Genomic DNA, 42,313 nt, shown 5'->3' on the forward strand with positions numbered 1-42,313 from the left:
CCGCGCCCCCGCGCCACCGCGAACCGCTCGACGACCCCCGCCTCCGACCGCTTCCGCGACTTCATCGCGTCCGGCTGGGCCGAGCGGGAGGAGCCGCTGCCTGCTCCGCGCGAGCAGGCGTCCTTCGCCGCCTCCCGCCGCGAGCGCCTCTCCGCGCTGCACACCGGCGTGCGCATCGTCATCCCGGCGGGCCGCCTCAAGCAGCGCGCGAACGACACCGACTACCCGTTCCGTGCGCACTCGGCCTTCACCTGGCTCACCGGCTGGGGCTCCGACTCCGAGCCCGGCGCGGTGCTCGTCCTCGAGCCCGCCGGGTCCGGCCACAGCGCGACGCTCTACTTCCGCGAGCGCGCGGGCCGCGACTCCGACGAGTTCTACGCCAACCCCGAGATCGGCGAGTTCTGGATCGGGCCGCGTCCGTCGCTCGCGCAGGTCGCGAGCGATCTCGGCCTCGCCACCCGCGGGATCGCCGAGCTCGACGCGGTCCTCGACGCGCACGACGGCGTCCCCCTCGCCGTGCTCCGCGAGGCCGACCCGGCGGTGACCGGCCGTCTCGACGCGGTCGAGGCCGACGAGCGGGCGGACCGCGACGCGGCGCTCGAGCGCGACATCGCCGAGCTCCGCCTGGTCAAGGACGCCTACGAGATCGCCGAGCTGCGCGCCGCCGTCGACGCGACGGGCCGCGGCTTCGAGGACGTCCTCTCCGACCTGCCGCGCATCATCGCCCACGAGAAGGGCGAGCGCCTGATCGAGGGCGTCTTCAACGGACGCGCGCGCGCCGACGGCAACGCGGTCGGCTACGACACCATCGCCGCGGCGGGCCCCCACGCCTGCATCCTGCACTGGACGCGCAACGACGGGCCGGTGCGCCCCGGCCAGCTGGTGCTGCTGGACGCCGGCGTCGAGCAGGACAGCTACTACACCGCCGACATCACCCGCACCTTCCCGGTGGACGGCCGCTACACGGACGCCCAGCGCCGGGTGCACGAGACGGTGCGGGAGGCGGCCGACGCCGCGTTCGCGATCGTCCGCCCCGGCATCCGCTTCCGCGAGGTTCACGCCGCGGCGATGGCCGTCATCGCGCGGCGCACCGCCGAGTGGGGCCTGCTGCCGGTCAGCGCCGAGGAGGCGCTCGAGGCCGACAACCAGCAGCACCGCCGCTACATGGTCCACGGCACCAGCCACCACCTCGGACTCGACGTGCACGACTGCGCCCGCGCACGGCGCGAGATGTACCTCGACGGACTGGTCGAGGAGGGCATGGTCTTCACCATCGAGCCCGGCCTCTACTTCCAGCCCGACGACCTCACGGTCCCGGAGGAGCTGCGCGGCATCGGCGTCCGGATCGAGGACGACGTGCTCGTCACCTCCGACGGCGCCGAGAACCTCTCGGCCGGCATCCCGCGCTCGGCCGACGACATCGAGGCGTGGATGGCCCGACTGGCCCGCTGAGGCCGGTCGCCCGCGGGGAGCCCCGGCCGCTCAGGCGGCGACGGGCAGCGCGAACTCCCCGCGGGCGGCGACGAGCGCCAGCCCGTCGAGCAGCGTCGCCAGCTGACCGGCGGGAGCGTCCGGGTCCTCGGGATGCCACTGCACACCCACGAGGGGGGCCGCGACGTGCTCGACGGCCTCGATCACGCCGTCCTCCGCCCGGGCGACGACCCGCAGCCCCGGAGCGAGCAGGTCGACCGCCTGGTGGTGCGCGCTCTGCACCGCGAGCGCCTCGGATCCGAAGAGCCCGCCGAGCACGGAGCCCGCCGCGAGCCCGACCTCGTGCCGGTGCATGCGCTGGTGAGCGGGGGCCGCCGCGTTGACGTGCTCCGCCTCCGGACCCAGGTCCTGCACCAGCGTGCCGCCGAGCGCGACGTTGACGATCTGCAGGCCGCGGCAGATGCCCAGCAGCGGGGTCCGGCGGGCCAGTGCCCGGTGCACCAGCGCGATCTGGGCGGCGTCGGCGCGCTCCGCGTGGGGGCCCTCGGCCGGGTAGCCGCGGTCGGCGCCGTACTGCTCGGGAGCGATGTCCTCGCCGCCCGCGAGGACGAGGGCGTCCGCCCCCGCCGTGCGCGCCAGCAGCTCCTCCGTGCCCAGCTCCTCGGCGGCGAAGCGCTCCGCCCGCCAGCCGCGCTCGTGCGCGAGGGCGAGGATGCGGCCGTTCAGGATCTGCACGTAGGCGTGGTACTCCTCGCGGCCCGGTCGCACGCGGGCGACCTCGACGATGGCGAGTGAGCGGGTCATGACTCCATCCTGGGCACGCCGCCGCCGCCGGTCGAACCGCCGTGTCACGCGGTGTCACACTCCGGCCGTACGATCACGGAGTGACCTCGCCGAGCCCGTCCCTCCTGGAGCGCGTGCAGCAGGCGCGCTCCGAGGTCTCCGTCCTCGCCGGGACCACTCCCGAGCGCCGGGTCCGACCGCTGCGCGAGGCCGTCGAGCACGTCGCCGCCGGCGGCTCCCCCGATCCCGACGCCCTGCTCGACGCGGTCGACTCGCTGGTCGGGCTCGTGACCCGCGCCGAGGTGCAGCTGAGCGGCGTCGAGCGCTCCGTGCGGGACGACCTGGAGCGGGCCGCCACCCTCTCCGACCTGCGCACCTCGGCGCAGCTCGCCTCCGCCGCCGACGTGGCCGTCGCGTGCGCCGCGGCACGGTCGCTCCTCCTCGACGCCGACGACGCCCGGTCGGCCGGAGCCCGCCACGATCCGGCCGCGCTGCTGGTCCTGCTGCTCGACGCCGACTCCGCTCTGGACGCCGTCGTCTCCGGGTACCGCGAGCCGCGGGCCCAGGCCGAGCGCCAGCTCCTCCTGTTCGAGGCGGCGCGCACCGCGGCCCGGCTCGGCGCCGAGTCGGTGCTGCTCCTGGCCGCCGTGCACGGCGAGCGCATCACCGCGGCACCCCGGATCCTCGCGGAGGAGACGCTCGGGCAGCTGGACACCGCGGTGCGCCGTGCGGCAGGCGATCCGGCCGGCGCTCTGGACGAGGCCCGCGCCGCCGCCGACCGCGCCCGCTCCGCGCTCGACGAGGCCCTGGTCGACCTCGACGGCGCACCCCCGTCGCTCCGCCCAGCAGCCGTTCCCGGAGGCCTGCCCGCGGCCTGAGCACGCAGGCACCCGGCACCGGCGCGCGTGCCATAGTGAGGGACATGGCCTCCTTCCTCGTCGTCCCCCAGTGGCAGGGCTCGGCGTCGACGCGCGCGATGCGCCTCGTCGACGGAGCCGAGGCGATCCGGGGCGATCTGCCCTCCTCCGCCACCACGACCCTCGACATCCCCGCCGAGGCGGGCGACGCCCAGGACACCGGCATCCGCCGCTACGCCTCGGTCGCCACCGTCGCCGAGCGGGTGCGCGAGGCCCTCTCGGGCCGCACCGGTCCCGTGATCACGATCGGCGGCGACTGCGGCGTCGAGTTCGCGGCGATCGGGCACGCCGTGCGCTCGGCACCGGGCCCGGTCGCGCTGGTCTGGCTCGACGCCCACCCGGACGCGCACACTCCCGAGTCCTCCCCCAGCGGCGCCTTCTGCGGCATGGTCCTCTCGGCCGCGCTGGGACGCGGCGTCGGCCTCCTGAGCGCGGGCGCCGAGGAGCGGGTGGCCGACGAGCGCGTCGTCCTCGGAGGTGTCCGCTCCGCCGACGACGGCGAGCTCGAGCGGCTGGTCGAGCGGGGCGCCGCGGTGCTGCCCGCGGACGCCCTCGACCCGGAGTCGCTCGTCGCGGCGGTCGAGGCGACCGGTGCCGCCTCCGTCTACGTGCACCTCGATCTGGACGTGCTCGACCCCGCCGATCTCGCCGGGCTGTTCGACCCGGTGCCCTTCGGCGTTCCCGCCTCGCGCCTCGTCGCGAGCCTCGACGCCCTCCGGTCCCGCTTCCCGCTCGCGGGCGCCGGCGTCACCTCGTTCGCCCCGTCGTCGCCGACCGCGGCCGAGGACGACCTGCCCACGATCCTCCGCCTCCTCGGCGCTCTGTCCCGCGGGGCCTGAGAGAGCCCTGCCATCGGCGCGCAAGCCCGAGCGCGTGTCGGCGGCACCCGGCAAGATGGTCGGACGGGACCGAGCGGAGGAACGATGAGCGACGAGAGACCGCGCGTGCGCACCGAGCGGCGCGGGACCGTGCTCGCGATCGTGCTGGACCGGCCCGAGAAGCGCAACGCCGCCGATCTGCGGCTGCTCGCGGAGCTGGCGTCCGCGTACGGCGAGCTCGACCGCGACCCGGAGCTGCGCGCCGGCGTCGTCCTCGCCGAGGGCGGGCACTTCACGGCCGGGCTCGACCTCGCCGACATCGGGCCCCGCCTGGGCTCCGACGGCCTCGACTTCGTGCCCGAGGGCGGTCTCGACCCCTGGGGCCTGCGCACCCGCCCCGTGAGCAAGCCGGTGGTCATCGGCCTCCAGGGCACCTGCCTCACGCTCGGCATCGAGCTCGCGCTCGCGAGCGACGTCGTCCTCGCCGAGCGGTCCACCCGCTTCGGCCAGATCGAGGTCGCCCGCGGCATCCTGCCCTTCGGCGGAGCGACGCTGCGCTTCCCCCGCGCCGTCGGCTGGGGCGACGCGATGCGCTGGATCCTCACCGGCGACCTCTTCGACGCCGAGGAGGCCCACCGCATCGGCCTCGTGCAGCAGGTCGTCCCCGACGGGACGGTCGCCGAGGCGGCCTGGGCGCTGGCCGCCCGGATCGCCGCGCAGGCGCCGCTCGCCGTGCAGGCCGCCCTGGCCAGTGCCCGGCTCGCGGTCGCCGCGTCCGACGCCGAGGCCGCGGCCGCGCTCCCCGGGGCGCTCGCGCGTCTCGCGGCGTCCGAGGATGCGCGCATCGGCACCGAGGCCTTCCTCCAGCGCACGACGGCGGAGTTCACCGGACGATGAGCGACGAGAGCACCACCGTCACGGCGCCCGGCGGCTCCTCCCTCGAGGCGCAGCAGGAGCGCGCCGCGCAGCAGCTCGAGATCCGGCTCCGCTACGGCGACCAGGTGTGGGAGCTGCGCGAGGTCGACCACTTCGCCGTCTTCTCCCGCCGCAGCACCGCACGACGGGCCGGGCGCGTCCTCGTGGCCTCCGGCTTCCAGATCGCGATCTCGCGGCTGAGGCTGAGGCAGGTCCTCGTCGCGAGCCACCACGCCGCGGTCGACGAGGAGTCGACCACCGCGTTCCTCCGCCAGGTGATCGAGGCGGTCGAGAGCCACGGCGGCCGCTACGACGGCTGGCGGGCCGAGATCGTGCCGGCGCATTGAGCGCCGGGCACCCACCGACGACGGGGCTCGACGCCTCCGAGAACCCCAGGGAGACAGCATGAGCAGCACGACGGACGAGTTCGACGTCATCGTCATCGGAGCAGGGCCGGTGGGCGAGAACCTCGCGGACCGCGCGGTCCAGGGCGGCCTCACCGCGGCCGTCGTCGAGAGCGAGCTCGTCGGGGGCGAGTGCTCCTACTGGGCGTGCATGCCCTCGAAGGCGCTGCTGCGGCCGCCGATGGCGCTCCGCGCCGCCCGTGATCTCCCCGGCGCGGCGCAGGCGGTGAGCGGAGGAGTCGACGTGCCCGCGCTCCTGGCCCGCCGCGACTCCTTCACCAGCCACTTCGACGACCACGGCCAGGTGCAGTGGCTCGAGGGCGCCGGCATCGAGCTCGTCCGCGGGCACGGCCGCCTGAGCGGCGAGCGTGAGGTGACCGTGACCGGACCCGACGGCGAGGTGCGCGTGCTCCGCGCCCGCTCCGCCGTCGCCGTCGCGACCGGCACCACCGCCGTCGTCCCCGACATCCCGGGCCTGCGCGCGGCATCCCCCTGGACGAGCCGCGAGGCCACCTCGGCCGAGGAGGTGCCGCCGCGCCTCATCGTCATCGGCGGCGGAGTCGTCGCGACCGAGATGGCGACCGCCTACGCCGGCATGGGCTCCTCCGTCACGCTCGTCGCCCGCAGCGGACTCCTCGCGCCGTTCGAGCCCTTCGCCGGCGAGCTCGTCGGCTCGGCGCTCCAGGAGCTCGGCGTCGACCTGCGCCTCGGCGACTCGCCCGTCTCGGTCGAGCGCCGGTCCGACGGCACCGTGGCCGTGACGCTCGAGGGCGGCGACGTCATCGAGGCCGACCAGGTGCTCGCCGCGACCGGCCGCGCCCCGCACACCCGCGACGTCGGCCTCGAGACGGTGGGCCTCGAGCCCGGCTCCTCGCTGACGGTCGACGACACGATGCTCGTGCTGGGCGGCGACGGTGCTCCCCTCGGCGGCGGGCGTCCGTGGCTCTACGGGGTGGGCGACGTGAACCACCGCGCACTGCTCACGCACCAGGGCAAGTACCAGGCCCGTGCGGCAGGCGACGTGATCGTCGCGCGCGCCACCGGTGCCGAGGTCCACGACGCCCCCTGGGGAGCGCACGTCGCGACCGCGGACCACGAGGCCGTGCCGCAGGTCGTCTTCACCGACCCCGAGGTCGCGTCGGTCGGCCTGACCGCCGCGGTCGCCGAGAAGGCCGGCTACCGCACCCGCGTCGTCGACTACGAGATCGGCTCGGTCGCCGGCGCCGCCCTCGCCGCCGACGGCTACACGGGCACCGCGCGGATGGTCGTGGACGAGGACCGGAAGGTCGTCCTCGGCGTCACCTTCGTCGGCAAGGAGGTCGGAGAGCTGATCCACTCCGCGACGATCGCCGTCGTCGGCGAGGTGCCGCTCTCGCGCCTCTGGCACGCGGTCCCCTCCTATCCGACGATCAGCGAGGTCTGGCTGCGGCTGCTCGAGACCTACGGACGCGACAGCGCGTGAGCGCGCTCCGTCGAGCCGTCGCGATGGTGGCCCTGGATCCGGCGATCACCCGGCCGGGCTACCTCTTCGCGTGCGCGGTCGGACTCGCCTGGGGCGCGCTGTGGAGCACGGGCCCGATCCGGCGCAGCCACGGCCTCGTCGTCTTCACCGGTCTGCCCTCCTGGGCGTTCGGCCGCGGAGGGTCCTGCGTCGGCACGAGCTACCTCACGGGCACCAACGCCTCCGACAGCGTCCTCGAGCACGAGGCCGTGCACAAGGAGCAGTGGCGGCTCTACGGGATGTGGTTCCCGTTCGCGTACACGGTGGCGGGTCGCGATCCGCTGCGCAATCGATTCGAGATCGAAGCCGGTCTCGAGAAGGGCGGATATCTCCGTGGTCACTGACATGACGGGGCGCGTCGTCGTCCTCACCGGAGCGAGCTCCGGCATCGGCCGGGTCGCGGCGGGAGCGCTGGCGTCCGCCGGTGCCCGCGTGGCCGTGGTCGGGCGGAACCCCGAGCGCACCCGCGCGGTCGCCGCCGACGTGGGAGGGGACGCGTTCCTGGCCGACTTCGACCGGCTCGACGACGTCCGCGCCCTGGCCGACGGCCTCCTCGAGCGCTACGAGCGGATCGACGTGCTGGCGAACAACGCGGGCGGGCTCGTCTCCCACCGCGCCGAGACGGTCGACGGCCACGAGCGGACGATCCAGAGCAACCACCTCGCGCCGTTCCTGCTCACGCGGCTCCTGCTCCCGCGGATGATCGAGACCTCGAGGGAGCGGGCCGGCGTCCGCGTCGTCTCCACGGCGAGCCTCGCGAACCGCTTCGGTCGCCTGAGGCTCGACGACCTCGACAACCGCCGGGGTCCGTGGCTCGGCGGCTGGCGGGCGTACGGCACGTCGAAGCTGGTGACGATCCTCTTCATCCGCGAGCTGGCGGAGCGCCTGCTGACGACGTCGGTCGACGCGTACTCGTTCCACCCGGGCGTCGTCTCGACGAGCTTCGGCGCCGACAGCACGATGATGAAGCTGATGACGAGCCTCTCGGTCGGCTCCTTCGGCATCTCCGCCGAGGCGGGTGCGGTACCGCTGATCACCCTCGCCTCCGAGCCCGACGTCGGTGCCGCCAGCGGCACCTACTTCGACCAGCTGACACCGCACGGCTCCCTGAACCCCCAGGCCCGAGACCGCGCTCTCGCCCACGACCTCTGGACCCTCTCCAGCCGCCTCGTGGGCGTCTCTCCCACCCTGTAGCCCGCTGCCGCTCCCCGCCGCCGACCCGACGCGGGGGCGGCGCGGAGTACCCGACCCGCTCGCCGGGAGGATCTCGACACACCCTCTCCGAGGGCTGCCCGATCAGCAGGTCTGTGCGCGGTCGCCCGACTCGGTCTGTGCCCGCGAGCTGCTCGATCAGCCGCGAAATCGGTCGGGCGTGGATCTCGAAACTCCCTCTCCGAGGGCTACCCGATGAGCATGTCCGGGCGCGGTCGCCCGACTCGCCAGGCACCCGAGAACCGCTCGATCACGCGCGAAGTCCGTCGGCAGTGACTCTCGAGACGCCCTCTGCGAGATCCACTCGATCAGCATCGTCCTCCGCGGTCGCACCTCCAGCCCGCCGTCCCCCGCGGTCGCGCCCCCGGCGCGCCGCATCCTCTGCGGTCGCGCCCCTGGCGCGCCGTCCCCCTTGCGGTCGCGCCTCCGGCGCGCCGACCCCCTACGAGCAGCGCCCGGAGCGTCGCAGGGCGTCGTTCTGCAAGGCGGAGGAGGAAGCGATACCGGCGGTATCGCGCCCGACGACAACGCCGCAGAACGTCGCCCTGCGGCGCTCCGGGTCAGTTGGACTCTTGGCGGCCGAGGCGCCAGTACCCCATGAACGCCACGCGCTTCCGGTCGAGTCCGAGCTCGGTGACGAGGCAGCGGCGGATCAGCTTCACGGCGCCGGCTTCTCCGGCGATCCAGGCGTAGAGGCCGGGGTCGGTGCTCTCGTCGGGGACCTCCCAGAGCATCTCGTGGTCGACGTCGATGTCGCTGACGTCGACGCCGCGGTGGTGGGCGGTGAGGAAGCGGGTGGCCCAGGCGCGGACCGCGTCGCCGAGGGCCGCTCCGGGGGCTGCCGCGTCGGCGCGGACGATCCAGGTGACGTGGACGCCGGCGGGGTGGTGGAGCGGGAGGCGGTCGTGGGCGGTGGGGACCTCGAGGAACGCGGCTCCGGTGGCGTCGTCGTCGAGGCTCTCGAGGATCGCGGCGATGGCGGGGACGGCCGTCTCGTCGCCGGCGAGGAGGAGGGAGGTGGCGGCGCCGGGGTGGAACTCGACTCCGCCGCCGGGGAGGTGGGAGCGCGTGTCGGGCGCGATGATGACGATCTGGTCGCCGGCGCGGGCGCTCTCGACCCAGGCGGAGGCCGGTCCGGTGTCGCCGTGGGCGGCGAAGTCGATGTCGACCTCGGCGTCCTCGGGGCGGACGGCGCGGATGGTGTAGGTGCGGAGCGGGTTCCGGAGCTCGTCGGGGAGCTGTCGCCAGCGGCCGTACCAGTCGGGGTCGAGTCCGTCGGGTCCGTCGGGGTCCGAGACGGAGGCGAGGAAGGCGGGGGCGTCGGAGGCTGCGGTGGGGACGACGAGCTTGATGCGCTGGTCGGGGCCGGTGCAGCCGACGTGGTCGAGGCCGGTGCCGGTGAGGGTCACGCGGATGAAGTGCGGGGCGATCCGGGTCGCTGCGGCGACGGTCGCGAGGTACGGCCGGTAGGCCGGTCGGGCGGGGGCGGCGGTCGTCGGAGGCATCGCCTCAGTCTCGCACAGAAGGTAAGCCTTGCCTAACACTCAGCCGGGACGCCCGGCGGACGGTCAGCGCGCGGCGTGCTCGGCGGAGGTGCGCAGGCGCGCCTCCACGTCGGCGGCGAGCTCGGCGACGACGGGGCCGGCCCCGCCGATCCAGGCGCAGAAGTCGTGGCGGCCGTCGGCCCACGGGTAGTCGCCGTCGACGACCGACATCTCGCCGACCCAGGCCCGGACCGCGCGGTCGAGCGCGACTCCGCGGGAGCAGCGCTCACCGGTGCCGGGGGCGCCCGAGCGCTCGGAGCGGCCGAGCCAGGTGACGCAGACCCGTCCGGGGGCGGCGAGCGGCGGCAGTCCGCGCGCGTCGTCGACCTCGACGAAGACCTGGCCGCGGGCGTTCGCGGGGAGGGTGTCGAGGATGCTCTGGATCCACGGCACGACGGTCTCGTCGCCCGCGATCAGGAACTGCTTCACGTCGACCGGCGCGGAGCCGTCGCGGTCCTCGAACATGCACATCGTGTTCGAGTATAGGCAAGGCTTACCTCAGTGACCAGAGCCGGACCTGACCATCCGCCGTGCGGCCGCGCCCGGACCCGTCACGACTGCGGCCTCCCCCCTCACCACTGCGGCGGGTGCCGCCTCTGCCAGCGCGCCCGCCGCTCGAGCTGTGCGCCGATCGCCAGCAGCGTCGCCTCGCCGCCGGGTCGCCCGATCAGCTGGACTCCCATCGGCAGGCCCTCCTCCGTGGTGCTCAGCGGAAGGGTGATCGCGGGGAGGCCGCTCACGTTCACGAAGGACGTGTACGGCGTGTAGAGGCACTGCTGCTCGAAATTGCGCTCGGGATCCTCGAGGTCGTACCAGCCGACGGGGCGCGGCGTCATCGCCAGCGACGGCGTCAGGACCGCGTCGACGCCGGAGAACGCCGCGATCACCGCGCGCTCGTAGCCCGAGAGCCAGGACGCCGCCTCGACGATCTCGCGGGCGGAGCGCCGGCGTCCCTCCTCCACCAGCCAGCGGGTCAGCGGCTCCAGCAGATCGAGGTCCGCGCCCTCGACGGGCAGGGTCGCCGCGCCGCTCTGCCACAGCGTCCGGAACGCGGCGGGGTACGCGGCGCTCGGGGGCAGCGACGCCTCCTCGAGCCCGTGGCCGAGCGCGGCCAGCGCGGCGATCCCCTCGTCCAGCGCGGCGCGCGCCTCCGGAGCGAGAGCGATCTCGTACTCCTCGTCCCAGGGCGAGTCCGTCAGCACGCCGATCTGGAAGCGCCCCTCTCCGCGCACCGCGGCGCCGAGGAACGAGCCGTCGCCGTCACCGGGCGCGCCGAGCGACCAGCGCTGCGGGAGGCGGCCGTTCGTCCGCTCCAGCATGCCCTCGAGCAGGAGGCCCGCGTCGGCGACCGAGCGGGTGATCGGCCCGGCGACCGTCAGGCCGCCGACCCCGCCGATGCCGGAGAGCGCGGCGATGCGTCCGCGGGAGGGCTTCAGTCCTACCAGGCCGCAGGCCGCGGCGGGGATGCGGATGGACCCGCCGCCGTCCGAGGCGGGGGCGAACGGCAGCAGTCCCGCGGCGACGGCGACCGCCGCTCCTCCGCTGGATCCGCCGGCCCCGAGGCGGATGTCCCAGGGCGTGACGGCGGGCGGGCCGATCAGCGTCTCGGTGTAGGAGGGCATCCCGAACTCGGGCGCCGCGGTCTTGCCGAGGCTGACCGCTCCCGCCGCATCGAGCACCTCGACGATCTCGTCGGAGGCGGTGGGCACGTGGTGCTCGCGCAGCCGCGATCCGGATGCGGTCCGCACGCCCGCGCGCCGCCAGAGGTCCTTGTCGCCGCTCGGCAGGCCCCAGAGCGGAGCGGTGCCGGGCCCGGTGCCGAGCGATGACGCCCGCTCCCGCGCCCGATCGGCGGTCACCGTGGCGAAGGCGCCCAGCTCCCCGTTCCACCGCTCGATCCGGGCGAGGTAGTGATCGGCGAGCTCGAGAGGCGTGACCTCTCCGCGCTGCAGCCAGTCCCACTGCTCCTGGGCGCTGAGGTGGTGGAGTTCGAACATGGAACGACCCTATTCCGCCGCTCCGGGGAGCCGGCGGAACAGGGTCGTGGGGGTCAGGCCGCGCGGCGGCCGCTCTCGCTCGCCTCGTCGATGCCCTTCCGGGCGCCGTCGGGCACCACGGTGTCGCGGTCGATGCGGGCGCCGGTCGCGATCACGGCCGAGCGTCCGATGCGGGAGTAGCTCCCGATCCGCGCCCCCGGTCCGATGATCGCCTCGGGCCCGACGTGCACGTTCGCGCCGATGAAGGCGCTGTGCCCGATCATGGCGTCGCGGTCGACCCAGCTGCCCGCGCCGATCCAGGCGCGCTCGCCCACGGTCGCGCCGGGCTCCACGTAGGCGCCGGTCTCCACGTACGCGGTCGCCGAGACGCGCGATCCGGGAGCGACCATGCCGCGTCCGTTCGCGTGGCGGCGGTAGACGATCTCGTCGTCACTGCCGCGCGCCCCTCGACCCTTGTTCATCCCTGTTCCTGCCATCTGCCTCTGGCTCCTCCGAGCTGTCCGGTGGGCGGGGCGCCGAGCCCCGTCCCGTCATCGGTAGACAACAGCGGCGAGCGCCCGCGCATTCCCCGTTCGGGGGGCGCTGGCGCGGGGTGGAGGCGGGTCGGCGGGCGGAGCGGAGAGCGGGCGTCGGAGCGGACCCGCGCGGGCGTCCCCGGAGCGTCACTCCACCGCGTCGGCGACCGCGGTCACGACCGCGCGGAACCGGTCCGGCGCCTCGCGGATCCGACGCCGGAGGAGGACCCCGGCGAGCGCCGACGAGGCGGGTGCGGCGACCAGCTCGCACTCGACCCGGGCCCCCTCCTCGTCCGCCAGGACCCGCCACTGCTCGACGCCGAGCACGGGGAGCCGGCGCTCGAGCCCGCTCCCCCGCCGCTCGTAGGCGCCGTCGGCGGCGAGGACGTCCGCGAGGGCGGCGAGCACCGGGGCGGGGTCGGCGTGGAGGACGGAGGCGAGGGCGAGGAGGCTGCGCACGGCGGCAGTCTCGCACGCCCCCGCGTCAGGAGCGGGCGTCGAGGACGCGCCGGAGCCAGTCGAACGACGCCTTGGGCACGCGGTCCCGGCTGCGCGTGTCGACGGCCACGAGCCCGTGCGGGCGGCTGTAGCCGTGCTGCCACTCGAACGCGTCGACCAGGGTCCAGAGCTGCACGGCCTCCACCGGCAGTCCGTCGTGGACGGCCTCGGCGAGAGCGGCCAGGTGCGCCCCGAGCCAGCGGATCCGCTCCGTGTCGACGATCGCACCCTCGCGATCGGGCTCGTCGGGGTAGCTCGCGCCGAGCGCGGTCACCACCAGCGGCGGCAGGGCGTCGCCGTAGCGCTCCACGAGGGACCGCAGCACCGAGACCACAGCCCAGGGTGCGACCGGCGAGCCGTCGCCCGTGCGGTCCAGCTCCGGCCAGGGCGCCGTGTGGAAGGGGAGCGCGGGAGGAGCGCCCACCCCGGTCGGCAGCGCCGGGTCGCGGCCCGACACGATCCGCAGCGGCGGCAGCGGCGCGACCGCGTAGAAGTCGAGCGGAGCCGAGATGCGCGCGAGGTCGACCGGATCCGCCTGCGCGAGGGCGCCGAGGAACGGCGGCAGCTCCTCCGGTCCGACCGGGTAGGACCCGGTCAGCACGGCGTCGGCCACCAGGCGGTTCCGCAGGATGTCCGCCAGGGAGGCGAAGGCGCGGTCCCGGTCGTCGTCGGAGGCGGGCTCGACCGGCGCGAGCGCGTCGACGAGGCCGATCCTCCCGGTCACCTCCGCCGCTCGCAGCGCCTCCAGCGCCACGCCGTGCCCGAGGAGCTGGTGGTGCAGCGCCGGCAGGGCGCTGAACAGCCGGCCGGCGCCCGGCGCCTGCCGCGCGAGCGCGTAGCCCTCGAGCATCACCGTCGACGGCTGGTCGAGGGTGATCCAGTCGGCGACCCGGTCGCCGAACCGCCCGCCGAGCTCGAAGGCGAGATCACCGAAGCGGAACGCGGTGTCGCGGTTCATCCAGCCGCCGCTGAGCGCCGACGGGGTGTCGCGGTGGTGCAGGGTCAGCGCGACCCGGATCCCCGTCTCGGCGAGCCCGTCGAGCAGGCGGTCGTAGAAGCCGAGCCCTCCGCGGTCGATCGGCCCGCGGCCGTCGGGCTGCAGCCGGGGCCACGAGACCGAGAGCCGGAGCTCGTCGACGCCGAGATCGACCAGCAGCGCGAGGTCCTCGCGCCAGCGCAGGAGGAAGTCCGTCGCGATCTCGGGAGTGGCCTCCTCGGCGATCGTCCCCCGTCGCAGCGCGAAGTCGTCCCACACCGACCGGCCCCGGCCGCCCGTCTCGAGGGAGCCCTCCGTCTGGAAGGCGCTCTGCGCCAGTCCGATGCGCAGGCCCGGCGGCAGGAGCCCGCCCAGCTCGCGCGGATCGTCGAAGCGCGCGGCCTCGACGCGCACCTCCCGCCGATCGCGCCCGCGGGCCTCGTCTTCGCGCATTCCACTGTCCTCCGGATCTGATCGACGGGTATATTCTCGCGGAAGCGCTCTCCCGGATCTCCCCGACTCCCCCGACCGGCCGAGACGCCTCCTCCGGATGGTGTACATCCGGGAACAGTGGTGCGGCGCGCTTGACAGCTCCCCCCTGCCCCCGTGCAATGGACGCATCGTGAAATCGGGCGTCGACGTGGCAGTACCGGGGGGTTCACCGGTCGTGCCGGTGCCCCGACTCCGCCGATCCCCGCGCCGCACGGCCGCCCTGCTGCTGGTGCTCCTCGCGGCCGTCGCCTCCGTCTCCGGGCTGGCCGCTCCGGCCGCGCAGGCCGCCGCTCTCGCGATCACCGCTCCCGCCTCCGGCGCGGTCCTCAGCACGGGAGCGACGACGGTCACCGGCACGGCGACGGCCGGGGACCAGGTGCAGATCGGGCTCCGCGGCGGCGGCGACCCCCTCTGCATCACCACCGCGGGCCCCGACGGCGGCTGGAGCTGCGCCGTCTCCCTCGACGACGGCCCGGCGACCCTGGTCGCGGTGGAGCTCCTCGCCGGCGGCGGGACCACCTCGGCCGCCGTCCCGATCGCCGTCCTCAGCGCCCCCGTCATCGAGTCGGTCGACGGCTCGGCGACCTCCGCGGGCTCGGTCCGCGGCACGGCCTACCCCGGCGCGAGCGTCGCCGCGGTCTCGAACGGCGGCGCCGCGTGCCTGGCCACCGCCGACTCCGGCGGCGCGTGGTTCTGTCAGCTCGCCCCCACTCCGGCGCCGGGCAGCTACCGCGTCACCGCCACGCAGACCGCCTCCTTCGCCGGCAGCGCCGCCTCGCAGGCCAGCGCGCCGGTGACCCTCGTGGTCGACACCGCTGCTCCTGCCGCCCCCGCCCTCACCTCGCCGTCGGACGGGGCCGCCCTGCCGCTCAGCGGCGCGTCCTACTCCGGGACGGGCGTGGACGGCACCCGCGCCTACGTGTACGTCGACCGGGTCAACACCTGCGACGCGGCGGTCAGCGGAGGCGCCTGGAGCTGCACCGGCGGCACGATCACGGCGGGCGCGCACCGGGTCTCCGCCATCGCCGGGGACAGCGCCGGCAACTACAGTCCGCCGAGCCCCTGGATCGACGTGACCTTCGCGGCGGCGACGACCGCTCCCACCGGCACGCCCAGCGCGACGACGCCGGCCGCCCCCGGTGCCGCGCCCACCGCGCCCGGGGCCGCCGCGTCTCCCGCTCCGAGCAGTGCGGCGCCGACCACGTCCCCGTCGCCCGTCCGCCCCGGGGAGACCGCGCCCGCGCCCGAGGACGAGCCGACCGCCGAGCCCACCGCAGCGCCGGTCCCGGCTCCCGACCAGGACGGCGGTGACGTGCCGCCGCAGCCCGCCCCCGACGCCGGATCGGAGCCGGGCGGCTGGAGCGCGGCGACCGGGATGACCACCGCGCTGTCCGCCGGATCGCCGGTCGTCTCGATGGCCGACTGGATGCGCTCCCTCGCCCTCGCTCTGCTCTCGCTCGCCCTGGTCGTCGTGCCGGCCCGCCTCGCCGCGGCCGGGCGGGCGCCCCGCGCCGAGCGCAGCTGGCACCTCACGGGCCGCAACCGCGCCGCCGTCGAGTACGACGACAAGCCGGACACCGGTCCCGCCTCGCCGCGCCTGATGGTCGTCGGGATGATCGGCTGCGCAGCCGGCCTCGTCCTGCTCTCGGGACGCGTCGACGGCCAGCCCGCCTACCTGCGCCTGCTGATCGCCGTCATCGTGGCCGTCGCCGTGGTCAACGCGGTCGCCGCCGCCCTCCCCGCGCTGGTCGGCCGACGGATCGGCGTCAGCGGGATCGGCGTCGTCGCCGCTCCGCGCGCGCTGCTCCTGGTCGCGGCGGCCGCTCTCGTCTCGCGCTTCGCGGGACTGGACCCGGCGCTCCTCTTCGGCGTGGTGATCGGCCTCGTCCTCCCCGAGGGCGCATCCGCCGTCGACCGGGCGAAGCTCTCCACCGTCCGCGTCGTCTCGCTGCTGGGCCTCGCCGGACTCGCCTGGGGCGCCTCCGCCGTGGTCCCACCCGACCGCTCGTTCGGCTCCGTGCTCGCCGCGGAGGTGCTCAGCGCGACCACGCTGATCTCGGTCGGCTCGAGCGTGGTGCTGCTGTTCCCGGTCGGGCGCCCCGCCGGCCGCAGCATCCTGCGCTGGTCCCCGCTGCTCTGGCTCGGGCTCACGCTCCTCGCGACGACCGTGCTGTTCGTGCTGCTCACCCCGACCATCGCGTCCTGGTCGACCGACGGCGGAGCGGGTCCGGTGCTCTTCGCCGTCGTCGCCTTCAGCGCGGTGTGCACGTCGATCTGGGCCTGGCGGCGCTTCGTCGAGTCGGAGTAGCCGGCCTCGGCCGCCCGCTCAGCCGATCGAGACGGGCCGGTCGAGGTCGTCGCCCGGCAGCACGTCGGCCACGGCGCCGACCGTCAGCTCGCGCAGCGTCGCGATGCCGCCGTAGACGCCGAGGAACGCGGTGTCGGCCGCGTCGCGTCCCGTCGCGATCCGCACGAGACTCGACCGCGGCGCGAGCGTCGTCGCGTCGACCGCCCGCCACTCCCCCTCGATCCAGGCCTCCGCGACCGCGTGGAAGTCCATCGGCTGCAGTCCCGGGGCGTACACGGCCGCCAGTCGGGCGGGCACGTCCAGCGCACGGAGGAGGGCGACGACGAGGTGCGCGAAGTCGCGGCAGACGCCGCGGCGGGCGAGCAGCGTCCGCTCGGCCCCGTCCGTCGGAAGGCTCGAGCCGGGGACGTACGCCAGCCGCGTGCCGACCCAGGAGCTCACCGCGTGCAGGAGGTCCGCCCCGGCGAGGCCGGCGAACTCGGCCCGGGCCGTCGCCCACAGCACGTCCGACTCGGCGTAGCGGCTCGGCCGCAGGTACCGCAGCCGGTCCACCTCGTCGCCCTCGAGCGGACCGAGGCGTCCCAGGACGCGCGCGGAGTAGTCCACGACGAGGTGCCCGACCGGCGCGTCGAGCACGTGCAGCCGGGTGCCGTGCTGGTCGATCACCTCGCGAGCGGCGAGCGGGCGGCCGTCGACGGTGAGCGTCAGCGACTCCTCCGCCCCGTACGCGTCGGCCACCGCGATCGAGAGGACGAGGGCGGCCGGAGCCGCGACGTCGAGGGTCAGGTGGGCCGAGACGTCGCGCTGCATGGGGCTCTTCTCCGGGGCGTGGCGGGTGGGGGTCAGGCGCCCTGCTCGCCCTTCGGCGGCGGGGTGGGGGCGGCGTCCGGCTCCTGCACGAGCTGCAGCCCGCCGGACGAGTTCGCCGAGACGGTCAGCAGGTCGATCCAGGTGCGGTTGATCGAGGGGACCCGTCCGCCGAAGTACTTGAAGTAGAGGGGCACGGAGGGGTCGAGCCAGATGCTCGAGCGGCCGTCGCCGACCGCGGGGTCGTCCCGCCAGGAGAAGAAGAAGCTCTCGCGGCGGCGCAGCTTGTTGGCGATGACGATCTGGACGTGCGTGAGCGTGCGGTCGTCGAACTCGATCTCGACTCCCGAGGCTCCGTAGAGCAGCTTCCCCATGGGGGCCTCCCGGCCGCCCGTCGCCGGGCGGTGCATGACGGTGCCCGCGGGCACGAGAAGCGGGACCGTTCCGGCGCCCGCCGTGGACCGGGCGGCTCGCATCCGGACGCGGGCGCCCGGGCTCGGAACCGCCCGGTGACGACTCTAGGCGAGGCGGCGCGGGCGCGCGGGATCCTCGTCCGATTCCCGAACACCGGGCTCCTCCGGCCGGAAGGACGACCGGTCCGGAGGCGCGCCCGGCGCCCTGCCGGATCCGGGCGAGACGCGCCGGGGCGCTGCCGCGCGCATGTCGGAGGTCGGACGTACGGTACCCGCATGATCGAATGCGCACTCTGCGGAACCGACGCCGTCGTCCTCGACCGCTCCGGCGGCCGCGACACAGAGGAGGAGCTCGTCGTGCTCTGCGCCGACTGCACCCCGGGCGAGATCACCCAGGCCCTCGAGGCCGGGCTGCTCGAGCCCGCTCGACGCAGCGCGCACGCCCGCGCCGCCTAGAGAGCGGCACGTCGGACGGAGTGCCCCCACTGGGACTCGAACCCAGACTGAGACGATTTTAAGTCGTCTGCCTCTGCCGATTGGGCTATGGGGGCGACCACCGGGAGGAGCGACCCTCCCGGCGGCGGTGTCAGGACTTGGCGGGCTCGCCGCCGACCGGGACCGGAGCACCGGCCTGGCCGGGGATCTGCGCCGGGGCCTGCGCGGCCGGAGCCTCGGCGGCCGGGGCCGCCGGACGCGGACGCGACGCGTAGGTCTCGAAGGAGCCGCGGGGGTACTCGCGGGCCTCGATCGAGGCGATGTCGCGGCCGAGCCAGAGGTTGTTCCACCAGCCCCAGACCACGCGGAACTTGCGCTCCCACGAGGGCATGGCGAGACCGTGGTAGCCGCGGTGCATCACCCAGGCGGGGAAGCCCTTCACGGCGATCTTGCCGGACTGGAACACGCCGATGCCGATGCCCAGGCCCGCGACCGCGCCGAGGTTCTTGTGCACGTAGTCGACCGGCTCCTCGCCGCGGAGCACCGCGGTGATGTTCTTGGCCATGAGCTTGCCCTGGCGGACGGCGTGCTGGGCGTTCGGCACGCAGAAGCCGCCGACGCCGCCGCCGGTGAGGTCGGGGACGGCCGTCGCGTCGCCGGCGCCCCAGGCGCCCTCGACGAGCACGTCGTCGTGGCCGACGCGGAGGTCGGCGCGCACGCGCAGGCGGCCGCGCTCCTCGATGGGCAGGTCGGAGTTCTTGATCGACGGGTTCGCCATGACGCCCGCGGTCCAGATGATGAGATCCGACTCGAAGCTCTCGCCCGTCGACAGCTGGATGACGCCGTTCTCGGCCGACTTGAGCTGCGTGTCGAGGTGCACGGTGGCGCCTCGCTGGTCGAGGTTCTTCAGCACCCAGTGGCTCGTCTCGAGGGCGACCTCGGGCATGATCCGGCCCATCGCCTCGATGAGGTGGAACTGCGTCTCCTCGAAGTCGATCTCGGGGTAGCGCTTGAGCAGCGCGCTCGCGAAGGAGCGCAGCTCGGCGAAGACCTCGATGCCCGCGAACCCGCCGCCGACGACTGTGACGGTCAGCAGGCGCGAGCGCTCGGGGCCGGCGGGGAGCGACGCGGCCTTGTCGAAGTTCGTGAGCATGCGGTCGCGGATCGCGGTCGCCTCCTCGATCGTCTTCAGGCCGATCGCGTTGTCGGCGACGCCCGGGATCGGGAAGGTGCGCGAGACGGAGCCGGCGGTGACGACGATCTGGTCGTACTCGAACTCGAAGGGCTCGCCCACGGTCGGGGTGATCGTCGCGGTGCGGTTCGCGTGGTCGATCTTCGTCACCTTGGCGGCGAGGATCGCGGTCTTCTTGAGGTGGCGGCGGAGCGAGACGATCGCGTGGCGCGGCTCGATCGACCCCGCGGCGACCTCGGGGAGGAAGGGCAGGTACGCCATGTAGGGCAGCGGGTCGACGATCGTGACCTCTGCCTCGTGCGGGCGGAGCTGCTTCTCGAGCTTCCACGCGGTGTAGAAGCCGGCGTAGCCGCCTCCGACGATCAGGATTCTGGGCACGGTTGACTCTCCAAGAGGGATGGACAATGCGAACACCCTCACGCAATGCGAAGTGCCCGCTCTCGATGCGGTGGGCAGCACTGACCCCGACTGGGAATCAGCTTAGCGAAGAGCGCGCCGGTGGTGGCGCCTCCGTGGCTCCGGTAGGAGCGGCTACGCGTCGAGCGGCCTGCAGGCGCAGCGCTCGGGAGACCAGTCGGCGCGGGCCAGGGCCAGATCGCCGATCGGATTGACGCCGGGGCCCGCCGCGAGGGCGTGCGCGGCGAGGGCGTGGAGGCACTTCACCCGCGAGGGCATGCCCCCGGAGGAGATGCCCGCGATCTCGGGGACGGAGCCGACGCTCTCGCGGTCGGCCAGGAACGCCCGGTGCGCAGCGGCGTACGCCTCGCGCAGCTCCTCGTCCTCGGCGAGCATCGCGTTGTACTCGACCATGACCTGGGTGGCCTCGAGCTGCGAGATCGCGGCCGTCGCGGCGGGGGAAGTGGAGCGGCCCCGGCGCCCGCACCGAGGTGCTGGGCTCCGGGGCCGGTCCGGCGTGCCGAGACTACGCGGAGAAGCGCGGGAAGGCGGAGCGACCCGCGTAGGTCGCCGCACCTCCCAGGATCTCCTCGATGCGCAGCAGCTGGTTGTACTTCGCGACGCGGTCCGAGCGGGCCGGGGCGCCGGTCTTGATCTGGCCGCCGTCCACCGCGACCGCGAGGTCGGCGATGGTGGTGTCCTCGGTCTCGCCGGAGCGGTGCGAGAGGATCGCGGTCATGCCGTTGCGCTGGGCCAGGGCCACGGCGTCGAGCGTCTCGGTGAGCGTGCCGATCTGGTTCACCTTGACCAGGATCGAGTTGCCGGCCTTCTCGGCGATACCGCGGGCGAGGCGCACCGGGTTGGTGACGTACAGGTCGTCTCCGACGAGCTGCACCTTGTCGCCGATGGCCGCGGTGAGGTGGGTCCAGCCGGCCCAGTCGTCCTCGTCCAGCGGGTCCTCGATCGAGACCAGCGGGTAGTTGGCGACGAGGTCGGCGTAGTAGGAGGAGAGCTCCTCGGCCGAGAGCTTCTTGCCCTCGAACGTGTAGGCGCCGTCCTCGTAGAACTCCGAGGAGGCGACGTCGAGCGCGAGCCCGATGTCCTTGCCGGGGGTGAATCCGGCGGCCTCGACGGCCTTGAGGATGAAGTCGAGCGCCTCGCGGTTGGTGGGCAGGTCGGGGGCGAAGCCGCCCTCGTCGCCGAGGCCGGTGGCGAAGCCGGCCTTCTTCAGCTGCGCCTTGAGCGCGTGGTAGATCTCGACGCCCCAGCGCAGGCCCTCGGAGAAGGACTCGGCGCCGAGCGGGACGGCCATGAACTCCTGGATGTCGACGCCGGTGTCGGCGTGCGCGCCTCCGTTGATGATGTTCATCAGCGGCACGGGCAGGGTGTGCGCGTTCGGGCCGCCGACGTAGCGGAACAGGTCGAGGTCCGACGACTGCGCGGCGGCCTTGGCCACGGCGAGGCTGACGCCGAGGATCGCGTTCGCGCCCAGGCGGGACTTGTTCTCGGTGCCGTCGAGCTCGATCAGCTCGGCGTCGACGAGGCGCTGGTCGGTGGCGTCGAAGCCCTCGATGGCCGGGCCGATCTCGTCGATGACGGCGTCGACGGCCTTCTGCACGCCCTTGCCGAGGTAGCGGTCGGAGTCGCCGTCGCGGAGCTCGTACGCCTCGAACGCGCCGGTGGAGGCGCCGGACGGGACGGCCGCTCGCGAGGACGCGCCGTCCTCGAGCAGGACCTCGACCTCGACCGTGGGGTTGCCACGGGAGTCCAGAATTTCTCGGGCGACGACTGCCTCGATAAGGGCCACAACTATCTCCTCTTGACGGGTGGGCTCCCGGAGACGGGAGCGGTCGGGAAGGAGTCTACTGACCGCCTCCGAAGCGCAGGAGACCGCGGCCGGTCGTAGACTCCCAGGGCCCGATCGCCGGACGGCCCGGGCGCACCCGCCGACCCGGAGGTTCCCCGTGACCACGACCGCCGCCGACCACGTCGACCGTCTCACCGCCGTCGTCCCGGACTTCCCGAGCCCGGGCATCCTGTTCCGCGACCTCACGCCGGTCTTCGGCGACGGCGAGGCCCTGCGGGCGGTGGCCGACGCGCTGATCGAGCCCTACCGCGGCCGGATCGACGCGATCGCGGGCGTGGAGGCGCGCGGCTTCCTGCTCGCCGCGGCGGCCGCCTACTCGGCGGGTCTCGGCGTCGTCACCATCCGCAAGCCCGGCAAGCTCCCGCGGGCCGTGCTGCGCGAGCAGGCGACCCTCGAGTACGGCGAGACGATGCTGGAGGTGCACGAGGACGCGGCGCCCCGCGGCTCGCGGCTGCTGCTGGTCGACGACGTGCTGGCGACCGGGGGCACGCTCGACGCGAGCCGCCGCCTGATCGAGCGCGCAGGGTGGAGCCTCGAGGGGATCGCGGTGGTCATGGAGCTCGACGGGCTCGGCGGCCGCGAGGTGCTGGCCGGCCACCGCGTCGACGCGATCGTCACCGTCTGACCCGGCCCCGTCGCTCCGCTCCCCTGCCCTCCCCCTTCCCGCGAGACGCCACCCGGGTATGCGACCCACCGGGCGAGCCCTCGTCGAGTGGCACTTCGCGGGGAAAGGGACAGGGTCAGGTGAGGGAGAGGGACATCCGGGAGAGGACGAAGGTCTCGAGCACCTGCACGAGCATGTAGAGCACGAGCGAGACGCCGGTCACGAGCACGACCGCCGACCAGACGTCCGCGAACCGGGCCTGGGCGGACCAGGCGTTGATCGCCCCGCCGATGCCCGCACCGGTGGAGAGCCACTCGGCGAGCAGCGCGCCCGTGATCGCTCCGGGCACCGAGATGCGGATCGCGGCGAAGAGCGAGGGCAGCGAGCCGGGGATGGCCACCTTGCGGATCGCGGTGAGAGTGCTGCCTCCGTAGACCGCGACCACGTCGAGCATCTGCGGGGAGGCGTTGTTGAGGCCGAAGGCGATCGTCACCAGCGCGGGGAAGAGGACGACGATCCCGCCGATGACCGCGACCGAGGCGATCGAGCCGGTCCCGAAGACCAGGATGATCAGCGGTGCCATCGCGATCAGCGGCACCGAGCGCAGCAGCATCGCGAACGGCATCAGCGCATGCTCGATGCCCTTCGACAGGCGGAACAGGATCGCGCCGAGGATCGCCACGACCAGGCCGGCCGCGAAGCCGATCAGCGCGTCGCCCATGGTCACGGCGAAGAGCCCGCCCAGCTCGGCGCGGTGCTCCGCGGCCTTCGCGTCGGTCACCAGGTGCTGCCAGACGTCCCAGGGGCCCTTGACCACGTAGGGCGAGACCCCGCTGAAGAGGACGACGCCGATCCAGATCGCCAGCACGATCACGATCGTCGACAGGGCGATGAGCAGGCTCTTGCGCAGGCTCTTGAGGGTCGCGCCGAGGGCGGCCGTGCGCAGCTGGCGCCGCAGCTCGTCGACCGCGAGGATCGATGTGGCCGTGGACTGCTCCGTGCGGTCGGGAACGGTGGTCGTCATGGTCATGCCCGCTTTCCGGAGGACCAGGGCGCGATGAGGCGGCCGATCAGTCCGACGATGCCGTAGCCGAGGAGCGCGACGCCCGCGCAGAGGAGGAAGAGCGCCCAGACGCGGGGCGAGTTCAGCGAGACCTGCGCTGCGACCAGGATCGGGCCCACGCCCGTCTCGATCTTGCCGAAGTACTCGCCGAGGATCGCGCCGAGGAAGGCCGCGGGCACCGCGATCTGCAGCGCCGACAGGATGTTGGGCAGCGCCGCGATCAGGCGGACCTTGCGCAGCTGAGTGAAGCGCGAGCCCCCGTAGACCGTGACGACGTCGAGCGCCGCCTTGTCGGCCGCCTTAAGCCCGAGCAGGCTGCCGACGACCGTGGTGAAGAACACCGAGAGGCCGGCCAGGAAGATCGCCGTCGCGCTCGCCTTCCCGGGAGCGTCCGCACCGCCGAGGATCAGCAGCACGATCGCTCCGATGGCGACGATCGGCACGCAGTACGTGATGACCGCGAGCTGCGAGACGACCCCCTCCAGCCAGGGCAGGACCAGCACGAGCGCCGAGAGCACGAGCGCGAGGAGGTTGCCCCAGAAGTAGCCGACGGCCGCCTCGCCGATCGTGACGGAGAAGTTGCGCCAGTAGAAGCCCGCGCCGTCCTCCATCGCGGTCTGCACGACCTGCACGGGAGTGGGGACGGGCGCGTAGGTCGCGGCGCCGGTGGGCGCGGTGACGAGCGCCACGATCCACCAGACGGCGACGATCGCGGCGACGCCGATCAGCCCGGTGAGCCACGGAGGCAGGGACAGGGTGCGGCGCGGGGCCGCGGGGAGCGTGGTGGCCACGGTGCCTCCTAGACGCGGTCGTCCGCGGCCGCGCCGCCGTCGCCGAACAGCAGCTCGGAGGCCTGGTCGACGTAGGCGTGGAACTCGGGGGTGCGCTGCATCTCGGGGGTGCGCGGGCGGGGGAGGTCGATGTCGATGATCTCCTTCACCCGTCCCGGGCGCGGGCTCATCACCGCGACGCGGTCCGAGAGGAAGATCGCCTCCGAGATGCCGTGCGTGACGAGGAGCGTCGTGGCGGGCTTCTCGGTCCAGATCCGCAGCAGCTCGAGGTTGAGCTTCTGCCGCGTCATGTCGTCGAGGGCGCCGAACGGCTCGTCGAGCAGCAGGACCTCGGGCTTGAGGATCAGGCACCGCGCGATCGACACGCGCTGGCGCATGCCCCCCGAGAGCTGGGCCGGCTTGGCCTTCTCGAAGCCGCGGAGGCCGACGAGGTCGATCAGCTCGTCGATGTAGGACTGGTCGACGCTCTTGCCCGCGATCTCGAACGGCAGGCGGATGTTCGCCATGACGCTGCGCCACGGCAGGAGCGCGTGGTCCTGGAAGGCGATGCCGAGCTTGTTGTCGCGGCGCAGCTCCTGGGGAGTGCGGCCGTCGACCCGGATGGAGCCGGACGTCGGCTCCTCCAGTCCCGCGAGGATGCGCAGGATGGTCGACTTGCCGCACCCCGACGGGCCGAGCAGGGCGAGGAAGCTGCCCTGGTCGGTGTGGAGATCGGTGTCCTGCAGCGCCGCGACGCTGCGCGAGCCCATCCGGAACGTCTTCGACAGGCCGTGGATCTGGATGCCGGTGCCGCCGGCACCCTGGTCGCGCAGGGTGCCGGCGTCGGTCGTGTCGGTCACGAGTGGTGCCCTTCGTGGATCAGGATCAGGCCGCGTACTTCATCAGCTCGGGGTTCTCCTCGTAGACCTCGTCGAGGAGGGTCAGATCGAAGAGGTCCTCGGCCGTGACGTCGATCCCGGCGCCCGCGAGGGACGCGATGGTCTCGGACTGCAGCGTCTCGGAGATGGTGAAGAGGCCGTTCGAGACCGTCTCGTCCGAGACGACCAGTTCCTCGGCCTGGATGGTGGCGCCCTTCTTGGAGGACTCCTCGTTGAGGCCGAGGTCCTTGCCGTAGTTCTCGACGGCGAGCATCGCGCCCGCCTCCGGGTCGTTGACCGCGTCGGTCCAGCCCTTGATCTCGGCGACGAGGAACGCCTTCAGAGCGTCGCGCTTCTCGGCGATCGCCTGCTCCGACACCGAGAAGGTCTCGGCGACGAAGGGGAGGCCGTTGTCGGCGAAGGGCAGGTTGACGACCTCGTAGCCCTCGGCCGCGACCGTGATGGCCTCGTTCGTCAGGTAGGCGATGAAGCCGTCGACGGTGCCGTTGACGAGGACGGAGGGGTCGTACTCGACGGGGACGACTGTGAGGTCGGACTCGGACAGGCCGTTCGCGGCGAGCAGCGCCTGGAACAGGGAGGTGTTCGAGGCCTGGACGCCGATCTTCTTCCCGGCGAGGTCGGCCGGAGTGGCGATGTTCCCGGCGGTCTTGATCGAGAGGACCGTGAAGGGGTTCTTCTGGTAGGTCGCGCCGATGATCTTGAGCGGGGCCTCCTGCTGGGCGATCGCGGTGCCGATCGAGACGGCGTCGCTGAGCGCGACGTCCGCGCTGCCCGAGAGGAGCTCGGCCACGCCCGTCGAGGGGCCGGGGGTGAGCGTCACTCCCGCGAGGCCGGCCTCGGTGAAGTAGCCCTTCGAGTCGGCGAAGAACTCGCCCGCGAACTCCTCGTTCTTGATCCAGGAGAGCTGGACCTTGAGGGTGCCGAGGTCGCCGCCGTCCGCGGCGGACGCGCCGGAGGAGTCGGAGGCGCAGGAGGCGAGGACGGAGGCGCCGCCGATCGCGAGGCCGGCGACACCCGCCAGGCGGAGGAGGCTGCGGCGGTCGAAGGCCGGGAGGGAGCGAAGGGGCGACAGGGTCAAGGGGACTCCTCGGGTGGGGATCGTCAGGGCTGCTGCGGTGCGGTGCGCGGGGTCGCGACGGGGTGCCCGTGCAGGCGCGCCAAGCCGCGCCGATCGGGTGCCTCGACGCTATCCGGGGGAGATTTCTCGGGTGTGTCCGCAGATTTCGCGGGTATTAAGGCTCTCACGGATCCGACAAGGTTCCGACCAGATCGACATGATCCCCTGACGGATCGGCTGAGACCCAGTTCAGGCCCGACAGGACGGCCCCGGCCCCTCCCGCGGGCGCGGCTCAGCGCAGGCAGCCGGCGACGCTCACCCGGCGCCGCCGGCGCGGATCAGCCGAGGTCCTTGAAGGAGAGGTCGGCGGCGGAGGCGGCGTCCCGCGGGACGAGAGCGAAGCGGGTGAAGCCCGCGGCGGCCGCGCGGTCCAGCAGCGGGGTGAGGTTCTTCGCCCGGCGCTCGAGGCGCACGCGCGAGCCCCGGGCGATCAGCTCCTGCTTGAGCGCGAGCAGCATCTCGGGCGCCGCGTCGCGCTCGTGGACGAGGACGACGGCGTCGGGACGCTCGACGACGGCACCGCCGATCAGCTCGACGATCCGCTCGAAGCCGATCGAGAAGCCGCAGGCCGGCACGTCCTGACCGAGGAAGCGGCCGATCATCCCGTCGTACCGCCCGCCTCCGCCGACCGAGGAGCCCGAGGACGGGTGCGCGATCTCGAAGATCGTGCCGGTGTAGTAGCCCATGCCCCGCACGAGCGTCGGGTCGAAGCGGAGCGAGACGCCGGCGGGCAGCGAGCGCAGCGACCGGGCCAGCGTCTCGAGCGCGAGCACCGCCTCCGGGTCGATGCCCTCGGGCAGCACGTCGAGGATCGCGGACTGCTCGAGCGCCACTCCCCCGGCGGCGACCGCCTGCTCGATCCGCGCGAGGTAGCCCCCGAGGACCGCGGCCGCGTCCGGCCCGTCGGCCTCGAGCTCGGCGACGACTCCGGTGGCGCCGATCTTGTCGAGCTTGTCGATCGAGATCAGCGCCGGGCCGAAGCGCTCGGGGGCGAAGCCGCAGTGCTCGAGGATGCCGGTGAGGATGCGGCGGTCGTTGATCCGGATGGTGCACTCCTCGAGGCCCAGCGCGTCGAGCGCCGCCGCGGTCGCCGTGATGAGCTCGACCTCGGCCAGCTGCCCGGGCTCGCCGATGATGTCGATGTCGCACTGCACGAACTGGCGGTACCGCCCCTTCTGCGGGCGCTCGGCGCGCCACACCGGCGCGATCTGCACCGACCGGAAGACGGCCGGCAGCTCGGCGCGGTGCGAGGCGTAGAAGCGGGCGAGCGGCACCGTGAGGTCGAAGCGCAGGCCGAGGTCGGCGAGGGCGGACGCGTCGTCGACCGCCGCCAGGTCGTCGCGGGTGAGCCCGCGGCGCAGGACGCTGAAGGCGAGCTTCTCGTTGTCGCCGCCGAGCCCGGAGTGGAGGCGGTCGAAGTCCTCGACCACGGGCGTCTCGATCTCGTCGAACCCGTGGGAGGCGTACACGCGGCGGATGACGCCGAGCGCGTGCTCGCGCTTCGCCTTGTCGGCGGGGAGGAAGTCGCGCATGCCGCGGGGCGGGGTGATCGGGGAGGCCATGACGGCGATTCTCCCAGATCGGCCGGGGCGGGCCGGCGGACGCCTCAGTCCGCGCGCCGCTCCTGCTCCACCGCGCGGATCTCGTCCTGCAGGTCGCGCGTCGCCGTGCGGAGCGCGCGCTCGGCGTCGAGCCCCTGGGCGCGGGCGGAGGCGACGATGGCCAGCAGCAGCGGGCCGAGGTCCTCCTCCGACTCGATGGGCAGAGGGCCCTGGCCGGCGTCCACGACGCCCAGCGAGGTCGCCTTGCCGATCACCTTGTCGGCGAGCGCGAGGGCGGGCATGCCCTGCGGGATCCCGTCGAGCACGCTGGTGCGGTGCGGCTTCTCGGTGCGCTTGAGCTCGTCCCACACCGCGATGACGTCGTCGGCCGTCTCGGCCGTGGCGTCGCCGAAGACGTGCGGGTGGCGGCCGATCATCTTGGCGTTCATGTGCGCCGCGACGTCCTCGATGGTGAAGGGCTCGGCGCTCTCGGCCGCCAGGTCGGCGTGGAAGAGCACCTGGTAGAGGACGTCGCCGAGCTCCTCGATCAGGTCGGCCCGGTCCCCCGCCTCGATGGCGTCGACGAGCTCGTGCGACTCCTCGATCAGGTAGCGCACGAGCGACTCGTGGGTCTGCTCGGCGTCCCACGGGCAGCCGCCCGGGGCGCGGAGGACGTGGACGGTGCGGATGAGCTCGTCGAGCCGGGGATGCGCGGTCACCCCGCCATCCTCGCATCCGGTCCGGCCGCCGCCGCGGACATCCGGGCGACGCGGGCGCCCGGGAGCCTCAGGCCCGCGCGAGACGCCGCCGCGCGACGAGGAGGCAGCCGCCGGCGACGAGCGGCACCGCGGCGAGGAGCCCGGGTGACGCCGCGACGGACACCGCGGTCGAGGCGCTGACGAGTGCACCCGCCAGGTTCCAGAGGACCACCGCGACTCCCGCGCCGTCCCCGATCGGGAGCGGCACCGGGCTGAGCAGCTGCGGCGGCAGCGGACCCCGGGTCGCGTCCATCGCCCGCGCGGCGACGGCGGCGACGGCGGTCGCGGCGGCCACCGGCACCGCCGCGCCCGGGAGCAGCAGCGAGGCGGCGAGGGCGCCGAGCATCGCGACTCCGACCGCGAGCACCAGCGGGAGGACGGCGTGCAGGAGGAGCAGCTCGAACGGGCCGGGGGCGAGGAGCGCCGGCTGCCCCGCGGTCGCGGCGGCGTGGCGGAAGCCGTCGCTCCAGACGCCGGCGCCGAGGTAGGCGAGCACGCCCGCCGCGGCGGCCGGGAGCGCGAGGAGGGAGAACGGCACGACCGCGGCGAGCACGGCGGCGGCGCCGGCGGCGGCCAGGGCGACGACCGCGACCGCCGAGCGGCCGGGAGTGCGCAGCGCGCCGATCGCGTCGCGCACCGGCACCGCGAGGGCGAACGGGGAGAGGCGGACCGCTCGGAGCCCCCGCCCGATCGCCGGGAGGGCGCGGTACCCGTCGAGCGACTCGGCGAGGTCGCCCGTCGCTCCGAGCCGGGTGGTCGCCGACCACTGCCGGGCCTGGGCGAGGAGGCGAGGCCCGCGCGCGGCGTCGAGCAGCCGGGGCGCCGCGGCCAGGAGGACCGCGGCCGACGCGAGCAGCACGGTCGCGGCGCGCACCTCCTCCGCTCCGCTCACGGCTGAGGCGAGGAGGCCGCCCGGCGTGGGCGCACCGGGCAGGAGGGCCCCGAGGACCGCGAGGGAGGCGAGGAGGCCCGCCGCGAGCGCGGGGAGGCGCGAGGGGAGGCACTGACCGGCGAGCCAGGCGACGGCGAGGAGGCCGGCGAACGCGGCGCCGCCGGCGACGGCCGCGAGGAGCGGCGCGGAGGCGGCGAGGGCGAGGAGCGACGCGACGGCGGAGCAGCACGCCACGAGACCGGCCGACGCCCGGACCACGGGTCGGCGGAGCACCGCCCAGCGGCGCAGATCGGTCGCGAGCAGCACGGCCGTGGTGTGCGGCTCGCCCACCGCGGGTCCGCGCACCCGGCCCAGGAGCACGGCGGCGGGCAGGGCGAGACCCGCGGCGAGGGCGACCAGCGGCTCCGGCGCGGCTCCCGCCTCGGCGGCGAGGAGCGCGAGGGCCCGGGCGACGGGGAGGACGACGACGAGGACGGTCATCGCGGCGAGGTAGCCCGCGTAGGCGCGCGGACTCGGCGGAGCCGCGGCGCGGTGCCGGTGCAGAGCCCGCACCTCGGCGACGCGGGCCCCCTCCGCGCGCGTCACGCCCGCTCCAGCTCGACGACCCGCGCGCCCAGGCCCTCGATCAGCACGGGGCTGTGGGTCGCGACGACGAGCGCCCGGGACGCGGCTGCGCGCCGCAGCACCTCCGCGACCAGCGGCACCCGCTCGACGTCGAGCCGCTGCTCCGGCTCGTCGAGCAGCAGCACCGCGGAGGGACGGGCCAGCACGAGCGCGAGGGAGAACAGCTGCGTCTGCCCGGAGGAGAGCTCGTGCGGGAAGCGGCGGGCGAGCGGAGCGAGCGCGAGCGCGTCGAGACCAGCTGCGGCCTCGCGGCGGGCGTCGGCGACCGGCGCCCCCCACGAGACGGCCACCATCGCGAGGTGCTCCTCGAGGGTCAGATCCCGCTCGAAGGGCGGGGTGCCGATCAGGGCGGCGACGGCGCGGCGGTGGGCGGCGGAGCGCTCCTCCGGGGCGCGCCCGGTCACCGCCACGACTCCCTCGCTCGGAGCGGTGAGGCCGGCGATCACCCGCAGGAGCGTGGTCTTGCCGGTGCCGTTGCGGCCCGTCACCGCGACGCCCTCCCCCGCCTCCACCTCGAGCGAGCACGGGGCGAGCAGCTCGACCCCCGAGGCGCGCACCGCGACCCCGCGGACGGCGACCAGCGGGCCGGCGAGCGGCTCCGGCTCACGGGGACGTCGGGCGGCGAGGAGCGGCATGCCCTCCATCCTGCCAGCGCGCCCTCCCGCAGCGGCGACGGCCGCCGGAGCGGAGCGGCGCTCCACCGGGGAGCGCCGCCCCGAGGACCTCAGACGGTGACCGGCTCCGGGAACAGCGAGTCCAGGAGCGACGCCACCCACTGGATGAGCGCCCGGTCGCCGAGCGGGACGCCGTCGAGCACGGGCATCGGCACGACGACCGCGTCGGCCTGCTGCAGGTACTTCGCGGTCGGGTACATCCGGCGCAGGCGCACCTGGATCGAGTCGGGCAGGTGAGCGGGAGCCACGCGGACGTTCGAGCCCATCGCGACCACGTCGCTGAGGCCCGCCTTCTGCGCGCGCATCCGCAGCCTCGACACCAGGATGAGGTTCTCGACCGCCTCGGGCAGCTCACCGTAGCGGTCGGTCAGCTCCTCGACCACGAGGTCGATGCTCCCCTCCTTCGCCGTCGGCGACGACGCGGCCGACAGCTTCTGGTACGCCTCCAGGCGCAGCCGCTCGCTGTCGACGTACTCCTCCGGGATGCGCGCGTCGACGGGCAGCTCGAGCCGCAGCTCCGTCTGCCCCTCGGCGACCTCGCCGCGGAAGGTGTCGACGGCCTCGCCGATCATCCGCAGGTAGAGGTCGAATCCCACGCCCTGGATGTGCCCGGACTGCTCGCCGCCGAGGAGGTTGCCCGCACCGCGGATCTCGAGGTCCTTCAGCGCGATCTGCATGCCGCCGCCGAGGTCCGAGTTGGCGGCCAGGGTCTGCAGCCGGTCGTGCGCGGTCTCGCTCAGCGGCTTCGTCTCGTCGTAGAGGAGGTAGGCGTAGGCGCGCTCGCGGCCGCGGCCGACCCGCCCGCGCAGCTGGTGCAGCTGCGAGAGACCGTACTTGTCGGCGCGGTCGACGATCAGCGTGTTGGCGTTCGGGATGTCGAGGCCGGTCTCGACGATCGTCGTCGACACCAGGACGTCGAACTTGCGCTCCCAGAAGTCGACGATGATCCGCTCGAGCTGCGACTCGCTGAGCTTGCCATGCGCGACCGCGATCCGCGCCTCGGGCACCAGCTCGGCGAGCTGCGAGGCGACGCGGTTGATCGTCGAGACGCGGTTGTGCACGAAGAACACCTGGCCCTCGCGCAGGAGCTCCCGGCGGATCGCGGCCGACACCTGCTTCTCGGAGTAAGGGCCGACGAAGGTGAGGATCGGGTGGCGCTCCTCCGGCGGGGTCGCGAGGGTCGACATCTCGCGGATGCCGGTCACCGCCATCTCGAGCGTCCGCGGGATGGGCGTGGCGCTCATCGAGAGGATGTCGACGTTCTTCTTCAGCGCCTTGAGCTTGTCCTTGTGCTCGACGCCGAAGCGCTGCTCCTCGTCGATCACGAGCAGGCCGAGGTCCTTGAAGACGATGTTGTCGCTGAGGAGCCGGTGGGTCGCGATGACCATGTCGACGGTGCCGTCGGCCAGGCCCTCGATCGTCTCCTTCGACTCCTTCGCGCTCTGGAACCGGCTGAGCGCCCGCAGGTGGACGGGGAAGCCGGCGAAGCGCTCCTGGAACGTCTCGAGGTGCTGGCGGACGAGCAGCGTGGTCGGCACGAGCATCGCGACCTGCTTCCCGTCCTGGATCGCCTTGAACGCGGCGCGCACGGCGACCTCGGTCTTGCCGAAGCCGACGTCGCCCGAGAGCAGGCGGTCCATCGGGATCGGCCGCTCCATGTCGGCCTTGACCTCGTCGATGACGGTGAGCTGGTCGGGGGTCTCGGCGAACGGGAACGCCTCCTCCAGCTCGCGCTGCCAGGGGGTGTCCGGCGGGAACGCGTGCCCGCGGGAGGCCATCCGGGCGGAGTAGAGCTTCACGAGCTCGACCGCGATGTCGCGGACCGCGCGGCGGGCCTTGCTCTTGGCCTGCGCCCAGTCGCTCCCGCCCATCTTGCTCAGCGCCGGAGCCTCGCCGCCGACGTAGCGGGAGAGCAGGTCGAGCTGGTCCGTGGGGACGAGCAGCTTGTCGCCCGGGAAGCCGCGCTTGCTGGGGGCGTACTCGAGCACCAGGTACTCGCGGCGGGTCTTGATCGCGTTGCGGCCCCCGCTGGAGACCTCGCGCTGAGAGAGCTCCACGAACCGGCCGATGCCGTGGGTGGCGTGCACCACGAAGTCGCCGGGCGTGAGCTGCAGCGGGTCGACGACGTTCTTGCGGCGCGAGGCGAGCTTCTTCACCGCTCGGGAGTCGTAGCCGACGGTGCGGCCGTAGAACTCCGTGTCGGTGAGCAGGGCGAGCTTCGCCTCCTCCACCTCGAAGCCGTGATCGACGGAGGCCTGCACCACGTAGGCGAGGCCCGTCTCGAGCCCGGCGGGGAGGTCGGCGACGATGCGGGCGGCGACCTCGTGCTCGGCGAGGACCTGGTCGGTGCGCTCGACCGTGCCGGTGCCGGGCGCGGTCAGGACCACGGTCCAGCCGTCGGCCAGGCGCGCGCGGACGTGGGCGAGGGCGCCCTCGACGCTCGCTCCGAAGCCGGGGACCGGCTCGCCCTCGACCCGGACGGCGAGGATCTCGTCGATCCCGAGCTCCTCCGGCAGCACCTCGGCCTCGCCCGCGGCGGGGCCCTGGCGGAACGTGCTCATCGTCCACCACGGGTGGTCGGGAGCGTCGGCGCCCGGGGCGCTGAGCTTCACGGAGTCGCGGAGCGCGCCGAGCGAGATGAACTCGCCCGAGGCGAGGTCGATGGGGGCCTCGGCGCCGGCGGTCGCCGCGCTCCAGGCCGCCTGCAGGAACTCGCGGTTCGTCTCGGCGAGGCTGATCGCCCGCGTCGCCACGCGCTCGGGGGCGAGGACCGCGACGGCCGCACCCTCGGGGAGGTAGTGCGAGATCGGGACCAGCCGCTCCAGCAGCGCGGGGGCGAGCGACTCCATCCCCTCGACCGGGATGCCCTCGGCGATCTTGGCGAGCATCGCCGACAGGCTCGGGAACTCGTGCAGCATCTCGCGGGCCCGCTGCCGCACCGCGGGCACCAGCAGCAGCTCGCGGCTCGGCGGGAGGACCACCGAGTCGGCCTCGCCCGGGAGCGAGCGCTGATCGGCCACGGAGAAGCCGCGGATGGAGTCGACCTCGTCGCCGAAGAAGTCCACTCGGCTCGGATGCTCGGCCACCGCCGGGAAGACGTCGAGGATGCCGCCGCGCACGGCGAACTCGCCGCGGCGCGTGACCATGTCGACCCGGGCGTAGGCCAGGTCGACCAGCTCGGAGGAGATGCGGCCGAGGTCGTAACCGCGGGCGCCCTTCACGAGTCGGATCGGCTCGATGTCGGCGAGGTTGTCGGCGACCGGCTGCAGCGCCGCGCGCACGGAGGCGACCACTACGAGGGGCCGCTCGCCCGACCACTGCTTCATCCGCCGCAGCGCGTCCAGGCGCCGCCCCACGATCTCGGCGCTCGGGCTGAGGCGCTCGTGCGGCAGCGTCTCCCAGGCCGGGAACTCGACGACGTCCGCGTCCGGCAGCATGCAGCCGAGGGAGGCGCGCACGTTCTCGGAGTCGCGGCCCGTGGCCGTGACCACCAGCGCCGCCTGCGGGCGTCCCGCCTCCGCGCGCCTCTCGATCAGCCCCGCGAGCAGGGGGACCCGGAGGCCGTCGGCCACCGAGAAGTCGGCGTCCCGCACCGCGTACGCGAGAGCATCGTCGAACGTGGAGGCGCGCGACAGCGCCGAGATGATCTCGTTGAGGGGCACGGGTCCAGTTTACGGCCGCCCCGCGGGCCGACCGCCGAGGGAACCCCGAACCGTCGAGGGAGCCCGGGGCTGCGGTCTCCCTCGCCGTCCAGGGTTCCCTCGGCGGAGGGCGGGTCAGGCGCTGGTGTGGAACTTCAGCTGGGCGGCGGAGAGGCCGGAGTCGGCGATGAGCTCGACGGCGTCGGCGGCGTCCGAGACCAGGATCGGGAGCGCCTCGCGCTCCGGGCCGGCGAAGTCCTTCAGCACGAAGTCGGCGGCCTGCTGGCGGCCCGGCGGGCGGCCGATGCCGACCCGCACGCGCAGGAACTCGGCTCCTCCGGTCGCCGCGAGGATGTCGCGGATGCCGTTGTGCCCTCCGTGACCGCCGCCCTGCTTGAGGCGCAGGGTGTCGAAGGGGATGTCGAGCTCGTCGTGCACGACGATCAGGTGCGCCGGGTCGACCGAGTAGAAGTCGAGCAGCTGCGCCGTCGGCCCGCCGGAGAGGTTCATGAAGCTGTTGGGCTTGCCCAGCACGAGCTTCGGTCCGCCCGGGCGGAGGAAGCCCTCGGCGACCACGGCGTTGGCGCGGTTGTGCCGGCGGAACGAGCCGCCGATCCGCGTCGCGAGCTCGTCGAGCACCATCTGGCCGACGTTGTGCCGGTTGCGCGCGTACTGCGCGCCCGGGTTGCCCAGTCCGACGACCAGCCAGGTGTCACCCATGTCGTTCCTCTTCCTCGGGGGCGGCGGAGGGACTCCCCCGCCGGACGCGGAACGGGCCCGCCGCGGCTGCGAGCGGGCCCGTTCCCGGGGTGGTGCGGACTACTCCGCGGTCTCGGCGACGACGTCGCCCGAGGCCGGGGTCTCGTCGTCCTCGCCCAGGTCCTGCTCGACCTCGGCGGTGACGTTGACGATGAGGATCTCGGCGTCGGTGACCAGCGTGGCGCCCTCGGGGAGCGTGACGTCGGCAGCGGTGATCTGCGTGCCGGCCTCGAGGCCCTCGACGGAGACGACGATGTTCTGCGGGATGCGCGTGGCGTCGACCTCGAGCGAGAGGGTGTTCGACTCGATCGAGACGAGGGTGCCGGGAGCGGCGTCGCCCTCGACGTGCACGGGGATGTCCACCTCGACCTTCTCGCCCTTGTTGATGACGACGAGGTCGATGTGCTCGATGATCTGGCGCACCGGGTCGCGCTGGATGTCCTTCACCAGGGTGGTCTGCGCGGCGCCCTCGATGTCGAGCTCGAGGATCGCGTTCGCCTTGCGGGTGAGCAGGAGCACCTGGTGGCCCGGGAGGGTGAGGTGCTGTGGCTCGGTGCCGTGGCCGTAGAGGACCGCGGGGATCTTGTCCTGCGCGCGGATCTTGCGGGCGGCGCCCTTGCCGAACGAGGTGCGGACCTCGACGACGACCTTGTTGGTCAGTTCAGCCATGATGTTCTCCTTGGGCGGCGCGCACGCCACCGGATCGGGTCGTGGCCTGCGGCCACGGACGGTTTGTCGACTCGAACGCATGTCAGCGTGAGGAGAAGTCCGTGGCGCCCCGTGGGGGCCTCGCCTGCTTCCACCGCGTCGATCACGGATGCACGTGCATCCCTCGCCGAAGTTCAGCTGCCGATCCTACCCGGCATCGCGGCCCCCCGCCAGCAGGCGGTCGCGCCGCCGGACTCGGAGCCGGACGTCCAGGCGGACCGCCTACCGTGCGGGTATGACGAGCGACGACTTCGGCTCCTACGTCGAGAAGAACGGCTTCCACCGCGACACGAACTACATCCCGACGCGGATCACCGCCGACGGCCGCGACGGGTACCCGGTGGAGGCCGGGCGCTACCGCCTCGTCGTCTCCCGCGCCTGCCCGTGGGCGAACCGCGCCGTGATCGTGCGGCGCCTGCTCGGGCTCGAGGACGCCCTCTCGATGGGCATCTGCGGGCCCACCCACGACAAGCGCAGCTGGACCTTCGACCTCGATCCGGGCGGGGTCGACCCTGTGCTGGGCATCCCCCGCCTCCAGGACGCGTTCTTCGCCCGCTTCCCCGACTACCCGCGCGGGATCACCGTCCCGGCCCTCGTGGACATCCCGAGCGGCCAGGTCGTCACCAACGACTACCCGGTGATGACGCTCGACTTCTCCACCGAGTGGACCGCGTTCCACCGCGACGGCGCCCCCGACCTCTACCCCGAGGAGCACCGCGAGGAGATCGACGAGATCGCCGAGCTGGTCTTCCACGACGTGAACAACGGCGTCTACAAGTGCGGCTTCGCCGGGTCGCAGCGCTCCTACGAGCGGGCCTACGACCGCCTCTGGGCGCGGCTGGACTGGCTGGAGGAGCGGCTGAGCACCCGCCGCTACCTGGTCGGCGACACCATCACCGAGGCGGACGTGCGGCTCTTCACGACGCTCGCCCGCTTCGACGCCGTCTACTACAGCCACTTCAAGGCCAACCGGAACCTGCTGTCGGCGATGCCCGCGCTCTGGGGCTACGCCCGCGACCTCTTCGCCACTCCGGGGTTCGGCGACACGATCGACTTCACCCACATCAAGTCGCACTACTACGAGGTGCAGCGGGACATCAATCCGACCGGCGTCGTCCCCAAGGGCCCGGACCTCTCCGGCTGGCTCGTCCCCTCGCGCCGCGAGGAGCTCGGCGGCCGCCCGTTCGGCGACGGCACTCCCCCGCCGCCGCCGATCCCGTCGGAGCGCGTCCCCCTCGGCCACGGCGCCTGACCGGTCGCGGTCGTCGCGGCGCGCGCAAGACCGTGCGCGCGCCGCACGACCGATGTGCAGCCGGGAGACGGCTCGGACCCGGGCTCCCCGGAGCGACCCGGGGCTAGCCTGGGCTCGCCCCTGAACGCGAACGTCGAGGAGAACCGTGTCTGACAAGCCCACCGCCACAGCCAACATCGGAGTCGTCGGTCTGGCGGTGATGGGCTCGAACCTCGCCCGCAACCTCGCCAGCCGCGAGGGCAACACGGTCGCGGTGTTCAACCGCTCCTACGGCCGCACCGAGACCCTCATCACGGAGCACCCGGAGGCGGGCTTCGTCGCCTCCGAGACCATCGAGGACTTCGCCGCCTCGCTCGCCACCCCGCGCACCGCGATCATCATGGTCCAGGCCGGCCGCGGCACCGACGCCGTGATCGAGCAGCTGACGAAGGTCTTCGAGCCCGGCGACATCATCGTCGACGGCGGCAACGCGCTCTTCACCGACACCATCCGCCGCGAGAAGGCTGTCCGCGAGACCGGCATCCACTTCGTCGGCACCGGCATCTCCGGCGGCGAGGAGGGCGCGCTCAAGGGCCCGTCGATCATGCCCGGCGGCTCGGTCGAGTCCTACAGGACCCTCGGCCCGATCCTCTCGTCGATCGCCGCGGTCGCCGAGGGCGAGCCCTGCGTCACCCACATCGGCACCGACGGCGCCGGCCACTTCGTCAAGATGATCCACAACGGCATCGAGTACGCCGACATGCAGCTCATCGCCGAGGCGTACGACCTGCTCCGCACCGTCGGCGGACACGAGCCCGCCGCCATCGCCGAGGTCTTCGACGCCTGGAACAAGGGCGACCTCGAGTCGTACCTCATCGAGATCACCGCCGAGGTGCTCCGCCAGGTCGACGCCGACACCGGCAACCCCTTCATCGACGTCGTCCTCGACCAGGCCGGCTCGAAGGGCACCGGCGTCTGGACCGTGCAGAACGCGCTCGACCTCGGCGTCCCCGTCGGCGGCATCGCCGAGGCCGTCTTCGCCCGTGCCGTGTCCTCCCACCCCGAGCAGCGCGAGGCCGTGCAGGCCCGCGTCACCTCGCGCCCGACCCCGGTCGAGAAGTACGAGGGCTTCGAGGACGACGTGCGCGCCGCGCTCTACGCCTCCAAGGTCGTCGCCTACTCGCAGGGCTTCGACGCGATCATCGCCGGGGCCGAGAAGTACGGCTGGGAGATCGACAAGGGCGCGGTCGCCAAGATCTGGCGCGCGGGCTGCATCATCCGCGCCCAGTTCCTCAACCGCATCGTCGACGCCTACGACGAGAACGCCGGCATCACGACCCTCCTCGAGGACCCGTACTTCGCCGAGGCCGTCGCCAACGGCGAGGCCGCCTGGCGCCGCATCGTCTCGACCGCTGCGCTCTCGGGCGTGCCGATCCCCGGTTTCGGCGCCGCGCTGTCGTACTACGACTCGCTCGCCTCCAAGCGCCTCCCGGCCGCTCTCGTTCAGGGTCAGCGCGACTTCTTCGGAGCGCACACCTACAAGCGCGTCGACAAGGAGGGCACCTTCCACACGCTGTGGTCGGGCGACCGCACCGAGGTCGAGCAGGACCCCTCCACGCACTGACCCGCGTCGCACGGGAAGGCGCCCCCGCCTGCAGGATCCTCGGATCCTCGGGCGGGGGCGCCTTCCGCGTCGGGGAGGGAGCTCCCCCGTCGTCAGCGGAGCCGGGCGGTGGCGTCCGGCTCCCCGAGCGGGCGCTCGACGCCCGGGCCGGCTGACCCCTCAGGTCCGGAAAGCCCGCGCGATCAGGAGCGCCGCCAGGAGCACCGCTGCGGCGGCCGCCGTGGCCGCCGGGAGGGCGAGCAGGAGCAGCAGCGAGACCGCGGCCGACGCGAGGGCGGGCCCGCTCGCCCCGGCAGCTCCGTGGTCGAGGCGCCGCACGATGGTCGCCACCAGCAGAGCGGCCACGGCGAAGGCGAGCAGCGCGTCGGCGTCGAGGATCACGACCGCGAGCACGGCGACCAGGCAGAGGACGAGCTGGGCCGCCGCCGGCACGCCGGTCCTGCGGTTCCTGGTGGCGAGCACCGCCGGGATCTCCCCCGCGCCGGCGAGACGGACGAGGGCGCGCGCATCCCTCCTCCCGAGGTCGAGGAGCGCGAGCAGGACCGCGATCACCGCGGCGGCCCCGACGAGCCCGGACGCGGGCGTGCCCCGGGTGACAGCGCTCAGGGGGGTCTCCGAGGACGCGAGGACCTCGGGATCGGCCGCCAGGAGCAGACCGGTGCCGAGCGCGGCGGCGGCCGCCGTGGCGATCCCGATGCGCAGCAGGGCGGGGCGGAGAGCCGTCACCGCGCCGGAGCGGGAGGTCGGCAGGAGGATCAGGAGCAGGGCCGCGGCGGTGCCGGCTCCCAGCGGCCCTCCGTCGCGCAGCGGGTCGAGCGGCGCGGGGTCCGGAGGAAACACCAGCACGATCACGGCGGCGGCGGCCAGCAGGACGACGACCGCACCGACGAGGAGCAGGACCGGGCGGGCGGGGAGGCGCCCGCCGCGCAGACCGAAGAGCGCGACGGCCACGAGCAGCAGGACGGCCAGGAGCCGGGCCGCTCCCCCGAGGACCGACTGGGCCGCGGTCAGGGCCAGCGCGGCCGAGGCGAAGGCGCGCCCGACGATCCCGAGCCACTCGGAGGAGGGGCCGTCGTGGACGGTGCGCCCGGCGTCGGCGACGGCGCTCAGAGCCGCGGCGGCCGCCGCGACGGCGAGCCCGAGGAGCAGCCACCAGCCCGCCGCCGCGGCGGCCGGCGACCAGACCAGGAAGACCGCCGCCAGGGCGAGGGTCGCATCCGAACGCTGGGGCACGGCCTCACCCTAGGCGGTGGAGCCGGGGCGGGACCCGGGTGCGCCGTGCAGGGCGCACCCGGGGTGCGGGGTCCTACGCGTCGCCGTCGAACATCGACGTCACCGAGCCGTCGTCGAAGACCTCGTGGATGGCGCGGGCCAGCAGCGGAGCGATGGGCAGGATCGTCAGGCGGTCCCAGGTCTTCTCCGGCGGCAGCGGCAGAGTGTCGGTGACGACGACCGAGTCGATGAACTCGGAGCTCAGGAGCTCGACCGCCGGGTCCGAGAAGACGGCGTGGGTGGCCGCGACGACCACGCCGATCGCGCCCGCCTTCTTCAGCGCCTCGGCCGCCTTCGCGATGGTGCGCCCGGTGTCGATGAGGTCGTCGACGAGGAGGCAGACGCGGCCCTTCACCTCGCCGACGATCTCGTGGACGGAGACCTGGTTGGCGACCTTCGGGTCGCGGCGCTTGTGGATGATCGCCAGCGGGACGCCGAGCTTGTCGCTCCAGATGTCGGCGACGCGGACGCGGCCCATGTCGGGCGAGACGATAGTGAGGGTCGAGGGGTCGAGCTTCTCGCGGAAGTGCTCGAGCAGCACCGGCATCGCGAAGAGGTGGTCGACGGGGCCGTCGAAGAAGCCCTGGATCTGCGCCGCGTGCAGGTCGACCGACATGATCCGGTCGGCTCCCGCCGCCTTGAAGAGGTCCGCGACGAGGCGGGCCGAGATCGGCTCGCGGCCGCGGCCCTTCTTGTCCTGGCGCGCGTAGGGGTAGAACGGGGCGACCACGGTGATCCGCTTGGCGGAGGCGCGCTTGAGCGCGTCGACCATGATCAGCTGCTCCATCAGCCACTCGTTGATCGGGGACGTGTGCGACTGGAGGACGAACACGTCGCCTCCGCGGACCGACTCGCCGTAGCGGACGTAGAGCTCGCCGTTGGCGAAGGTGCGCCCCTCGGTCGTGACGAGCTCGGTCCCGAGCTCGGCGGCGACCGCCTCCGCCAGTGCCGGATGCGCCCTCCCCGAGACGAGGACCAGGCTCTTCTTGTTGCTGGCGGTGATGCCGGTCACTGTGCTCCGCTTCCTCCGGTGGGCGCCTGGTCGGATCCGGTGGGATCCGACGCCAGGGCCGCCTCGGCGGCGTCGGCCGCTGCGGTGCCCGGACGGTGGGTCTGCACCCACCCGGCCATGTTGCGCTGCGGAGCGACGGTGATCCCGAGGGCTCCGGCGGGGATGTCCTTGCGGATGACCGTGCCGGCGCCCGTGTACGCTCCGTCACCGATTCTAACGGGGGCGACGAAGACGTTGTGCGACCCCGCACGCACGTGCGAGCCCACCACGGAGGACGCCTTGCTCACCCCGTCGTAGTTGGCGAAGATCGAGCCGGCGCCGATGTTCGACTCCTCGCCGATGACCGCGTCGCCGACGTAGGAGAGGTGCGGGACCTTCGATCCCTCGCCGATCACGGCGTTCTTGGTCTCGACGTAGGTGCCGATCTTGCCGCGGGCGCCGAGCACGGTGCCGGGGCGGAGGAACGAGAACGGTCCGACCTGGGCCTTCGCGCCGATCACGGCGAGCGTCGCGTCGGAGCGCTTCACGACCGCGTCCTCGCCGACCTCGCAGGAGTCGAGCGTGGTGTCCGGGCCGATGACCGCGCCGGTGGCGATGACGGTCGGGCCCTTGATCTGCGTGCCCGGGAGGATCTCGACGTCCGGGGCGAGGACCGCGTCCACGTCGATCCAGGTGGTCGCCGGGTCCTGGATCGTGACGCCCTCGAGCTGCCAGCGGCGCACGATGCGCGCGTTGAGCTCGAGCGCCGCGTCGGCGAGCTGGGCGCGGTCGTTGATCCCGGCCACGAGCCAGCGGTCCTGCACAGGGACGGCCTCGATCGCGCGGCCGGCGGCCTTGAGCGCGGCGGCGGCGTCGGTGAGGTACTTCTCCCGCTGAGCGTTCTCGGTGCCGATCGCGCCGATGACCGAGCGGAGCGCGGCGGCGTCGAAGGCGTAGACGCCGGCGTTGATCTCGGTGAGGTCGAGCTCGTCGGGGCTGGCGTCCTTCTGCTCCACGATGGAGGCGAAGGCGCCGTCGCCGCCGCGGACGATCCGGCCGAAGCCGGTCGGGTCCTCGAGCACGCAGGAGAGCATGGTGAGCGCGTTCGCCGCGGCGAGGTGCTCGTCGAGCAGGCGGCGGAGGGTCGGCGCATCCAGCAGCGGGACGTCGGCGCTCAGCACGACGACCGTGCCGGCGAAGGACTCCGGGAGCGCCGCGAGGCCCTGCTCGACCGCGCGGCCGGTGCCGGGCGTCTCGTCCTGGTCCACCACCAGCGCGGAGGGGGTGTGCTCGAGGACGGCCTCGGCGACCCGGTCGCGCTCGTGGCGCACCACGGTGACGACGTGCGCCGCGTCGAGCGAGGCGGCCGTGTCGAGCACGTGCCCGAGCAGCGGCCTCCCGGCGAGGCGGTGCAGGACCTTCGGGGTGCGGGACTTCATGCGGGTGCCCTGGCCTGCCGCCAGGATCACGACGGCGAGCGTGCTGTCTGCCATGTTCTTCGCGTTCTCCTCCGTGAGCGCACCGTCCTGGTGCCGCTCCGCCACCAGGATTCGAACCTGGACCGGACAGCTCCAAAGGCTGCCGTGCTGCCGTTACACCATGGCGGACCGCGCGATCGCGCGCCGTCCATCCTGCCACCCCCGCACCCCCGGCCCCGCCTCGGGCGCGGGCGGCCGTCGCTCGGGCGGACGACGGCGGCCCGGGAGGTCCCCGCCTCCCGGGCC

39 protein-coding genes and 2 tRNA genes are annotated in these 42,313 nt (G+C 73.8%); 13 read left to right on the top strand and 28 right to left on the bottom strand.

Going from position 1 to position 42,313, the window contains the following annotated elements; genetic code table 11:
• The coding region (locus C5C57_RS14835) for an aminopeptidase P family protein (RefSeq protein ID WP_104297798.1) at nt 1-1,452 on the top strand (1,452 nt) is incomplete at its 5' end.
• A 30-nt stretch (nt 1,453-1,482) separates the two neighbouring features.
• Here C5C57_RS14835 and C5C57_RS14840 read toward each other — a convergent pair.
• Entirely contained in the window at nt 1,483-2,235 is a 753-nt protein-coding gene (locus C5C57_RS14840) for a gamma-glutamyl-gamma-aminobutyrate hydrolase family protein (RefSeq protein ID WP_104297799.1), read from the bottom strand.
• Between the two features lie 80 nt (nt 2,236-2,315).
• Between C5C57_RS14840 and C5C57_RS14845 the strand changes: the two genes are divergently transcribed.
• The 7 genes from C5C57_RS14845 to C5C57_RS14875 all read left to right on the top strand — a co-directional run bounded on the left by C5C57_RS14845 (nt 2,316) and on the right by C5C57_RS14875 (nt 7,963).
• Nucleotides 2,316-3,092 carry a hypothetical protein gene (locus C5C57_RS14845; protein ID WP_104273839.1) on the top strand — a complete coding sequence of 259 codons (777 nt, stop codon included), beginning with the start codon at nt 2,316-2,318 and terminating at the stop codon, nt 3,090-3,092.
• Nucleotides 3,093-3,136: 44 nt separating this feature from the next.
• On the top strand, nt 3,137-3,970 hold the full coding sequence (locus C5C57_RS14850) for an arginase family protein (RefSeq protein WP_104248221.1): 834 nt from the start codon (nt 3,137-3,139) through the stop codon (nt 3,968-3,970).
• 84 nt (nt 3,971-4,054) lie between these two features.
• Nucleotides 4,055-4,846 carry a crotonase/enoyl-CoA hydratase family protein gene (locus tag C5C57_RS14855; protein WP_104256199.1) on the top strand — a complete coding sequence of 264 codons (792 nt, stop codon included), beginning with the start codon at nt 4,055-4,057 and terminating at the stop codon, nt 4,844-4,846.
• A complete protein-coding gene (locus C5C57_RS14860; RefSeq protein WP_104225032.1) occupies nt 4,843-5,211 on the top strand; it encodes a ribonuclease E inhibitor RraB in 369 nt (122 codons plus the stop codon). The genes C5C57_RS14855 and C5C57_RS14860 overlap by 4 nt, the downstream gene beginning before the upstream one ends.
• A 58-nt stretch (nt 5,212-5,269) precedes the next feature.
• The gene (locus C5C57_RS14865) at nt 5,270-6,730 is read left to right on the top strand and encodes an NAD(P)/FAD-dependent oxidoreductase (RefSeq protein ID WP_104297800.1); all 1,461 of its coding nucleotides are present in this window, start codon (nt 5,270-5,272) and stop codon (nt 6,728-6,730) included.
• A gap of 23 nt (nt 6,731-6,753) precedes the next feature.
• Nucleotides 6,754-7,113 carry a Fe-S oxidoreductase gene (locus C5C57_RS14870; protein ID WP_104297806.1) on the top strand — a complete coding sequence of 120 codons (360 nt, stop codon included), beginning with the start codon at nt 6,754-6,756 and terminating at the stop codon, nt 7,111-7,113.
• Nucleotides 7,103-7,963, top strand: a complete 861-nt coding sequence (locus C5C57_RS14875; protein WP_244230659.1) for an SDR family NAD(P)-dependent oxidoreductase — start codon at nt 7,103-7,105, stop codon at nt 7,961-7,963. Before C5C57_RS14870 ends, C5C57_RS14875 begins: the two co-directional genes overlap by 11 nt.
• A 578-nt stretch (nt 7,964-8,541) precedes the next feature.
• Here C5C57_RS14875 and C5C57_RS14880 read toward each other — a convergent pair.
• The 6 genes from C5C57_RS14880 to C5C57_RS14905 form a co-directional block, all read right to left on the bottom strand.
• Complete coding sequence (locus C5C57_RS14880) at nt 8,542-9,486, bottom strand: siderophore-interacting protein (RefSeq protein WP_104273841.1); 945 nt, start codon at nt 9,484-9,486, stop codon at nt 8,542-8,544.
• Nucleotides 9,487-9,549: 63 nt separating this feature from the next.
• Nucleotides 9,550-9,996 carry an SIP domain-containing protein gene (locus C5C57_RS14885; protein WP_104248226.1) on the bottom strand — a complete coding sequence of 149 codons (447 nt, stop codon included), beginning with the start codon at nt 9,994-9,996 and terminating at the stop codon, nt 9,550-9,552.
• 101 nt (nt 9,997-10,097) lie between these two features.
• A complete protein-coding gene (locus tag C5C57_RS14890) occupies nt 10,098-11,522 on the bottom strand; it encodes an amidase (protein ID WP_104248227.1) in 1,425 nt (474 codons plus the stop codon).
• 53 nt (nt 11,523-11,575) lie between these two features.
• A complete protein-coding gene (locus tag C5C57_RS14895) occupies nt 11,576-11,983 on the bottom strand; it encodes a transferase (RefSeq protein WP_104334124.1) in 408 nt (135 codons plus the stop codon).
• A gap of 201 nt (nt 11,984-12,184) precedes the next feature.
• Complete coding sequence (locus tag C5C57_RS14900) at nt 12,185-12,496, bottom strand: hypothetical protein (protein ID WP_104227427.1); 312 nt, start codon at nt 12,494-12,496, stop codon at nt 12,185-12,187.
• A gap of 25 nt (nt 12,497-12,521) precedes the next feature.
• On the bottom strand, nt 12,522-13,964 hold the full coding sequence (locus tag C5C57_RS14905) for a glycoside hydrolase family 1 protein (protein WP_181069229.1): 1,443 nt from the start codon (nt 13,962-13,964) through the stop codon (nt 12,522-12,524).
• 220 nt (nt 13,965-14,184) lie between these two features.
• Between C5C57_RS14905 and C5C57_RS17830 the strand changes: the two genes are divergently transcribed.
• Nucleotides 14,185-16,311: a hypothetical protein gene (locus C5C57_RS17830; RefSeq protein ID WP_181027265.1), complete on the top strand. Its 2,127-nt coding sequence runs from the start codon at nt 14,185-14,187 to the stop codon at nt 16,309-16,311.
• 18 nt (nt 16,312-16,329) lie between these two features.
• Here C5C57_RS17830 and C5C57_RS14910 read toward each other — a convergent pair whose 3' ends face one another.
• Nucleotides 16,330-17,121, bottom strand: coding sequence for a transglutaminase family protein (locus tag C5C57_RS14910; protein ID WP_104297802.1), 792 nt, complete (start codon nt 17,119-17,121; stop codon nt 16,330-16,332).
• A gap of 32 nt (nt 17,122-17,153) precedes the next feature.
• On the bottom strand, nt 17,154-17,492 hold the full coding sequence (locus C5C57_RS14915; RefSeq protein WP_068211888.1) for an ATP-dependent DNA ligase: 339 nt from the start codon (nt 17,490-17,492) through the stop codon (nt 17,154-17,156).
• A gap of 315 nt (nt 17,493-17,807) precedes the next feature.
• On the opposite strand from C5C57_RS14915, the gene C5C57_RS14920 reads away from it, so the two are divergent.
• Nucleotides 17,808-17,987 carry a hypothetical protein gene (locus C5C57_RS14920; protein WP_104225020.1) on the top strand — a complete coding sequence of 60 codons (180 nt, stop codon included), beginning with the start codon at nt 17,808-17,810 and terminating at the stop codon, nt 17,985-17,987.
• Nucleotides 17,988-18,008: 21 nt separating this feature from the next.
• On the opposite strand, the gene C5C57_RS14925 is transcribed toward C5C57_RS14920, so the two are convergent.
• From C5C57_RS14925 to eno, 4 genes are all read right to left on the bottom strand, one after another.
• Nucleotides 18,009-18,082 (bottom strand) — tRNA-Leu (locus C5C57_RS14925).
• Between the two features lie 35 nt (nt 18,083-18,117).
• A complete protein-coding gene (locus C5C57_RS14930; protein ID WP_104248100.1) occupies nt 18,118-19,536 on the bottom strand; it encodes an NAD(P)/FAD-dependent oxidoreductase in 1,419 nt (472 codons plus the stop codon).
• 153 nt (nt 19,537-19,689) lie between these two features.
• Entirely contained in the window at nt 19,690-20,130 is a 441-nt protein-coding gene (locus tag C5C57_RS14935; RefSeq protein ID WP_104297803.1) for a DUF501 domain-containing protein, read from the bottom strand.
• On the bottom strand, nt 20,081-21,361 hold the full coding sequence (eno, locus tag C5C57_RS14940; RefSeq protein ID WP_104222361.1) for a phosphopyruvate hydratase: 1,281 nt from the start codon (nt 21,359-21,361) through the stop codon (nt 20,081-20,083). Before eno ends, C5C57_RS14935 begins: the two co-directional genes overlap by 50 nt.
• 157 nt (nt 21,362-21,518) lie before the next feature.
• On the opposite strand from eno, the gene C5C57_RS14945 reads away from it, so the two are divergent.
• The gene (locus C5C57_RS14945) at nt 21,519-22,046 is read left to right on the top strand and encodes an adenine phosphoribosyltransferase (protein ID WP_104222360.1); all 528 of its coding nucleotides are present in this window, start codon (nt 21,519-21,521) and stop codon (nt 22,044-22,046) included.
• A 115-nt stretch (nt 22,047-22,161) separates the two neighbouring features.
• On the opposite strand, the gene C5C57_RS14950 is transcribed toward C5C57_RS14945, so the two are convergent.
• The 11 genes from C5C57_RS14950 to C5C57_RS15000 form a co-directional block, all read right to left on the bottom strand.
• Nucleotides 22,162-23,055, bottom strand: coding sequence for an ABC transporter permease (locus C5C57_RS14950; protein WP_104248103.1), 894 nt, complete (start codon nt 23,053-23,055; stop codon nt 22,162-22,164).
• Nucleotides 23,052-23,879, bottom strand: a complete 828-nt coding sequence (locus C5C57_RS14955; protein WP_258059477.1) for an ABC transporter permease — start codon at nt 23,877-23,879, stop codon at nt 23,052-23,054. Before C5C57_RS14955 ends, C5C57_RS14950 begins: the two co-directional genes overlap by 4 nt.
• Before the next feature lie 8 nt (nt 23,880-23,887).
• Nucleotides 23,888-24,628: an ABC transporter ATP-binding protein gene (locus C5C57_RS14960; protein WP_104222373.1), complete on the bottom strand. Its 741-nt coding sequence runs from the start codon at nt 24,626-24,628 to the stop codon at nt 23,888-23,890.
• Between the two features lie 115 nt (nt 24,629-24,743).
• Nucleotides 24,744-25,835: an ABC transporter substrate-binding protein gene (locus C5C57_RS14965; RefSeq protein ID WP_258059873.1), complete on the bottom strand. Its 1,092-nt coding sequence runs from the start codon at nt 25,833-25,835 to the stop codon at nt 24,744-24,746.
• A gap of 317 nt (nt 25,836-26,152) precedes the next feature.
• Complete coding sequence (gene hisS, locus C5C57_RS14970; RefSeq protein WP_104248104.1) at nt 26,153-27,436, bottom strand: histidine--tRNA ligase; 1,284 nt, start codon at nt 27,434-27,436, stop codon at nt 26,153-26,155.
• A gap of 44 nt (nt 27,437-27,480) precedes the next feature.
• On the bottom strand, nt 27,481-28,134 hold the full coding sequence (locus tag C5C57_RS14975) for a MazG family protein (protein ID WP_104222356.1): 654 nt from the start codon (nt 28,132-28,134) through the stop codon (nt 27,481-27,483).
• Between the two features lie 67 nt (nt 28,135-28,201).
• Nucleotides 28,202-29,650 carry a hypothetical protein gene (locus C5C57_RS14980; RefSeq protein ID WP_104248105.1) on the bottom strand — a complete coding sequence of 483 codons (1,449 nt, stop codon included), beginning with the start codon at nt 29,648-29,650 and terminating at the stop codon, nt 28,202-28,204.
• On the bottom strand, nt 29,647-30,324 hold the full coding sequence (locus C5C57_RS14985) for an ATP-binding cassette domain-containing protein (RefSeq protein ID WP_104297804.1): 678 nt from the start codon (nt 30,322-30,324) through the stop codon (nt 29,647-29,649). Before C5C57_RS14985 ends, C5C57_RS14980 begins: the two co-directional genes overlap by 4 nt.
• Nucleotides 30,325-30,413: 89 nt before the next feature.
• Nucleotides 30,414-34,025 (bottom strand): transcription-repair coupling factor, encoded by a 3,612-nt coding sequence (gene mfd / locus C5C57_RS14990; RefSeq protein WP_104248107.1) that lies wholly within the window; start codon nt 34,023-34,025, stop codon nt 30,414-30,416.
• Between the two features lie 114 nt (nt 34,026-34,139).
• Nucleotides 34,140-34,724 carry an aminoacyl-tRNA hydrolase gene (pth, locus tag C5C57_RS14995; protein ID WP_104233681.1) on the bottom strand — a complete coding sequence of 195 codons (585 nt, stop codon included), beginning with the start codon at nt 34,722-34,724 and terminating at the stop codon, nt 34,140-34,142.
• 99 nt (nt 34,725-34,823) lie between these two features.
• Nucleotides 34,824-35,432 carry a 50S ribosomal protein L25/general stress protein Ctc gene (locus C5C57_RS15000; RefSeq protein ID WP_104233682.1) on the bottom strand — a complete coding sequence of 203 codons (609 nt, stop codon included), beginning with the start codon at nt 35,430-35,432 and terminating at the stop codon, nt 34,824-34,826.
• A gap of 274 nt (nt 35,433-35,706) precedes the next feature.
• Between C5C57_RS15000 and C5C57_RS15005 the strand changes: the two genes are divergently transcribed.
• On the top strand, nt 35,707-36,723 hold the full coding sequence (locus C5C57_RS15005) for a glutathione S-transferase family protein (protein ID WP_104233683.1): 1,017 nt from the start codon (nt 35,707-35,709) through the stop codon (nt 36,721-36,723).
• A gap of 145 nt (nt 36,724-36,868) precedes the next feature.
• On the top strand, nt 36,869-38,326 hold the full coding sequence (gndA, locus tag C5C57_RS15010; RefSeq protein ID WP_104233684.1) for an NADP-dependent phosphogluconate dehydrogenase: 1,458 nt from the start codon (nt 36,869-36,871) through the stop codon (nt 38,324-38,326).
• Nucleotides 38,327-38,485: 159 nt separating this feature from the next.
• Here the strand turns inward: gndA and C5C57_RS15015 are convergent, their stop codons facing one another.
• The 4 genes from C5C57_RS15015 to C5C57_RS15030 form a co-directional block, all read right to left on the bottom strand.
• Nucleotides 38,486-39,559 (bottom strand): hypothetical protein, encoded by a 1,074-nt coding sequence (locus C5C57_RS15015; RefSeq protein ID WP_104297805.1) that lies wholly within the window; start codon nt 39,557-39,559, stop codon nt 38,486-38,488.
• A gap of 73 nt (nt 39,560-39,632) precedes the next feature.
• Nucleotides 39,633-40,610: a ribose-phosphate diphosphokinase gene (locus C5C57_RS15020; RefSeq protein WP_104222342.1), complete on the bottom strand. Its 978-nt coding sequence runs from the start codon at nt 40,608-40,610 to the stop codon at nt 39,633-39,635.
• The gene (glmU, locus tag C5C57_RS15025) at nt 40,607-42,082 is read right to left on the bottom strand and encodes a bifunctional UDP-N-acetylglucosamine diphosphorylase/glucosamine-1-phosphate N-acetyltransferase GlmU (RefSeq protein WP_104295534.1); all 1,476 of its coding nucleotides are present in this window, start codon (nt 42,080-42,082) and stop codon (nt 40,607-40,609) included. The genes C5C57_RS15020 and glmU overlap by 4 nt, the downstream gene beginning before the upstream one ends.
• Before the next feature lie 42 nt (nt 42,083-42,124).
• Nucleotides 42,125-42,196, bottom strand: a tRNA-Gln gene (locus tag C5C57_RS15030).
• Nucleotides 42,197-42,313: the final 117 nt, after the last annotated feature.

The sequence above is a fragment of the Rathayibacter sp. AY1C5 genome (assembly GCF_002931705.1).
Lineage (GTDB): Bacteria > Actinomycetota > Actinomycetes > Actinomycetales > Microbacteriaceae > Rathayibacter.

Excerpts from the sequence above, each read along its gene's own strand:
- C5C57_RS14840 (WP_104297799.1), bottom strand. The coding sequence starts at position 2,235 with ATGACCCGCTCACTCGCCATCGTCGAGGTCGCCCGCGTGCGACCGGGC.
- C5C57_RS14850 (WP_104248221.1), top strand. The coding sequence starts at position 3,137 with ATGGCCTCCTTCCTCGTCGTCCCCCAGTGGCAGGGCTCGGCGTCGACG.
- C5C57_RS14855 (WP_104256199.1), top strand. The coding sequence starts at position 4,055 with ATGAGCGACGAGAGACCGCGCGTGCGCACCGAGCGGCGCGGGACCGTG.
- C5C57_RS14860 (WP_104225032.1), top strand. The coding sequence starts at position 4,843 with ATGAGCGACGAGAGCACCACCGTCACGGCGCCCGGCGGCTCCTCCCTC.
- C5C57_RS14865 (WP_104297800.1), top strand. The coding sequence starts at position 5,270 with ATGAGCAGCACGACGGACGAGTTCGACGTCATCGTCATCGGAGCAGGG.
- C5C57_RS14870 (WP_104297806.1), top strand. The coding sequence starts at position 6,754 with ATGGTGGCCCTGGATCCGGCGATCACCCGGCCGGGCTACCTCTTCGCG.
- C5C57_RS14880 (WP_104273841.1), bottom strand. The coding sequence starts at position 9,486 with ATGCCTCCGACGACCGCCGCCCCCGCCCGACCGGCCTACCGGCCGTAC.
- C5C57_RS14885 (WP_104248226.1), bottom strand. The coding sequence starts at position 9,996 with ATGTGCATGTTCGAGGACCGCGACGGCTCCGCGCCGGTCGACGTGAAG.
- C5C57_RS14890 (WP_104248227.1), bottom strand. The coding sequence starts at position 11,522 with ATGTTCGAACTCCACCACCTCAGCGCCCAGGAGCAGTGGGACTGGCTG.
- C5C57_RS14895 (WP_104334124.1), bottom strand. The coding sequence starts at position 11,983 with ATGAACAAGGGTCGAGGGGCGCGCGGCAGTGACGACGAGATCGTCTAC.
- C5C57_RS14905 (WP_181069229.1), bottom strand. The coding sequence starts at position 13,964 with ATGCGCGAAGACGAGGCCCGCGGGCGCGATCGGCGGGAGGTGCGCGTC.
- C5C57_RS14910 (WP_104297802.1), bottom strand. The coding sequence starts at position 17,121 with ATGCAGCGCGACGTCTCGGCCCACCTGACCCTCGACGTCGCGGCTCCG.
- C5C57_RS14915 (WP_068211888.1), bottom strand. The coding sequence starts at position 17,492 with ATGGGGAAGCTGCTCTACGGAGCCTCGGGAGTCGAGATCGAGTTCGAC.
- C5C57_RS14920 (WP_104225020.1), top strand. The coding sequence starts at position 17,808 with ATGATCGAATGCGCACTCTGCGGAACCGACGCCGTCGTCCTCGACCGC.
- C5C57_RS14950 (WP_104248103.1), bottom strand. The coding sequence starts at position 23,055 with ATGACCATGACGACCACCGTTCCCGACCGCACGGAGCAGTCCACGGCC.
- C5C57_RS14960 (WP_104222373.1), bottom strand. The coding sequence starts at position 24,628 with ATGGGCTCGCGCAGCGTCGCGGCGCTGCAGGACACCGATCTCCACACC.
- hisS (WP_104248104.1), bottom strand. The coding sequence starts at position 27,436 with ATGGCCTCCCCGATCACCCCGCCCCGCGGCATGCGCGACTTCCTCCCC.
- C5C57_RS14985 (WP_104297804.1), bottom strand. The coding sequence starts at position 30,324 with ATGCCGCTCCTCGCCGCCCGACGTCCCCGTGAGCCGGAGCCGCTCGCC.
- pth (WP_104233681.1), bottom strand. The coding sequence starts at position 34,724 with ATGGGTGACACCTGGCTGGTCGTCGGACTGGGCAACCCGGGCGCGCAG.
- C5C57_RS15000 (WP_104233682.1), bottom strand. The coding sequence starts at position 35,432 with ATGGCTGAACTGACCAACAAGGTCGTCGTCGAGGTCCGCACCTCGTTC.
- C5C57_RS15005 (WP_104233683.1), top strand. The coding sequence starts at position 35,707 with ATGACGAGCGACGACTTCGGCTCCTACGTCGAGAAGAACGGCTTCCAC.
- glmU (WP_104295534.1), bottom strand. The coding sequence starts at position 42,082 with ATGGCAGACAGCACGCTCGCCGTCGTGATCCTGGCGGCAGGCCAGGGC.